The sequence below is a fragment of the Legionella drozanskii LLAP-1 genome (assembly GCF_001467585.1).
In the GTDB taxonomy this organism is placed as follows: domain Bacteria; phylum Pseudomonadota; class Gammaproteobacteria; order Legionellales; family Legionellaceae; genus Tatlockia; species Tatlockia drozanskii.
In genome coordinates this window covers 1-57,671 of record NZ_LNXY01000018.1, presented here as the reverse complement: position 1 = coordinate 57,671, position 57,671 = coordinate 1, and the positions used below count along the sequence as shown (strand labels likewise).

Genomic DNA, 57,671 nt, shown 5'->3' with positions numbered 1-57,671 from the left:
CTGTTTCCATCCACCTTATAATCATTTCAAACCTTATCGTCGAGTTTATGTAACCACTCCTCCGGCTGTTGTAGTGGGAGCTGCTGCTGTGGCGGTTTCAGGAGGAGCACCTGTTCTTGCTGGAGCAGCGATAGGTACCGCGGTGGGTGCTGCAGTAGGTCTATATAAAGACACTAGACCTATGCTCATTAAGCAATTACAAAAATTAGACATCATGTATATTGAGTACGGCGATACCGTTACCCTTGTTGTTCCAACTGATCGTTACTATATCTTTAATAGCGCCCGACTCAATGATCTGTGTTTTGCCGGTTTAAATACGCTGATAAAATTGCTGGCAACATTTCGTAAATGTTGTCCAATTTATGTTGGTGGTTTTACTGACAATGTAGGTTCTCGGCATAGTAAAAACCTGATGTCACAAGCTCGAGCTGAGACCATGGTTACCTTTCTTTGGGCTAATGGTTTTGCTGCACGACGCTTGATCGCTGAGGGATATGGTGATAAAAACCCGGTTGGTGACAATAAACTCATCCATGGTAGTGCGTATAATCGTCGCATTGAAATTCAAATATTCAAAGATTGCTCAACTCCACAAGCTGAGCCAGTCCCAATAGGCGCTACAAAATAGTCTTTTGCTCTCTTGAGCGCCTAGCGAGTAGTAGGTGTTATAAATGAAATCCAGATTCATTGGCGGTATTCTTCTGATAGTAGGCACATCGATCGGCGGGGGCATGCTTGCATTGCCTGTAGCGAATGCAGCAACAGGTTTTTGGCAATCCTCTCTGTTTCTTTTACTTTGTTGGGCAATAATGACGCTTGGAGCGTTGTTTATTCTAGAAGCAAATCTTTATTTGCCGCAAGGTAAACACATGGTTTCTATGGCCGCAGCCACACTCGGCTCCCCAGGCCTTCTGACAGCTTGGCTCAGTTATCTTTTTTTACTTTATACCTTACTCTCTGCCTATATCTCAGGAGGGGCCGATGTGTTTGGCAATTTGTTTTCCCGAATAGGCATTCCTATTAATGAATGGCAGGCGAGCACTTTATTTACTCTTGTTTTTGGCCTTATTGTTTACGGTGGCATACGTCAAGTCGATTTATTTAATCGCGGGCTGATGTTTGGAAAATTGGCGGTTTATTTTATCCTCGTTTTGCTTATTGCTCCTCATATTCAACTGAATTATCTTCAGGGAGGAAATTATCAATACATTACCGGGACAGTAATGATTTTAATTACTTCCTTTGGTTTCGCGATTATTGTTCCCAATTTACGCGATTATTTTGATGATGATATTGTTTTACTTCGAAAAGTTGTCTTTATCGGTTCTCTTATCCCTTTAGTATGTTATTTGGCCTGGGATGCGGTCATTATTGGTAGTCTCCCGACAAACGGAAATACAGGGCTTGCTGGGTTAATGCACGAGGAGCATACCACTTCTGCGCTCGCTACCACGCTTTCCAACACCGTACAAAGTTCAGTGATAAGCTCATTATTTAATTTCTTTACTTCAATCTGCATGCTAACAGCTTTTCTCGGCGTTTCACTTTGTCTTATCAGCTTTTTAGCCGATGGTTTAAATCTAGAGCAACGCGGCAAACAGGGAATAGGATTATTCCTACTCACCTTTGTACCGCCCCTTTTAGTAGTAATTTATTATCCGGGCGCCTATATCCAGGCATTGAATTATGCAGGGATTTTTTGTGTAATCTTGCTGCTTTTACTACCTGCACTGATGACAGTTTATGGCAGAAAGAAATTTACTCCTCGTTATACGGTTCCTGGGGGCAAAATTTCTCAATGGGTTGTTATTGTTTTTTCCATTTTGCTTCTTGCAAATTCAATTTGGGAACTGATTCCCCATAAGGGTTAAACAAGCTAAGAACATTGACAACAAGCGGCTTTTTCACGTACCATATTGTTTTAATTTTGTACAAATGGATTTTATAGTGGCTAATTCCAAATTTATTGGTGGTATCTTATTAATCGTTGGTACCTCCATTGGTGGAGGTATGTTAGCTCTACCCGTTTCAACTGCTGAGGTAGGCTTTACTAACTCGATTTTTTTCTTAATCTTCTGTTGGTTGGTTATGACTGTAGGTGCCTTACTCATTCTTGAGGTCAATCTGCGCTTACCTGCAGGGAGTAATATGGTTTCCATGGCCAGTAAGACTTTAGGCTTACCCGGACAAGTTATAGCTTGGATTACCTATCTTTTACTGCTCTATACCTTATTAGCAGCTTATATTGCAGGCGGTTCTGATGTTTTAAATAGTTTACTGCAAAAGGCTCATATCAGTTTCCCAACCTGGCTTACCTCCTTTCTTTTCACGATAATCTTTAGTTTGGTTGTTTACGGCGGTATTCGCTCCGTTGATTATGTCAATCGCGGTCTCATGTTTGGTAAATTAGGAGTCTACCTACTTTTAGTAGTTATTATTAGCCCGCATATTGATCTTAATTCGCTAAGTGGCGGCTCAGTGAAAGCGGTCACTGGCAGTCTGATGGTATTAATTACTTCTTTTGGTTTTGCTTCTATCGTACCTAGTTTACGTGAATATTTTCAAGATGACGTTCACAGCTTACGAAAAGTGATTCTTCTTGGTTCTTTGATTCCTCTCAGTTGCTACATTCTTTGGGATGCGGTAATTATGGGAGTTGTTCAACGTGAAGGATCGGGGGGATTAATTTCCTTAATGACCAATGAACACGCAATCAGTGGGCTAACCAATTCCCTATCCACAGCAGTCAATAGCGACTTGATCACAGGGTTTTTTAATTTTTTCACTTCAATTTGCATGGTAACCGCTTTTCTTGGTGTTTCAATTGGCTTATTTGATTTTTTAGCCGATGGATTAACTCTGAAAAAAACAGGACTTCAAGGAAAATCTACTTTAGCCTTAACTTTTGTTCCACCTCTCGCAGTTGTTCTCTTTAATCCAGGAATTTACTTACACGCATTCAAGTATGCAGGCGTTTGCTGTGTGATTTTATTGCTCCTTTTACCTGCTTTAATGACTTGGCGTGCGCGTCGGGTTGATCCGGAAGGAGGAATTTGGATTGTACCTGGTGGAAATTTAAGTCTTGGTTTAGTCGCATTAACTGCTCTATTTTTATTGACTATTGCGATGTGAGTGGTTCAGTTTAGGGAGTGATAGTTCACTCCTCTTCAACACCTACTCAAGTAACACAAAGTATAAAATACGTCTTTTAATTTTCTAGCAACCACTAGTTATTTTTTCAATATTGAGTAATACTTCACCCAACTAATTCGCTTTTTTGACATGACTAGAATAAGACCATTCCTGAAATGGGCAGGTAGTAAAATTCACTGCTTAGAAACTATTTTAAACTCCCTACCCCCGGCAAATCGGCTTATTGAGCCCTTTACAGGTTCAGGCGCAATCTTCATTAATTCAAACTATCCAGATTATTTGTTGGCCGAAGGAAATAACGATTTAATCAGTTTATTTCGTTGCTTGCAGGAAGAAGGAGAAGAATTTATTAATTATTGTGCTGAGTTTTTTTCCAAGCAAAATAATTGTGCTGACCAATATTATCAATTTAGAAAACTATTTAATCAGAGTACTGATTTAAAATATAAATCCGCTGTGTTTCTCTATTTAAATCGTCATGGATACAACGGATTATGCCGTTATAATCAAAAAGGTATCTACAATGTACCGTTTGGGCGGTACCTAAATCCTTATTTTCCTCGTAAAGAGATGACCTATTTTTATCAGAAATCCAAGTTAGCTCAATTCGTGCAAAGCGATTTTCGCCAAACCTTTCAACAAGCACAGCCAGGCGATATCATTTATTGCGATCCCCCCTATGTTCCTTTGTCTTCGAGTGCACATTTTTCGTCATATACAAGTAGAAAGTTTAGCGAGCAGGATCAGATTGATCTAGCAGCTTTAGCTTTAGAAGGTGCTCAAAGAGGGGTTACTGTCGTGATTTCCAATCATGATACCAGCTTCACGCGTCACCATTATCGTCACGGCCGAATCCATTCTTTTCCTGTGAAACGATTAATTAGCTGCCAAGCAAATACTCGTTCTGCAGTACAAGAATTAGTGGCGATCTTTTGCCACGAATCCTTAATGAGCAAGTGAGCGATAATCCTTCATAAAAAATGCAAGAATAGTAACCATTAGCAGTGAAATAGGTAAGATAGAAAGGGCGATTTGATAATCTACTACAGTGTATATATGCTCTCCCCCAATAATGCCACTATCACCAAAGGTATCGAGTAACTTTCCTACTAAAGGTTGGAAGATTACGCCACCTAAAGTTACAATCATGTTTGTGGCAGCAAAAACAGTTCCGGATAACTCAGCTCCAGAATTCTCTTTTGCCATTATAAAAACAATAATTTCAGTTGCGCTGAATACTCCATAGAGGAACAACAACACATTTAATGAGACATAAGACAGGCCAGGATAATAAAGTACTAAAGAGATGCAAATAAAGGCCATTATAGCACCGACAACCAACGGTAAAACACGACGGCCTGAACTATCTGATAAAAAGCCAGCAATTGGGGCACCAACAGCCCAACCCAAGAACATTGCTGAAATGGTTCTAGCAGCTTCAGTTTTAGTCAGATGATGAGCTTGCTCAAGGTAGGTTTTACCCCATAGCTCGCCGAAAACCGAAAGAGAAGTATATAAGCAAGCACCAACAAAACCAATTAACCAAACTTGCGGTGAAGATAAAACACGCCAAACATTATAAAAAAACTCTGGTAATGGATGGCTATGAGGCGAATATCCTTCTGGTCCATCTCGCACCACTAAGAAAATAAGGACGCTGAGTACTGCGCCTATAGTCACCATCATGCCTAATACATGATGCCAACCCATTGTAATCGCTATATCGGTAATCTTGACTTCACCATAGACAAGCCCCAGCATGCCTAGAGTGGTGATCAGTCCTGCAACGAGAGAAAAATAGCGTCGGGGTAGCCAATGCAAAGCTAATGATAAAACACCGACAAAAGCAAAAGAGGAACCAAATCCTACTAAAAACCGACCGCTGCCAGCAATAAAGATTGAAGTGGTGTTAGTAAACATCCAAGATCCAAGCGTACAACAGAGACAAGCAAAAGTTAGTAAGCGTCTAGGACCAAAACGATCCATTAACATACCCACAGGAAGTTGCATGGGTGAGTAAGCGAAATAATAAAAAGCTGACAGTTGACCAAAAGTAGTTGCTGAAATATGGCCAAATGCTGCGCTTAATTCACTCTGCAAAGCCCCAGGAATAATTCGTAATACAAATTCATAACAGTAAAAAAAAGCGCCCACCGCACAGACTAAGCTACCAAATAGTGCTTGTTTTCTACTGATCGCCATCGTCTTAGTTATCTGCATTAGCATAAGTTTCCTTCAAAAAGAAGGTCAATAAGGCAGCAATAATGATACCGATGGGGATAATGGACAGTGCAAACTGATAATCCTCTGAAGTATATAGTTGCTGTAATTTATCTACAGGTACAGCCTGTAGTGGTACATTTGCCATGTGAGTTGACAAACTTAAATCCAATAATCGTCCCACTAAAGGCTGTAAAAACATTGCACCTAGCATCACGATCATGTTTGTCATTGCCATCGCTGTACCCGCTGCTTCATTTGGACTAAGCTCACGACCTACCGCAAAAACAATACATTGAGCACTATATAAAAGTCCTAATAGAAACAAGAGTGCATTGATTTGGTACCCTGTCAAACCTGGTAGATAGAGCACAATCATCATCACAATCCCAGCTCCGGTAGCTCCAAAGAGCATAGGAAGTTTGCGACGTTTTAGCCTATCAGAGATATAGCCCATCAAAGGCGCACCAACAGTAAACCCTAAGAACAGCAAGGAATTCGCAAAATCAGCATCTGGTTGGGATAAATTATGAGCATGTTTTAGATAGGGAATACCCCATAACTCAGCAAACACTGTCGTTGGTAAATACACCAAACAGCCGAACATACCGTTTATCCAAATCTGCTTATTGCGCGCAATGATTCCTAGATCGATCATGCTTTTCTTGAAATTAGCGACGGTCCCACTTCGACGTTGATGACTTTTCTTATCGCGGATACCAAACCATAGTACAACCGCTAAACCAAGTCCAAAATAAGCAGTGAGGTTTACTGTTTGGCGCCAACCAATGCTTAGAACTAAGCTACCAAGCAGATTGTCACCAATCATAGCCCCGATAGTTCCAAGCGCTGCGGCCAAGCCAGCGACCATAGCTAATTTATTTTCGGGAAGCCAAATCGTTGCAAGCTTTAAAACACCAACGAAAGCAAAAGCTGAACCAAACCCAACTAAAAAACGTCCAACCGCAGCAACCCAAAATACCGTGGTGCCAGCAAAAATAAAGGTTCCCACCACACAAATTAAACAAGCTATTGTTATCAGTAATCTTGGGCCGTAGCGATCTAATAAGACTCCGACAGGTATTTGCAAGGGAACATAAGCATAATAATAAAAAGCAGATAGCAGTCCAAAACTTGTTGCAGACAAATTAAAATGATCGCGAAGTGCATGCTCCATGACACTAGGTGATATACGCAGAAAATATTCATAGCTGTAATATACTGCTCCAAGCCCGCAAATTAGCCAGGCCATTAACAGGTATTTTCGATTAGTATCAGTATACAAAACACACTCCTTCACTTAATCAATTAAGTACGAGAATCAATTAAGGTATCAGTAACCAGTTCTGCTCACACCACTCGCTCTAGCTGCTTTAGCAACGGCTAATGCTACCCGCTCTTTTAACCGCGGATCAATGGGTTTGGGAATGAAATAGTCTGGACCGAAATCCCAATTAGTCATTCCTGGATAGTTATCCTTGACAACTTGTGGAACTGGCTCAAGCACTAGCTGACGAATTGCTTCAACAGCAGCAATCTGCATTGACTGATTGATACAGGTTGCACGTACATCAAGTGCCCCACGGAAAATGTAGGGGAAGCAGAGAACATTATTCACCTGATTAGGATAATCACTACGCCCGGTCGCAATAATTAAATCTTCACGAACTTTGTGAGCAACTTCTGGTCTTATTTCCGGATCAGGATTAGATAAAGCAAAAATGATAGGTCTTGGTGCCATTAATTGTAACAACTCGGCATTGAGTAAATCAGGCTTCGCAACACCAATAAACACATCGGCATCGACCAGAGCATCTGCAAGGGTACGTTTGTCAGTATTTCGTGCGAAAGCATACTTATAGGGATTTAAATCCTGTCTGCCCGTATGAATCACACCTTTTGTATCTAAAAGCAGCATCTTATTTTTATCTGCACCGAGAGCCGTCAGTAATTTCATGGATGCTATACCCGCTGCCCCAGCACCGATACAAACGATATTCACATCAGCAAGTCTCTTATCTTGTAAGTCAAGCGCATTCAATAAGCCAGCAGCAACTACTATTGCGGTACCATGTTGATCATCATGAAATACCGGAATATTTAACTGCTCAATCAAAGCTTGCTCGATCTCGAAGCACTCTGGCGCTTTAATATCTTCTAAATTGATGCCACCAAATGTGGGTGAAATCCGCTTCGCAGTCGCTACGAAAGCTTGCGGATCAGCAGCATCGATTTCTATATCAAATACGTCAATGTTAGCAAAACGCTTAAATAATACGGCCTTACCTTCCATTACAGGTTTACTGGCTAAAGGACCAACATTGCCTAAGCCAAGGACCGCTGTGCCATTTGTCATTACGGCGACCAAATTGGCTTTTGCCGTATAACGGAAAACATCATCTGGGTTTTCAGCTATAGCGAGCACTGGCTCTGCAACACCCGGTGTATAAGCAAGTGATAAATCATCTTGCGAATTAGTTGGTTTAGTAATTTGCACTTCGAGCTTTCCCGGGACAGGATACTCGTGGTAATACAGTGCACGTTGCTTTAATACATCTTTGTCCAAAGTGCTTACTCTCTTTTCAAACAGCTCAGCGGGAAATCATATAGAAAAACGCCTGAGTTGAACAGTGATTTTTAACAAAAACAGGCGCATATTTCATGCGCCCACTGAGTCTTTTTTTGGTATAATGGCTTAATTTTTACAAGCTGAACTCAAATCTACCACCTGGCGAAATTTGTTTGTAAAGCCAAGCAATTAGGTTTGATTTAACCAAAATTAGATTAACTAACTTCTTCGCCGCGTTTTTTGTAACGATCACGGAATCGTTGTACTCGACCACCAGTGTCAACTAGTTTTTGTTTTCCTGTGTAAAAAGGATGGCACTGAGAACAAACTTCAATGTTCAAGTCTTTGCCTAGTGTTGAACCAGTTTCAAAGGAATGACCGCAACTGCAAGTAACATTGATTATTTTATAATCTGGATGGATTGAAGCTTTCATAACTACTCTCTCTTTGCAAACGAGCATCGCCACCTGGACCTTATGCCAAGCACCATACTCTTCTAATAAATGAGGCGCAACATTAGCAGAAATCTAATTATAGATCAATTTTTTCCTGTTTGCTCGGCATTAATGCAGGGTTAAATTGTTGGTCTAAGACCAACCGACCCAGTTTTAATCAGAGCCAGACTTCGACAGGCTTGCGGCCTCAGCAGCCCGAACGGATTTATCCTCACGATTGGTCATCTCGCCTTCTAAGGCGATGACATTCATGCAAAAGGGAATCAATGCTCGGATACTTCTAAGTCTAATTCAACCCAAACAGGTGCATGGTCTGATGGTCGCTCCCATTTTCTTGGTTCTTTATCAATTTGCGATTGCTTGCATACTTCGATTAATTCTTTGCTTAAAAGCAAATGATCAATGCGTAATCCCATATTACGTCTGAATGCACCGGCACGATAATCCCACCAACTAAATAACTTTTCTTCTTGAGGAAAATGACGAAAACTGTCGACCAGACCCATGGTTATTAATCCATTAAATTCTTGGCGTTCTGGCGGACTTACAAACAAACAGTCTTGCCATATTGCTGGATCGTGGACATCACGATCATCGGGTGCAATATTAAAATCGCCAACCACTGCAACTTTGGGGTAAAGCACTAGCTGTTGCTTGATATAAGCAGAAACATTTTCTAACCATTTTAGTTTGTAGAAATATTTTTCAGAATTTAACTCAGAGCCGTTGGGAACATAAAGATTAATTAAACGAATTCCAGCAATTGTTGCAACCAAAATTCGTCGTTGAGTATCATCAAAATCGGGAATATCAGTGAGCACATCTTCGATGGGATATCGACTTATAATGGCCATGCCGTTATACGATTTTTGTCCAGCATAGACAATATAATAGCCCCGCTCTATAAAAACCTCTTTGGGGAAATTTTCATCAATGAGTTTCGTTTCCTGCATCGCTAAGATATCAATCGCTGAGGAATCCAACCAGGTTAAAACATGCTCTAAGCGAATTTTTAATGAATTTACGTTCCAGCTAGCCAGTCTAAGCACACCAATCCCCTTCATACTCAATAATTAGTGGAGCATGATCAGACCAGCGTTTTTCACGCGAAACACTGACATTTTTAACACTGTCAGTTAAACCTGGCGTAATGACTTGATAATCGATTCTCCAACCGACATTTTTATCCCATGCGCTAGGACTACGATAACTCCACCATGTGTATTGCTCTTCTTCTTGATTACGTACACGAAAGGCATCAATGAAACCCATATCACCAAAAAGCTTATCCATCCATACCCGCTCTTCGGGTAAAAACCCGGAATTTTTTTGATTGCCACGCCAATTTTTTAAGTCAATTTTTTTATGGGCAATATTGTAATCACCGCAGAGAATCAACTCGCGACCTTCGTTTTTTAATTTCATTAAATGCTCAGCAAAACGATCTAAAAAATCATATTTCACTTTCTGACGAACTTCCCCGCTGGTCCCTGAAGGGAGATAAAGAGAAATGACACTCAATTTTGGATAATCAAATTGAATATATCGCCCTTCATTATCACAATAATCAAATCCCAGCCCCCTTAAGATACGTTCGGGTTGCTTGCGAGCATAAATTGCCACACCACTATAGCCTTTCTTTTCTGCATTGTAGTACTCACAAAAATACCCCGCAGGATAAAAGAGTTCGCCCAAAGTAAGTTGAGATGCTTGCACTTTCGTTTCCTGAAGACAGACAAAATCCGGATTTTGCGCTGTTAACCATTCATAAAAACCATTCCGTGCAGCCGCTCGGATTCCATTTGCATTAAAACTAATTATTTTCACTGGATTTCTCGTTTAAATAAAAAATCATGACCTTACCTCAGTCCTTTAACTGAATACAAGAGCTACGTCGTTTGGGAATAGGCTAAAGCAACAGCAAGCTCTCCCAAGCGTTTACCTAGATATTTTGCTAAATTAATTTCATCGGAACTTAAATGATTATCATTACTAGCTCCTGCAACATGCGTAACTCCATAAGGCGTTCCACCACTTTGAGTGCTTGTTAGTAATGGTTCCGTATAAGGCAAACCCATTAAAAGCATGCCATGATGAAATAAAGGCAACATCATACTGATCAAAGTTGTTTCTTGTCCTCCATGCATCGAAGCAGAAGAAGAAAACACACAGGCTGGTTTATTGACTAAATCGCCAGCAAGCCACAAGGGGGTAGTATTATCTAAAAAATATTTCAGCGGAGAGGCCATATTGCCAAACCGTGTTGGACTTCCGAGCGCAAGACCCTGGCTGTAACGCAAATCATCCAAGTTTGCATAAGGAGCACCGCTATCAGGAACAGATTTATCCACGGCTTCACAAGTTGCCGAGATGGGTGGAACAGTTCTTAAGCGTGCTTCAATCCCTTCAACTGATTCAACTCCACGAGCAATGTATTGTGCTAATTGAGCGGTTTTTCCATTGCGAGAGTAATAGAGAACTAGCACATAAGGTTTATTAGCCATTAATTAACTCCATCACTTTTTCTGGCGGCCGAGCGACGATCATTCGCTCCCCTAAAACCACGATTGGCCTTTGTAAAAGTTGAGGATGACTAATGATTGCTTGTAATAGAGTTTCATCCTCTGCATTGGCTAACTGTAGTTCTTTATAAATCGCCTCATTATCGCGAATTATCGCTTTCATACCTAAATGCTTAGCAAAATGACGTAAAAGGTCGATTGCAATAGGCTCTTGCAGATAGTTAATCACTTCGACCTCATCTAGGGCCTGTTGCAATAATTGCAAACAAGCACGAGATTTTGAACAACGTGGATTATGATAGATAGTTATCATGGACTAATCCTTATTAAATTAGAGGGCTTGACCATCGAAAGCGCTAGTATAGCAAAGTTGCTCGCAACTGAGTTATCTCACTTAGAGAGACTGGGAAATTAACTTGCAGTCAAGCGGTTAGCTGCCTATGCTTTGATACAGAACGGGATGAAATATTAACCACTAGGATAATTGCACTTTCATGGACTTGAAAGAAAAAATAATCAATAAGCTATATGAAGGAGCGCGATTTATTCGCTTTGTTGCTGTGCATTTTATCAATGATGACTGCACCTATCGTGCTTCAGCTCTTGCTTTCACCAGCTTATTAGCAGTCATTCCCCTAATGACCGTTGGACTGGCAATCTTGTCGTCGTATCCTGTATTCCAACACCTATCTGATCCTGTTCAAGATTTTATTTTTGAAAATTTTGTACCCGCAACGGGAAAAGCGGTACAAAATTATTTGCACCAATTTGCGGCACAGGTATCGAATCTCTCCGCCTGGGGTGTGGCGATTTTATTTTTTACTGCCCTACTCGTCATGGTCACTATTGAGCAGGCTATGAACCGAATTTGGAGAGCACCTTCATCCAGGCAGGGGGTAACCGCCTTTTTACTCTACTGGGCTATTTTATCCTTAGGTCCTGTATTTCTTGGCCTAAGTCTAGCTGCTAGTTCTTACGTATTTTCAATGCCATTTATTAAAGATTACCCCCCGCCCTCGATTCTACTCAGTTGCTTGCCTTTTATCTTATCCTTGGTCGGCTTCACTTTTTTGTACGTGGTAGTTCCTAATTGTCCAGTCAAAATTAGTCATGCGATCTGGGGTGGTTTAGTGGCCGCAGTCCTCTTTGAATCGGCAAAACAAGCGTTTGTCTATTATCTATCGCAATACAACAGTTATCGCTTACTCTATGGCGCCTTCGCCACAGTGCCTCTATTTTTTATCTGGGTTTATTGGTTATGGATCATCACGCTTTTAGGCGCTGAGATCAGTTATGCTTTCTCAGTACATCATCAGCGACGCTTGGGCAAACCCTTGGATGGATTTTCTCATGCCTTACTTTGGCTGCAGCAGCTTTGGCTAGGTCAAAAAGAAGGAAAAGGGCTTTCATTGGATCAACTAATTAGTTCAACCACCCATCCTTTTGCCATTGATATTAATGACATGATTAATACGCTTAGCCATTTAGGATTTATTCATAGCACTAGCGATGGATTATTCATGCTAAGTAAAGATTTACGTGAAGTGAGTCTTTATTCGCTAAGTCAGCAATTACCTTATCATCTACCCACTCACGCTGATCTTGAGCAACTCAATTGCCCACCTTTGGATCATTGTCGAGCTGTATTTAAACAAAATAACCAAGAATTGCAAAAAAACTTGGCCATAGATTTGAATCAATTGTTTAGTGTGAATGGTTTTTAGTAAATTGGTGTGGCATTGTCGGGCAAGGCCCGACCTACGCTCGCTAGATACGGATTAGAATTGCCAATTAAGAGGCACTTAATGCAGCAGTTGACGATTGTTGGGAATAGAACGCTAACGCCTGAGAAAGCTCTGAAAACACATTCTCTTTTCCTACTAATTGAATAATACCCGCTTTCTCTAGCTTTGCTTTGACTCGACTATTCGCCCCGGCCAACATGACACGCACCTTCTGCTTTTGGCGATTGATGATCAATTCTTCTAAAGTTTGCAACCCGGTAATATCAATAAAAGGAACCCAGCCTAATTTAATAATGAGCAATCGTGGCTCTTTAGCCGCATTAGCTAAGGCCTGCTCAAAATTTTCAACAGCACCAAAGAAAAAGGGGCCTTCCATTGAGAAAACCTGAACATCATTCGGTATTGTATTGATTCCTAAATTTGTAAATTCGCGATGTAAGTCCTGCTCCTTGACTTGTTGAACTTCGACGCTGGAAGCCATGCGTAGTAAAAAATGAAGGGTTGCTAAAATAACACCTACATTCACAGCAACTACCAAATCAAAGAAAACAGTCAAACCAAAGGTCGTTAGTAAAACAACTACATCAGCACGTGGAGCACGTTTGATCATTTTCACAAAATGACGCGCTTCACTCATATTCCAAGCAACGACAAACAAGATCGCGGCGAGAGCAGCTAGAGGTACATAGACTGCAAGTGGCGCTAGAAAAATGATGATCACAACCAGTGTGATGGCATGTATTATACCTGCTACTGGGCTAGTTCCTCCGTTGCGGATATTTGTTGCAGTACGTGCGATTGCTCCTGTCGCAGCAAATCCACCAAAAAATGGCGTGGCAATATTAGCGAGACCTTGACCAATTAATTCCTGGTTGGAATTATGTTGAGTACCTGCCATCCCATCGGCGACTACTGCAGAGAGTAGCGATTCAATTGCTCCTAACATGGCTATAGCGAACGCAGGACCAATTAATTCAAGTAAGCGCGCTGCACTTAGATCTGGCAATTGTAATGAAGGTAATCCCTGGGGAATGCCACCGAAGGTACTCCCAATTGTCGCTACACCATCAAACTGAAATATTGCCTCTAAACTCGTTGCAACAATTAAGGCAATGAGGGGGCCTGGAACCCGTTTCATACCCGGAAATTTGTGAGAAAAAATCACGAGAAACAACGACAAAAGAGCTAAGGCGGTCGTTGTGGTATTCAATTGTGGAAATACTTGTAATAGTGCCCATAATTTTTGGTGGAAATGTTCCCCTGAGATTGCGGGTAAACCAAAAAAGTCCCTCCATTGTCCAACCCAAATAATGATAGCTATACCTGAGGTAAAACCAATGATTACAGGGGCAGGAATAAATTTTATGACGGTACCGAATCGCGCTAAGCCTAATAAAAATAGAATTATTCCTGCCATCAGCGTCGCAGTTTGTAACCCCTCTATCCCGTATTTTGCAGTCACTCCTGAAAGCAGCACGATGAAGGCACCAGTGGGTCCAGCGATTTGCAATCGACTGCCGCCCAAAGCAGAAACTAAAAAGCCAGCGATTATCGCCGTATAAATACCCTGTTCTGGTTTAGCACCTGAGGCAATGGCAAAAGCCATTGCGAGAGGTAAGGCCACTACCCCAACAATAATTCCAGAAACAATATTAGGTAGCCAGTTTTGTCGTTGTAATAAACCTGCTCGATAGGCTTCGCGCAAAGCAATCATGCTCTCTACTCATTTTGAATAAGAAGCGGCTATTATATCTGGATTTATTTGGCAATAAATATACACCATTCACTATTTTTTTTATGCAAAATGAGCAAATTCATCCTGTTAATCATTATTTTGAGTAATTTTTAACTTCTGGAATATGAAATCTCAATCCCGCCATGACAATATGAGCATGAGGTTCATAACGGCCCCTTAAAAAATCGCCCGATACAGGTTCAGCATTAGTCCAAGAAGCGTTTTGGTACTGTGTAAATTGATAGGTAAAAACAAGATCCAAATTGTCAGTGAAACTAGCTGCCACCCCCGCTTTCAAACCTCCTCCAATTAGCCATTTACTGTAATGTCCACTAACCCCTTCATTACCAGCCGTGCCATTTGAATTAATTACAAATCGGCTTGTTGAAATTCCTGGACCGACAAAAACTTTCACATAAGGATTGATTTGATAAGTGGGTAAAAGAAAAATTGAAAAACCATTTTCGAGTTTCTCTCTCGCATTAACATTCGCTAAAAACGACCAGTTATTAATGTTATATCGCGCTCTTCCAGTAAATAAATCAGCATTGCCTTCAACAGCGATGCTCAGTTGATCTTTAAAATAAAAATCATAGCCAGCAAATAATTGCCCATGAAAACCAGTATAGCCGCTATGATAATTGGCAGAAGTTAGAGAGGTACTCATCAAAGGATAGTGTAAATTTTTTTTTATGTTGGCTGAATTGATACCCAAATTTAACCCACCATACCAACTGGCATTCGCATTGAACGATAATAAACATGCAGCTATCATTAAAAAACGCTTATTCATATTGGGCCTCATTATAAAATACTCGGAATTGTAATAGCGTTTGACGTTTGGCTATTTCCGCCTCGAATGACCGTAATCGATACAGCAAAGGGTCGGGGAGATAGAAGATTAGAAATAACAAAACGCCCATGTGCTCTATCTAAAGCGGCCGTCGCCCCGGGTGCGCCATTGACAAGATAAACATCATTATTAAAAACATCACTATCTAATCCTGCGTAATAAATATATGCCATTGTCGGATTCAAACGATTGCGATCCGCTCTAAGTAGTACCGGGGCTGTAGGTGAACTCACCGCTATCGAGAAATTATTTGCAGAAGTCGTAAAAAACGTCCCATTGGCAGCCCTAATCATAATACGTGCACTCGCTGTATTGACTACAGGCACAGTGAGCATCACTCTTCCAGTATTAGGTACAGCAGATAAAAGAACTAACGGATAAGATTGCCCGCCATCGACTGACAATAAAATATCAACAAGCGCTGCATTCACTGGAGGCACATTGGTGTTCGCAACATTCCAGGTCACCGGTAATTGCGCCCCGCTTAACCAGACAATATTAGGCCCAGTAGGATAGGTTAATATAAAGGGGCCAGATGAGGTATCGGTGGTTAAGGTCACATCCACATAACTGTTGCAGGAACCGCCGGGAGTATTCGCACGAACTGTCGTTCTGAAATTCATAGTTCGTGTAACCGAGGGCACCACTTCCCAGGTAAAAGGTCCATTATTCGCTAACGACGTTAAGCTGGGGAAAAATCGTGTCGGTGAGAATGAAGGTGAGACAGAGCGGAAATTAGGCCCATCCGGTGAATCACTTACTGGCGGTTGGATAGAGATTTGATTATCCATCTGCTCCCAAGTATAGGTTAATACATTATTGCCGCCATTATTCCTAGCAAGGGTGGTTAAGGCAAAAGGGGTATTCGCTGGAACGACCTTAAATCCATTCGTTGAAAGAATAGTTGGCGCTGGGGCTATAGGTGTTTTAACAGGACAAGTTCCTCCATCACCGGATATAAAGCTACCCATTTCTTGCAAAGAAATACCATGAAAATAAGGACTTGAATTCAATTGGACGTTGGGAGGACAAATTCCTGCATAACCCATAATTGTACTACCACTCCCAGGCTCCACTGCGGTTGCAGGATTTCTTTTGCAATCATTATTTTGCGTATGATTCGCATTAAACTGATGCCCTATTTCATGGGCTAGAAAATCAACATCAAAAGGATCGCCGATTGGCTCCTCCCTCCCAGTTACACCCTCTGCTTTTTCACTTGAGATACATACGCAACCCAAGGTAGCAAGGCCACTTCCTGCTGCATCAACCACATGTCCTATATCATAATTTGGCGCCCCAATAACTGCCGTGATATTCGCCTGATTTTCCACTAACAGTATTGGCGGACTGCCACTGGTATAGGGTTGAGTAAGCGGATCCGTATAAATAATTTGGTTATTATTAGGGATAATTTGCAGGGTAATGGCCATATCGGTTTCATAGATACCATTAACCCGATTCACCGTTGTCACTTCTGCCGCGAGCGCTAAAGGAACTGTTCCCCCATGAAATTCAGTGTATTGCGCTGTTGCCGCCATCGCTAGGCGATAGGTTTTAAGCTCGCAGGCATTGAAATTGGCGGAGGGTCTTAATTGACGAAAATGTGTTATCGGCTTAGATTGCCCCGTTACTCCACATTTCATCTTCTTTTTACTAACAAAATCCTTTTGTTTATAAACCATATAAAATTGCGTATTGTTTTTTTCCAAGGGATCAATAAACACCGTATTTTTACCTGGATTTAAAATCATTGCATGAAATCCATGCGGTGTAATATCAAATTTTACCAACTCTGCGGATGTACCCAGACCATAACCATCGTAGGTTTTGATTTCTGGATATTTTGCTGCTAATTGCGGGTGCATGGTGGTGTTTTCAACTACCTTGTACTTTCTCCTCGTTCCGTCGGGTAGTGGAAGTTCAATAAGAACTGGCACACCGGCCCTTAACCCGCCTCGAAGAGGTACATTTTCTAATGCGCTGTAAAGACGGTTGATATTAATTTCGACAATACGATAATGTTTAGCCTGAATTAGCCGTTTACCTCCCTGTGGTATAGACGCAGGCTTAACCTCTTTGATGACATTGATAACTTTATAATTCTGGGCCGAAACTAAAGAAGAAAAGATCAACAAAAATACAGCAATAAACATCCTTATCATATTGTTATCTCGAAAAAACGAAGGAATTACTCTAACAATTAACTGAGCTAATTGACAACAGATTTAAATAATAAACTGATACTACCCTCCACATCAGCTTTGCTTAATACTTGACTGATATAATGATCAGAATAAGTCCATTTCAGATAGAGTGAACCATGTTAACGATTGAACAACAATTAGACAATTTGGCGCGTTTACAAGTCCTTATGAATAGCTCTGCTGTAAACAATCGAGCTCTTTTAGCCAAAGAGGAAGCATCAAAACTCGACAAGGAAATTTCCTTATTGTCTAGATATCCAGAAATTGAATTACGTTGGCTAAATTTTCACGCAGAACGCTTAAACTCACACCTTAATCAGTTAGAATTACGTAGTTCTTTTAAGGTTGAAAACGATGCTGAAGAAAAAATTAACTCTGATTTACTCTCCTTATTCGCTCACCGTTGTGCAAGAGTCATTGACAATTTTGTTGACCAACATAAAACCAAGATTAATCCAGCCGGGGGCTTAGCCCATCAAGAAAAAGAACGACTCGAATTTTGTGTAGAAGAGCTAAACGCTTCAATTAAAGAACAACAAAAAACTATTTTTAGCGCCTGCTTACTGCGAGCGACCCGAGGATACCTTAATAGTTATCAGAAAACCCCGGAGAAACCTTTTTTGCCCGAGGCTATTTTAACCAATGCCTGCGAATTATATAAAGAACAAATGATTAAAGAAACCATGTTGGTATATGAAGCGACTGGTTTCATTAGATATTATGCTCGCATTAAAAGTCAAACGAATGTTTCTCAAACATCTGAGCGTTCTTATTTAGAAAACACCCTACATATAGAAGAGAAATATAATAAAAGAACATCGTCATTTGAACTGGTTGACCATGAGTTTTTTGGAGACTTATCTCCATTCCTCCGTGAGGAATTCAAAAAACTCTATGAAGACGAGTTTTTAGTAACTGCTGAATTAACGCCCGAATCCTTACAACTGCCAATAGAAGCTTTTTTTGAGAAATACAAAGCTACACGTAATACTACTTCATCCTTTGATATAATTCTAACTCATCAATTCAGGGATTTTCGGCTCATCGAACAAATGACTGCTGTTCTTAATTTCGCTGAGGAACAAGCAAGCACAGAGATTCCCGCAAAGGATGATAACTCTCTTTATGTTGAAACTAGGAATGAAGAACTCAAAAAATTAAGAACGATAATTCAGGAGTATAAAGCTCATCTTGACAAAACTTTAGCAGAAGAAATAAGAACTTACCCGAATAGAAAGCCAGAAGCAATAGAGAACAGAAGCAAGGCAGTGGCCAGTATTATTCTTTTCGTTAATAGTAGCGCGGAACTTACGCCCTTAGTAAGAAAAGCAGTAAAAAACTCCATCGCCGAAATTCAACAAAATGAACCATCTTGGTTTGAGAGAAGTCTTATTGATAAAATTTTAGATGTCATTTCTTTGGGTGCTCGACCTATTTTGCGATATTTAGGTTCCAAACCAGTTCAATCCCAAAGCGAATTATTCCAACAGCCAGAAACTTTATCTCAGGAGAAAACTAAAAATAAAGGAGATGCAAGTCAGGACAGTGATGATGCATCGCAAGAGCTTTCAGAAGGGGAAAGCCCATCGTGAGAGAGAATATACAGTGTCTGGAGTTAAGTGTTCTCATTAAGACCGAATTGCCCTACTGAGAGCTAGAAAATATTTGACATTTACATATTTAAAAACATTAAAACAATTAATCCAAGAAAAATTAAACCTCGTAGATAGGGAGCGGAACGTCTATTGTTATACAAGACATAGAGGTAGGAAAAAGGGTATCGATAGATCAGGGTTCGTATGATTTTTTTACTTACCGACACCGCATCACCTTCTAGCGGATACTCGTGTATTCTAATACTCGGCCCATCGTTTGCCTCAATGATGACGCCTCGTGATTGTTCAATAGGTACATTAATATCCGCGCACTGCACATCAAATCCAACTAGGTTTAAATTCAACTCTCTAGCAGCGCGAATAAGCAACTGACTATTTTCTCGAACTATTTTTTTTGATAACGATTTATAAGTTCCCCCTCGGGTTGCATTACAAGCATAACAGAGGCTCACTACTTCATCTTTTTTAGGGACATAGCTTAGATCAATGCCAAGTTCAGCAAGTTTGATTTGGCACTCTTCGTCGACAATAATGGGGCCTAAGGTGTTATTTAGTTTTAAGCGTTGCGTATTGCTCAAATCAATGAGCGCTTGAAGAGGATGCTGACCATCGCCAATAACCTGTGCTGGATAACGCTGAATCACGCCCAGTATACGGTAGTTGAAAATTAACACGCGATAAGCGTTGAAATTTGCATGGAATTCTTCAATAGAAATATATTCACTTTCTACAATATTCTTAGCGATATAGTTTTTTAGTTGTTCTAGCGTTTGAATATTGCATAATACATTTTGGCCTAACTTTCCAGTTTGCGGCTTAGCGACAAGCGGAAAGGATAAGTCGGCTATTTTTTCTTCAAGCATGCCATATTCATATTCTGAACTATGAATAAACGTTGCTTTGGGTACTGGAAATCCAGCTCTTTCCAGTAATTTATTCATGGTATGTTTATTTCTAGCTAGATGGATAGAGCTGCTATCATTAAAAGGTGTTCCACTACCACAGAAATAAAGATTACGCTTCCAAAGTTTTAATTTAAATCCTTCAACTTCAGATACTTCTTCAACCGGGAAAAGCATTTTCTTAGCACTCTCATAATAACATCGTGCATTTTTGTTCATGGGTTCATTATTCAAAGATACAGCTCCTTGCAACCTCTTATTAGCTCATCACAGTTTAATTTGCTTCATCAACCATAGATAGAGCTGTTGCCTTTTCTAGCAATAATAAATCGATGCGCTTCGCAGTATCTGCAATGCGCGGATCAGATAAAATTGTGCAGGCAGGGAGTTCGATAGCAAACTTGTCCCTTAACTTTGAAATAATATGCATTGCTAAAAGTGAATTTCCACCTATTGATGCAAAACTATTATTAACCCCAATAGGCAAATTAAAGATGGCTTCCATTATTTCAATTATCTCTTTTTCTGTGGAAGTATGAGGCTTTTCTATTTTATTGACCGAATAGGAAACAGGCTTGTTATAGTGCTCCAATCTTTTTCTGTCTATTTTTCCACTATCCGTTAATGGCATCTTTTCAATAATATTAAAGACAGACGGTACCATCTGCGGAGGTACTCTTTCTTGGAGAAATAAGTAAATAAGATTAATCAGTTTGTCATCTTTTTCACTTTCAACGACAATAAAAGCTTCCAGATGTTTCTCTGAAGCAGCATCTTTTTTAGCAATAACCACTGCTTCTTTAATACCAGGGTATTTAATTAAATGGGCTTCAATTTCCTTAGGTTCGATTCTAAATCCGCGAATCTTTAGCTGCGCATCCTTTCGTCCGAGAAAAACAAGATTGCCGTCAGGAAGAGATTTGCCTAAATCACCCGTTTTATATAAGCGTAAATTGGTTTTGCTCCAAATATCGTCAATAAACCTCTCTTGCGTTAATTCATTTCGATTAATATATCCTTTCGCGAGTGATACGCCACCTATATAGATTTCACCTGTTTCTCCAGGAGGAACGGGCTGCATTTTATTATTCAATATTATTATTTTGGTATTGAAAATAGGTGTTCCAATGGGCGGGTAATCGGGCCACTCTGCCACTTTCTCAGGAAAAGTATAGGAAGTAACCACATGAGTTTCCGAAGGTCCGTAATAATTCAATAATCGACAGGAAGGTAGTTGGGTAAAAAACGATAAAATGGCAGGGCTTACTATAAGCTGCTCACCAGCAATAATAATTTCTTTGAGAAAACTGAAATAATTTTTTTCTACGGAAGCGGAAGCCAAGGTTTTAAGAAAGGGTACGGGTAATACTAATTGCTGAATCTGATGATTTTTTACAATCGTAGAAAATTGCCAAGGATCCATTCTATCGTGTTCTGAGATCAGTACTAAGGTCCCGCCAGAAATGAGCGCAGAAAATATTTCTAGAAAACTCATATCAAAACTGAGTGCAGTGAACTGTAAAACATTTCGTTTTTCAGGTATTTTTCTATGCTGCCAATGTATTAAATTCGTCAGTGCTTTATGAGGTAACATTACCCCTTTGGGTTTACCAGTTGACCCAGACGTATAAATTAAATAGCCAAGATTATCTAAATTGATCTCTATTTGAGGATTTTCGTCATTCAACTCTTGCGATGCAGAGTCAATAATATCTTCTATAAAAAAGGTTTTTTTTGCATTAAAGGGAAGGTCTTTTGCTAATTTTTTATGAGATAAGATACAGTCGGACTTTGAATCTTCAAACATGAATTGTAAACTTTTTATGGGATAATTACAGTCTAAGGGTAGATAAGCGCCGCCAGCTTTTAAAATCCCGAGCAATCCGACAATCATTTCGATGGAGCGTTCTATATAAATTGCAACAATCTTATTCGCAGCAATGCCTTCTTTAATTAAGAAATGAGCAACTCGATTCGCTTTGGCATTTAATTGCGCGTAGGTTATTTCTTTACCTTGATAACTTAAAGCAACTGCGTCTGCATTTAATAAGGCTTGTTGTTCAAATAACTGATGTGCATACAGGCAAGGGATGGTCTCTTTTCTAATGACCTTTGATATTTCGAGAGTTTTCCTAAATCCTGCTTCGGTCAGCTCAAAATTTTGATGGGCTTCAGTTTGAAGCATTTCATATAAAGAAAAGCCCTGCTGCTCTGGAAAGATGTTATCTTGTTTCTTCAATAAGCTATCAATAGTGATCCCTTCTCGATTTTTTGTTTGCTCAACATTACCTATCTGAGCAGTATAGTTGATAACAATATCGTGAAGTTCTGAACGTTGGACTAAAACTTTCTCACCTAAAGAAAGTTTCTGTGACTTATCAACCGCTTCATTGTATTTATTTCGTGCCCAAAGCAACGCTCTATGCAATTTTTCAGAATTATTTCTTAGGCAGCAGTAATCGGTTATTGCTAAAAGAAGACCATAAGTAATCACTTCTCCCACCAATGCTTGAGACCAGTATTGCCCCGTGAAGGATTTTCCGAAGCGTTTATGTTCTGAATCATTTATTTTTTCTACAACGCGCTCTAGATCTTTAAAAAGCGATTTTTGATCTAAAAAGTTAGCGAAAAACCGTTCGAGATCTAAGTTTTTTCCTTGCATTCGAGATCCAAGATACATGTTTAATGCTTCAGTTGGACCTTCAAAGATCCTAAATACACGCGCATCGCGAAAAAGCTGTGAAGCGCCATTACCTTCTTCATACCCTCTAGCTCCTAGCGTTTGAACAAGCAGATCGGCAACTTTACCCAAAAATTCTGAGCCCAAGATTTTAGAAACAATGAAGGCTTCCTCAGGCACAAGTGCAATGTTGCTGTCATAAGCACCTGCAATGGTAGAAATGAAATTCTCTAAAGCCTCAATTACAGCGGTTATTTCACTTAAGCGGACCAAAGTAACAGGGTTATCAATAAGAAATCCAGTCACTATGGAGCGTCTTTCTGCATAACGATGCATTAATTGAACACAACGTTTCATAGCCCCGATACTTGCTGCAGCCAAGCATAATCTGATAAACATCATATTATCTTGAGCGATTTCCATACCTTGGCCAGGTTGACCTAGCAGGTTTTCGGCAGAAACTTCTATGTCATCTAAGTAAATTGTATGTTTAGAAAATCCCCGTAAGCCCATAGTTGGAGCAGCAGCTCCGATGTGCAGGCCTTCGGTTCCTCGCGAAACTAAGAAGCCACTCATTCCAACCCAATTATTGTTTGCATCGATTTGCTGAACATAAATTGCAATAAGTTCTGCTGAAGCAGCCATACCTACCCAGCGTTTACTGCCTCTTAATAACCATTTGTCATTCTGATGAGGACTTGCGATCGATTTCATTGCTCTTGGATTAGAGCCGGCTGCAGATTCCGTCATTGCCCCTGCCATAAACATCTGGCCTTTAGCAAGTTTATTTAGATACTGTTTTTTCATGGGCGCTGAGGCGTAGTTCTCTAAAGTATGAGCGCCTTGTATAGTTTCAATAATAATAGTAGTAAGCGTTAAATCAATTGCAGCGAATTGTTCAATCACCCGAAGCATATCAACTAATTTTAATTCTAATCCCCCATGCTCTCTAGAAATATGCATCCCAAAAAATCCTTGATTTCCGAGATCCATGAAAACATGAGGAGGGAACGCGCCCTGCTTATCGGCTAAGTAGGAATCAAGATGAGTAGAAGAATAGTTTCTAAGCCAGTGGATTAGTGAATCAGCGGTCTTTTTGCTATGGTCTGAATGATGCATGTCATTACTCCCTTAACAACCAGATTATAGCAATGGTAAATATCGAACTACTGAGTGACTAATCATCTGTTAGTCTGGTTGTGGTAGAATAGAATAAATTAAAAAAAACAATTTTATCTTAGGCTATATTCAATACAAAGACCCACTTAATAGTAATGTCATAAATTGTAATGGCACAAAGTGACCATTATAATACATGCTTATGCAAAATTTGTAAAACTTGTTGAAAATACTGATAGTAACGGTGAACTTTAATCAATATGGACTACAAAAAGCTTTTATCACTATGCTTAAACCATTCAGACAATTTAATTTTAGTCTTGTCTAGTCAATTACACATTGAAGAAATTAATCCTACTGCAATTAAAATCTTAGGATGGAAAAAAGAGGAGGTTTATAACAAATCAATTGATAGTGTATTTAAACAATATGCTATGAAACCTTTTATTAAGTCAGCAGAATTCACAAAAAATGAAAAATATACTAGCTCTGCCTTAACTCATCGTGGCTTCAAAATTAATTGGCAAATTATTCCTGTTTATGACGATGAGAATAAGAAAAATTCAATTTTTGTCATAGGAAAACACACTAAAGACTTAACGGATAAACAAGTTGAATACTTACAATTAGAAAATGTGGTCAAGTACGCTCCAGGACTTTTCTATTGGAAAGATAAAAATAGTGTCTACCTCGGTTGTAATAAAGAATTTGCCAATTTAGCAGGTTTGCGATCAAGTGATGAGGTAGTCGGTAAAACCGATTTTGATCTCATATGGAAAGACAGAGCTCAACTCTATGTGGATGTTGACCAAGAGGTCATTAAAACCGGGACTGCGCGGCTAAACCATGAAGAGAATATAGCCGTTTCACAGGGCCAGACCATTACTGCAATTACTAACAAAGTTCCAATGTATGATAACCACCATAATGTCATCGGTATATTAGGCATTACGACAAATATCACAGAGCAAAAAAGATTGTTAGAAGACCTCAGGCGTGCCAAAGAAAACGCTGAGTCGGCTAACCAAGTGAAAACAGAATTCATTGCAAATATGAGTCATGACATTCGTACCCCTTTAAGCGGCATTATCGGCATGTCTCGATTTTTAGAAGAAAAAGCAAGCAATGAGGAAGAAAAGCAATATGCACGCTGGGTCAATGAAAGTGGCGAGCAACTACTCAAACTTCTAAATGGGGTACTTGATGTAGTTTCTGCAGCTCATCTTTCTGAACATGACATTCAAACAGAGTGCCTTAATCTTCGCCAGAGCATTGAGGACATTGTTCAGCTTGAAACACCAACTATCCATCAGAAAAATCTAGAATTTAAAGTAGATATCGATGAGGAAATTCCACAATTTATTGTATGTGACCGCTTTAAATTAAACCGTATTTTGCTTAATTTAGTAGGAAATGCTATTAAATTTACAGAGCACGGCCATATTGGGCTTAGTGTTAAACAAATCAGCAAACATCAAAATATCGTCAACCTTAAATTTAGCGTCAGCGACACCGGCCCGGGAATTCCTAAAACCTTACAGTCAAAAGTCTTTGAGCGCTTTTATCGGATTAGTCCATCTTATAAGGGTGATCATCAGGGACATGGTGTAGGACTACATATTGCTGAAAAATATGTGGCGTTGATGGGTGGAGAAATTGAGTTAGAGAGTGTGGAAGGCAAAGGAACGACTTTTTATTTCACAATTTCTTTAGCAATCGGCGAAGAAAAAAATGCGAGTATTCCAATTGAAACAAAAACCATTCATGCAACCTCTGAGCCTTCACTCGCAGACTGTAATTCCTCTCAGGCCTTTCTTTTGTTGGTCGAAGACAATGATATTGCTTTACGTATGGTTGAATTAATCGCAGAAAAAGCCGGCTGTCGTTATATTTCGGTCACTAACGGTGAGGAAGCTCTGGCTTTAGCTAAATCTAAAGAATTTGATTTAATTCTTACTGATATTGGCCTACCTGGTCTATCGGGTAATGAATTAACTAGCCGTATTCGTGATTGGGAAAAAAAATTAAATAAATCTCCAATCCCCATTGTGGGTCTGACTGCGCATGGTCTAGTTGAGGCAAAAAACGAATCACTTCAAGCAGGCATGAATCAAGTACTCTCTAAACCTATTAAATTGCCAATGCTGCAGGCGATTCTTAGCCAATTATTACCTAAGCTTTTTTCTAAAACAGAAACTAAGAATAAAACTAAAGAACAAACACTGGGTTTAGCAGATACCAAAGAAGAGGAGTTATTTTCACTCAATAATCATCCCACATTGGACCTCCAGCTAGGACTTTCTAACTTAGGGGATGAGACTGTTTTGCGGGACCTATTGACCTCCATGCAGGTAGAAGAGCTTCCCAATACCTTAAAAAGATTAGAGCAGGCTCATTCTGAATTAAATTGGAAAAAGATTGAAATCCTGGCTCATAAACTAAAAAGTAGCGCCTTGTATTGTGGTACCGAAAAACTGAAATTCGCTTGCCAATATTTAGAGTGCTATCACAAGACAGGGCATTCTAAATTATTGGAGCCTTTATATCAGCAATTAATTAATGTCCTCAATGAAACACAGCAGTTCATCAAAAGCTGGTTAGAGAACAATTAACAAAAAATTTCACCTCCATCCTTGGAGGATCTTGCAGAATTTACAGGATGTAACGTGCTAAATCTTCATCAGCAACTAATTTCCCTAAATGTGCATCAACATAAGCTGCATCGACGTGGACTGCTTCACCTGATTTGTCTGTGGCCTCGAAAGACACTACTTCCAACAAACGTTCCATGACGGTGTATAAACGACGAGCACCAATATTTTCAGTACGTTCATTAACTTTCCAGGCGACCTCAGCGATACGGCGAATACCGGTCTTGTCAAAGGTCAAACTCAGGCCCTCGGTATCCATCAAGGCGGTATACTGCTCCGTCAATGAAGCGCTAGGCTCTGTTAAGATGCGGACAAAATCGCCGACGCTAAGCGCAGATAATTCGACACGAATGGGTAAGCGGCCTTGTAATTCCGCAATCAAATCAGAAGGCTTGGCAACATGGAAGGCACCTGAAGCAATAAATAAAATATGATCAGATTTGATCATACCGTATTTCGTTGAAACCGTAGTACCCTCTACTAAAGGCAAGAGATCACGTTGTACGCCTTCGCGTGAAACATCACCCCCCCCGCTATTCTCAGCGCGCTTAGCCACTTTATCCAACTCGTCGATGAAGACTATTCCATTCTGCTCAATATTTTCGATCGCGCGAATTTTAATGTCTTCTTCATTGATTAACTTAGCAGCCTCTTCTTCACGCAAAATCTTCATTGCTTTGGCAATTGTTAGTTTACGTGTCTTAGTGCGGTTAGATCCCATTTGTTGAAACATGGACTGTAGCTGGTTAGTCATTTCTTCCATGCCAGGAGGAGCCACGATCTCGACGCCAACCGAACTCGCAGACACCTCAATTTCGATCTCATTGTCATTCAACAGACCTTCACGTAATTGCTTACGGAAAATTTGACGTGTGGAGGTTTCTTTTTCACTGGGTGTTAAACTTCCTCTTGCAGGCGGTAATAAGGCATCTAAAATTCGATCTTCTGCGGCATCTTCGGCTAAATTTTCAACCTTTTTCATTGCCCATTCGCGCTCTTGTTTAATAGCAATATCCGCTAGATCACGAATAATCGAATCGACATCTCGACCTACATACCCCACTTCTGTAAATTTAGTGGCTTCTACCTTGATAAAAGGAGCTTGAGCAAGCTTCGCTAAGCGCCTGGCAATTTCAGTTTTACCGACCCCTGTTGGCCCAATCATTAGAATATTTTTAGGCATAATTTCATTACGCAGCATAGGATCTTTAATTTGCATACGTCGCCAACGGTTACGTAAAGCAATAGCCACTGCGCGCTTAGCATCATCCTGACCAATAATGTGCTTATCCAATTCCTGCACAATTTCTCTAGGAGTCATCATTACGTTATTCACTATCGGTATCCAATTCTTCAATGGTTAAATTGTGGTTGGTATAAATGCAGATATCGGCGGCAATATTTAAACTTTTGCGCACGATATCAAGCGCTGATAATTTGGTATTTTCAACCAGAGCACGGGCAGCTGACTGTGCAAAAGGACCGCCGGATCCAATGGCAATTAATCCTTCCTCGGGTTCAATCACATCCCCATTACCAGTAATAATGAGCGAAGCTTTGCGATCGGCTACTGCTAAAAGCGCCTCTAAACGTCGTAAGATTTTGTCCGTACGCCAATCTTTGGCCAACTCCACAGCGGCACGAACTAAGTGACCTTGATGCATTTCCAATTTTGTTTCAAAACGTTCAAACAGTGTGAACGCATCGGCTGTTCCACCCGCAAAGCCAGCGATTACATTATCTTTATAAAGACGTCTTACTTTGCGTGCGTTGCTTTTCATGACGGTGTTGCCCATACTTACTTGCCCATCACCGCCGATAACCACTTTATTCCCTCGTCTTACCGACAGGATGGTCGTACCTCGATATTGTTCCAAAATACATCCCCATTACAGACTAAACTCATAAAATGGGGATAAGAAACGAAAAATCAATGGTTGAGAAAAATTATTTTATATTGGTACTGCGCTCGATTGGCACTTATCGCAGACACCCTTCAATTCAATAGCGCCTTGGCCAAGATGAAAATGATTGGCTTGAGATAATTTTTGGACAAGCTCATGCATTGTTTTATCGTATAATTCATTAACCTGGTGACAATCATTACAAACCATTAGCACCTCAGAGGCCTGATGCTCGGCAGGCTCGTGGCAAAGCGTGTAAGATTGAATCGATTCAATTTTGTGCACTACTCCATAATCCACAAAATAATCGAGCACACGATAGACAGTTGGCGGTTTAGCGTTTAACTGAATCTGCAGCAATTGATCCAAAATCTCATAGGCTTTGAGGGGTTTTTCTGCGCTCCATAAGATAAACAAAATACTTTTGCGTAAAGACGTGAGTTTAAGACCAATTTCCGCACAATAATTCCGAAACAAGGTTGGATAGTTCATTATTTGCTGTAATAAAAAGTATCTAAGTACTATCAGGATACTTCATAATGCTATTTTTGAGTATCTTCGCTCATAAATGACACACCATGCAATAAAGGAGCAAGGTGTAAATGCTCCGCTAAACTTTGACCAATATCAGCAAAGCTATCACGACGGCCAATGAAACGACTACTGAGTTTCTCCCCATAAACTAAAACAGGAATATGTTCCCTCGTATGATCTGAACCTGGAAAAGTTGGGTCACAACCATGATCCGCAGCAAGAACTATGAGGTCGTCCGCTTTAAGCAGCTTAAATAACTCAGGAAGACGGCGATCGAATTGCTCGAGTGCATGAGCGTATCCTGCAACATCACGTCGATGACCATAAGAGGAGTCAAAATCAACAAAATTAGTAAACACCAAACTTCCAGCCGGAGCATTTTTCATTGCTACTAATGTGGCATTAAATAGAGCCTCATTGCCATCGGCTTTGATCTCCTGGGTTATACCTTGATGTGCAAAAATATCTGCAATTTTTCCGATAGCGATCACTTCGCGGCCAGCTTCTTTTAAAAAATCTAATAAGGTAGGTGCTGGGGGTAAAGTCGCATAATCTCGACGATTACCCGTTCGCGCAAAAAAGCCGGGTTTACCAATAAATGGCCTGGCTATCACACGACCAATTTGATAATCATCCACTAAATCACGAGCAATTTCGCAAATTTCTAATAATCGACTTAAACCAAAAGACCCTTCGTGCGCAGCAATCTGAAAGACACTATCTGCTGAGGTATAAACAATGGGCTTGCCCGAGCTAATATGTTCTTCACCCAACTCATCAATAATTTTGGTTCCTGAAGCATGTTTTTCCCCCAGAACACCGGGTAAATTCGCTTTCTTGATCAAATCATCAATTAATTTTTTGGGAAAACAATTTGCTTGATCAGGAAAATAGCCCCAATCAAAAGTCACAGGAACACCAGCTAGCTCCCAATGACCGCTCGGCGTATCTTTTCCTAGACTTTGCTCAACTGCATAACCGTAATAACCTAGCGGTGGAGTCACGGTAGATAGATCAATTAAGCGTATCCCTGAGCTCGCAAGCGCTGACTGATAAAGACCTAGACTGGTTAAATGAGGAATATTTAATGGTCCTTTTCGTAAACCATCTTTATCTGCACGTCCTTCACTGCAGGCTTGGTGAATATGAGCAAAGGTATTTGCCCCTTCATCGCCATAGCGTCCAGCATCGAGGCTAGCACCAACTCCCATCGAATCCATTAATAAAATACAAACACGCCCAAGCATTATTATTCCTCTATTTGGCGACAATGCGTCTCTTTTAAACCAAATAACACCGCTAAAGCAATAATTAATCCAATCGGAAAAATTAAACCAGCATATTGGTAATCACCTAAAGAATAGACCGGAACGCCATCTGACATTTGCATTTCACCATGTCGCATGAGTAAGAAGCTAAATAAAATTTGGTATACGACGCAGCCCCCTTGGGTCAAAATAGAGACCACGCTCACAGCAGAAGCGGTCATCAAAGGGGAGCTGCTTTCAGCAACTAAAGCATAGCTAATTACTTGTGCGGCAGTAAAAAAACCTAAAAGCAAAAATAAAATTTTCATTAGAGGCAATGAAACGGGAACAAACAAGATAGCAAGCATGGTCAACAAAGAAGCAACTACACCTGCTTTCATTGGCAGAATACGCAAACTCAATTTATCCGAAAACCAACCGATAAGTGGACCGCCAATAATCGCCCCTAAAAATAACATGGAGTTAACCACTGCAGCATCTGCTTTCGATATGCCCATTTTCTGCACTAAATAAAGAGAGCCCATCATTGCGCCATACACCGCAATAGCCATGTTCATCAAGCTCGTATAAAGTGCTGCTCTTAAGTTTTGAGAATTAAGATAAGCTTTCTTTGCAGTCGCTATCAAACCTAGTCTTTTCACTTTCTTTTGATTCGTTGTTTGAATCTTATCAATGATGCCAAAATACATCACAACGAGCATAATTAATCCCAGCCAACCCACTTGCATTAAGGCTTCACGCCAGCCAATTTGCGCAACTAATTGAGTGAGCGGGTACTGAGCTAGCATACCACCAGTCATTGCGATAGTTACGATAACGCCAGTGATAAGTGCCATTCGTTTCGGTGGAAACCAGCGAGAAGCAAGACGTATAGGACCAAGAAAACAAAAAGCACTACCGATACCCGTTACAAAACGACAAAATAATGCCAAATAAAACGATTGTGCATGCGCTAAAATAAAAGTGCTTAATACACAAAGTAACATGGCAACTAGAATGGTTTTTTTGGTAGAAAATCGATCCAGAAGAAAACCGGCGACAAAAAGAAAAATAACATTCGATACATAGTAAATGCTTGACAAATAAGCCATTTTATCAGCTTGCACATGGAAATCTTGCATAATATTATCGGCAATCGATGCAAACATATTTCCCTGAATAAATTCATAAAAGAAAAATAAGGACGCACTAATACATACCACCCATGGTAATAAAGAACTTCCTAGCTGTTCATTGGTTGTGTATTCTTCTACCATTCGCATACATGCCCTCTTAATTACATTCGTTTGCAGTAAGTTTCACGAGTTAGTAAAACAGCCAACAATGCGGCTACCGCAGTTAAGGGAAAAATCCACATTGCATATTGAAAATCAGCTACCATATAGTTTTGAGATGTAGCCCCCGCATGTTGCTGTATTAACAAGCCAAAGAGCACCTGTCCTATACCACCTCCTCCCATGATGAGGACGGAAGCGATCCCTGTAGCAGCTCCTGTATTTTCTGAGGAATTGCTTTCTGCAATTAATGGATAACTGATCACTTGGGTACTGGTAAAAAAACCAAGAGCAAAGAAAAGCATACTCAGCTGAGTCTGAGATAAAGCAAGATCCATAAATAAAGGAATAACGGTCACTAAAGTCGCGAGAGCTCCTAAAATCATTAAGGGCTTACGGCGGCCTTGAGTATCTGAAAGCCAACCAACCAAAGGACAACCAATGATGCTACCAATAAAGATAAGACTAACAACGTTACTGGCCGCCATTTCAGGCAAATGATGGACAACTTGTAAGTAACTTGCACCCCACAATGCACAAAGTACCATAATCGGCAGATTTAACAAGGAGGTATAAAGCCCAGCAAGCCAATTTTGTGGATTGTTGAGCGATTGCAAAAAGCTTGAACCGATAGCCGTTTGATTAGAAACTTTAGATATTTTCTTCTGATTAGGTCTATCTTGAACAACGAGATAAATCCACACTAATAAAAATGCACCTACCGCACCATCAATGAGCAGAGAGTCCCGCCAACCATAATATTCATTGAGATGAGCAAAAGGAGTATGCGCCATCATACCGCCTAAGAAGGCCATAGTGACGAGTAATCCGATGACAAACGCTTGGCGACGCGGAGGAAACCAGTGCGCAACCAAGACAACACAGGAAAGAAAACAAAAAGCGTTACCGATACCCGAAAGAAAATGAAAAAAACAGGCCAATGCAAAAGAGTTTGTAAGCGCAAATCCTACGGTGCCAATCACACAAATTAACATGGCAATCAGAATTACTTTGCGCGTTGAAAATCGATCCAAAATAATTCCCGCAGGAAGAAGGAAAAGAATATCAGCCCATAAATAGGTACTTGACATCCAGCTAAGTTGAGTAGCATCTAAATGAAAATCATCGCGTAGTGGCTGATTAATCACATCAAAGATATTGAGTTGAAAAAATTCATAAAAGAAAAATAACCCAGCCGATAAGCATACTAACCATGCCATTAGATCGCCGCGAGGCAATATTGCACTCGAATCTACTGCGAGAGAATCGGACAAGATAACTCCTTAGCAAAGGTTGTAAAAATTGCGGCGTATTGTACCAAAATTTACATTTAAATGATATCTAAATTGGGCAATTCTTTCACATATAATCTTAATTTATTTAATAAAGATTTTATTTCTGTCATTTGAGGGCAATATATAGTCGCTGCGAATGTTCAAAACCCTCACCCTTGAAGGGAGAGGGGACTTATAGAAATGCCCTAGTCTCATAAGGAGAGAGAATTTTATAATCCCCTCGCTCCCGAGGGGAGAGGGCTAGAGAGGGGATTCAAACATTACGCATCATCAACTCCCTGGTTAAAATGTAGCCTTAATTTTATGTTGCAAAACAATACATTAAAGATACTATTGGAATTTTTAAAAAACCGACTCCAACAAAATAAGGATAATAAGATGATTCCGGTAAAAGGTTATGCCGCCCTAAAAGTAAAATCACCATTAGAGCCCTTTTCTTTTGAACGACGGGACGTGAGTGAAAATGACGTGCTTATAGACATTAAATATTGTGGCATTTGCCATTCTGATATTCACCAAGCTCGTGATGAGTGGGGGGGAGCGCTTTTCCCAATGGTCCCAGGCCATGAAATTGTCGGATTTGTTAGCCAAGTAGGTAAAAAAGTATCAAAATTTAAAGTAGGTGACAAGGTTGGGGTCGGTTGCTTTGTGGATTCCTGCCGACGTTGTGAAAACTGTCAAGAAGACCTGCAGCAATACTGCGACGAAGGAATGACACTCACCTACAATTGTAAGGAGCGTGATGGCAGCGCCTTAACCCAAGGGGGATACTCAACAAAGATTGTCGTTGATGAAAACTATGTGCTTCGTCTTCCCGAAAATTTACCTCTTGATGCCACTGCCCCGTTATTGTGTGCAGGAATTACCTTGTATTCGCCACTCAAACATTGGCATGCAGGTCCGGATAAGAAGATAGCTATTGTTGGTTTAGGTGGCTTAGGCCACATGGGTGTGAAAATTGCTCATGCTCTAAAGGCCGATGTAACGGTCTTAAGTCATTCCATGAATAAAGAAGCCGACGCAAAACGCATGGGAGCCAATCATTTTTATGCGACTTCGGATGCTAATACCTTTACCAAATTAGCGAAAAGCTTTGATCTTATTATTTGTACAGTCTCATCAGGCATTGACTGGAATCAACTTCTCACTTTGCTAAAACGCGATGGCACCATGGTTGTGGTCGGTGTACCTGAAAATAATGTACCCCTACACGCGTTTTCACTGGTTAAAAATCGCCTCACTCTAGGCGGCTCAATGATTGGTGGGTTAAAAGAAACTCAAGAAATGCTCGATTTTTGTGGTAAGCACAACATTACTTCTGATATCGAACTAATTCCTATTCAGAAAGTCAATGAAGCGTATGAGCGCATTTTAAAAAGTGATGTCCGTTATCGCTTTGTTATTGATATTGCTTCTCTTACTTAGAAACGTTGGGCTTTCGCCCAACTTACATAAAAACTGAAACTTAATATTCGCAAAAAAATTTTTGTGATATAAATTGAGCTTTTCTACCAATGGAGGGTAAGGGATGACCTATCGTTCAGATGTGGATGGTTTAAGAGCGATTGCGATCCTCTTTGTTTTATTTTTTCATAGTGGCCTTAAGCTTTTCCCTTCTGGGTTTATCGGTGTTGACCTTTTTTTCGTGATTTCTGGTTTTTTAATCACTAATATCATCCATCGCTCGATTCAGAATCAGAGTTTTTCTTTCTTGGAATTTTATAGCCGACGACTATGGCGTTTACAGCCGGTGTTTATTTGCTTGCTTCTGGTGGTTACTTTATACGCCTTGTTTTTTTATTTGCCTGATGATTTGGTGCAATATGTTAAGAGTGCTAGGAAAACCTCTATTTTTACCTCAAACAGTTATTTCGCACATGTCACTACCGGATATTTTGCAGCAGCTAGTAATCAGTTACCCCTCTTACATACCTGGTCTCTATCAATTGAATGGCAATGCTATTTAATGTTACCCATTGCTATCTATTTACTGAATCAATTTGTTCCTAGACAGCATATTAGTAAGATTATTTATCTACTCACCTTCCTTTTTTTCGTCTTAGCACTGTACTTTTCCGCTCACAATGCAACAAAAACTTATTATCAATTTCTAAGTCGTATTTTTGAATTTTTAGTCGGCTCTTGTGTGGCACTCACTCCACGACGCTTTTCTTTGCCGAATATCGTTTTAAATATTATAGGTGCACTTGCTCTTTTGACCTTAATTTTTGTCGCAACCCGCAGCAATATTAGTCTAGGTTTTCCCAATTATTATGCCCTTATTTTGTGTGTCGCAACCGGCTTGCTGATTGCGATCGGAGAGCATCAACCCAAACCCATTATTAGTCATTTGCTCTCAGTAAAACCTTTGGTTTTCATCGGCTTAATTTCTTATTCACTGTATATTTGGCATTGGCCCATTTTTGCGTTTATTCATTACGAAGGCATTCAAGAAACTACTTTTGTCACGTTAATTGCTTTTATTTTTTCTTTTGTATTCGCTTATTTATCATGGCGATTTATCGAAAAACCATCGCGTAAAATGAATCGTCTTCAGTTTAGCTACAGTGTCATTTTTTTACTTATTTTACCCGTTGCAGTGATGCACTTGAGTGCCTATATCATCAAAAAAAATGCTGGACTGCCTTTTCGTTTTAATGAGGAAGTGGTCAGAATTTATAAACAATTAAATCGCTATAATAGTTCGGAGCGACCTTTATGCATTGGAAAAAATAACATTGACATCAATACTCACTGCCTGCTTGGCGCAAAAAATTCGCCTAGCAAAAAGGGCTTCATGATTGGTGATTCTTATTCAAATCATTATTGGGGATTTATGGATACTTTGGCTAAAGATGCCAATCTTTCTATTCTTGCTCAAGCAACCTCATCCTGTCTAACATTACCTGGAATATTTCTCTACGATTGGTGGTCTTTTAAAAATGAGATTTATCAAGAATGCTATGAACAAACATCCCGTTATTTCGATATGATCAAAACGAATCATTACGATTTTGTCATCATAGGCCAAACCTGGAAAAATTATTTGGGACATAGCATTATTAATCAATTGCACGATCAGGGTTCGCCTGAACTGACCAAGAAGCGAATTACTGTAGCCTTGGATAAAGCCTTAGGTATTATCACTGATTCGGGAGCCAAACCTGTTTTAATAAAAGCAACGGCTTCAACGACTGAAAATCTTCACGATTGTTTTTTCCAACATGTAAAACAAAGAACTAACTATAGCCCGGGGGACTGTGATTTCAATTTGCAAACTAGTACTGAATTTTGGCTGAACAATTTATTTGAAGAAATGCAGAAAAAATACCCGCAACTTATTGTTATCGACCCCAAAAAAGTACAGTGTTTAAATAACCGCTGTAAAGCAGATATCAATGGAGTTCCAGTGTTTCGCGATATAGGCCATATCACTGATTACGCTTCTTATCAATTCGCAAAACTTTATTTAAAGCAATATAAAAATCCACTTATAAATTTAAAAGCTAGTTGATTTAATTCAACTAGCTTTTTAATCGCTTCTAATGATTAATCATCATCATGGCAAGATTTAAATTTTTCAGCCCATTTCTCTTCTACTTCTTGCATTTTCTTGTGTAGTTGAGCTTTTTGTTGATCATTAAGTACATTCAAAATTTGATTAGTTGCTGCTAGCTTTGCTTTCATAACATCACCAATCAATTGAGTTTTTTGATCAACTAAACCATTGACTGTTGATTGATCCATAGTGGCTGATTGAACCTGTTGACTAATTTGTTTTCTCAGATTATCCATTTGGCCAGCTTTATCAGCCATTGTTGATTTTAATTGATCTAAGATTGGTTTTATTTTTGCTTTCTGAGAATCATCAAGATTTAATGATTCAACCATTTTTTTAATACCTTCTCCACAATGCTCAGAATCAGCAAAAGCTGCTTGGCCTAATACGAGAGAGAAAGCGAATACCATTATCCCTAAAATTTTTTTATACATGATACTTTCCTTAGTTTATTGTTAGATACCGTAGCTAAGTATAGACAGTAAACTTGCTGAGATCTGCAATTTATTAAATTAAATTTAAAAAAGAGATCAGTCTTGAATATCCACTAAAGAAAATCGAGCTGCACCTCAGAATCAGAAAAAAACCGCCAGGGGAAAGCGAGAATTGGAGAGTCTTTGTCCTGAGTCGGAATTTCTAAAGAATTGCCAAATAAGCAGTATATTCCTCATAGGTTGGTATTCCTATTTGCTGAGCTGCCTCACTCACCTATTCACAATTACAATGATCGTCGCCTACTTTTTTCCTTCCCTCAAACTATAAATCTCTGCCGCTCCCTCTCTTTGGCACCTAGATAACTTCGCGTTTTTTTGAAAGGATTGCTGGCTTATAAATGGTATTTGCTATTGCTTTTTTGTTTTTTTAATTCTTCTTTTGCCTTGTTTAAAATATTCCTTTGCTCCTCAGATAGTTTTTTTCCAGCTCTATTTATATAAAAATTAAGCATAGACATTGCGGATTGGTATATAGAACCTTTTCGACGCGTGCTTTTTTCAGCTGAATTAATTAATGATATAGCAATTTTTTTGGGATCTTCCCAGGTAAAAACCCCTTTTTCCAAATCTAGGGCATCAGAATGTTGCGTGACTTTTTGAGACCATTGATTATTTCTAGCCATAGAAACCTCTTATGGAGTTTTCACCTCGAAATTTATTAACTTTCTTTTTTCTTAGGAACTTTTTCGCCTTTTTTTCTGGCTTTTGATAAACCAATAGCAATGGCTTGCTTACGGCTTTTGACTTTACCATCCTTGCCGCTATGTGCCTCTCCTTTTTTATATTCATGCATTTCTTTTTCTACTTCCCGTTGTGATCCTTTGCTGTATTTCCTAGTAGTCATATGCACCTCCATTTTCCATATAATTTTTAAGACTTATTCCGACTTTTATTGATATAAAAAGCTGCGAGTTCAAAATGAAGAAAGCGCAGTAATACTGTTGCTTTACTTGCTTAAATTCTTCATTATTTAAATATAGACTATTCAAAAAATGGGCAATTCTATAATGCTGCCGCAACGGAAAAGGCCGAGGATGGCAAAATTAAGGCTCAAGTCGTACAATTGGCTGAAGCTTTAACCTCTGTCCTTATAAGATGCTTGATAAAAATATCGGGGCCTATTTTTAAAGCAATAGGATTTGCTATTTTTTCAGATAGTTAACCTGTGAAGTGCTGCTAACCGTGCACTTACAAAGCCAGGGAAAATGGGTTGAAAGGTATAATAGAATCCCGTGCGTTTATCCAACCGAGTTAACGCTTGTTCGTAGTAAAGTGTTGAAATGATACGTTGCAAGCAACTTGGCTACTCGTTAAAATTACTCACTATAGCCAGGTAGTCTACTGATGAAATCTGAGCCCATTAATTGCGAAGGTGTTCTATAACCACCTTTAAGTTTGTTTTTTAGCAAATACTCAGCAATTCCTAGGCTACTGGCTACAGTGAGAGCATAGCCATTAGCTGTTGTAATCCGAACTGTTCTGCTTTTCCCTTTTGCATTTTTTGCTTCACCCCAAACATGTGTCAGATTGCTTTTAAATTGTTCAATACTAGGTCCCTTTTGCGCAGCGGCTTTCTTTTTAAGAAAATTTTGTATAAAGCTCAAACCTAAAAGCCAGCGTATATAATTGGCTCGTTTCAAAATAGATAACCTTTTAGGGCTTATTGGGATATATACTTCAATATTTGGTATGCCCGTTGTGTAAAAAGCAGTACTTATATCTCCCCACGGAATAGTTGTGGCTAATTTTTCTCCTTTACCAAAGTCAATGAAGCGGGTTTTCCAAGCCAGAGGGACTGTTTTAATTTCACTGTTAATGCGAACTTTTCCTCCACTAGCTAAACCTTCTACAGCTGTTTTTGCTGTACCAGGCGACATGCCTGAGTTCGAATCAAATCCAAGAGCCAAATAATTAGCGTCAGGAAGCATTTGTTTTAATTGAGCTGCGATACAATCCGTTGGTGTGACATCAAATCCAACTCCCGGACAGAGAACAATGTTAACTTCTGCTGCTAGCAAATTTTGGCTATGGGCGTATTCAAAAATAGAGATTTCACCAGTAATATCGATGTAGTGGGTTCCAGACCGAATACATGCTGTTATCATTTGCTGACTTGTGGTAGAAAAGGGTCCAGCACAATTTAAAACCAATTTTACATCAGAAAGCTGGCTTATTATATTTTTCGGATCACTTAGGTTAAAAACACGACCATTGAATCCCAGTTCTTCTGCTAATGATATGATAGCTTTCTCGTTGCGTCCTGCAAGGATAGGATTCAGTCCTCTAACTTTTGCTTCTCTTGCAATTAATTCTCCAGTATATCCATTTGCTCCATAAATCATCCAGTTATTCATTTCTTTATTCCATCGGTTTGCTAAGAGATTATTGTTAATTCTAGACAAGATATTAGTATAAAAACGAACATCAAAGAATGAAAATCTTATCCATCTCAAACTTTTGATTTTTGGAATTTTGGTCATCTTATAACCTCAAGGGGGTCATTCATCATGATTTTATTGTTTTAATTTCTTTGGGATATAAAATCGCAAATTGCGATTATTTATCGTCATATGCTATAATTGCTTTATATCGTTTTAGAGAGAAATTAGTATGGCTCAATCGGTAAGATTATCAGATACACTAGTGAAACAAGCCAAAGCGGTTGGTGAGGTAATGTCTCGCTCTGGGGCTGGGCAAATTGAGCATTGGGCAAAAATTGGGAAAATTGCTGAAGAAAATCCTGATTTATCCTATGAGTTTATTAGAGATAGTTTACTGGCAAAAGCAGAAATAGATAATGGATTGGTTGATGATTATGAATTTGATCATTAAGCAATCTAGCTCATTTAAAAAAGCTGTAAAAAAATTGCCTAAGCAATATAAATCAATTCTCGATGATGAAGTCAGAACATTAGTTAACAATCCAGAAATAGGAGAGCGCAAAAAAGGCGATTTGGACTTCTTAAGAGTTCATAAAATCAAATTTTCAAATCAGGAAGTATTATTAGGTTATATGTATAAAGAGGGTGAGCTCGTACTAACGTTACTTAAATTGGGAACCCATGAAAACTCTTATCGTGATATCAAAAACATCATTTAAGAACTAACTCGGTAATCCCCCCTGAAAAATAACTGAATCCAAAAGTAGAATTTTCTCATACCCTTTGTCAGAGGAGATTTAGCAGGAAAAAATCAAAATTACAGATAGTCAAATAGTGTCAAGTTTAAAACAAAAGGAAAGCGGCACGCCTGTTTCAGTTAAAATGGGAGGGGTTACCCTCTGTCTAAATCTATCAGTCAACGCTCTCTTTAATATTTCAGCCAACCTATAATTAAAAATTAATAGACACTTGGGTTAGGAAGGGAGATATTATGATAGTTGATCTGACAAACAAAAAAGGTTTAGTCACCGGCATTGCCAATGATCACAGCATTGCCTATGGATGTGGGGAACAATTTCGTGAGGCGAATGCAGAGTTGGCAATAACCTTTCTTAATGCCAAAGCAGAGCCTTTCATACGCCCTTTAGCATTAGAATTAAAATCCCCCCTTATTCTTCCTTGTAATGTGCAAAAGGAAGAAGAGATTATTGCTTTATTTGCCGCAATTGAAAAAAAATGGGGGAGATTAGATTTCATGTTACATTCGATGGCCTTTGCTCCTAAAACTGCCTTGGAATACCCATTGATTGAATGCTCCAAGGAGGGATTTTTGGAGGCGATGGATATCTCCTGTCACTCATTAATTCGTCTATCAAAATATGCCGCTCCCTTGATGAAAAACGGCGGTAGCATTTTGACTATGACTTATTATGGCAGCCAAAAAGTGATACTTAATTATAACTTAATGGGCGTGGTCAAGGCCGCATTAGAAACGTCTGTCAGATACCTGGCATATGAACTAGGACCCCAAAATATAAGAGTCAACGCCATTTCACCAGGCCCTATCGAGACACGAGCTGCCTCTGGAATTCCTAATTTTTATGAGTATATCGATGCAGAAAAACAGCGATCCCCCTTGCCTCGCATGGTTGATATTAAAAATGTCGGTAATTTAGCGGCATTTCTTGCTAGCGATGCTGCTATGGATATAACTGGACAGGTACATTATATTGATGCAGGTTATTCCATTATGGGCTGATGAGTATCGAGGAGCATCGCTATGTCTTTCATTGAAAATCGAACATTTGATGAACTTAAAATTGGGGACTCAGCACAGATTAAACGTACCTTAAGTCTTAAAGACATCGAACTATTTTCTATCATGTCTGGTGATGTGAATCCAGCTCACGTGGATGCTGACTATGCAAAAGATGATAGGTTTCACCAAATCATTGTACAAGGCATGTGGGGTGCTGCCCTGATATCAACGGTGCTAGGTACAGAGCTGCCTGGCCCGGGAACCATTTATTTAGATCAAACACTTCGGTTTTCTGCCCCCATTGTACCCGGGGATGTAATTACGATTAGTGTAACAGTGACCGCTAAAATGCCTGAACACCATATTGTTGATTTAGAATGCAAGTGCGTGAATCAAAATAATCAAGTTGTAATAAGTGGTGTGGCCACGGTGATGGCACCCACCCTTAAAGTTAAAAGAGAACGAATTGTATTACCCTCAGCTGTTTTAAAAGGGCATAAAGGATCATGGTACAAAAAATTAATTAAATTAACAAAAAATCTTACACCCCTTAAAACAGCTATTGTGCATCCCGTTGATACACTGGCTTTACAAGGTGCCATTGATGCAGCCATAGAAAATCTTATAATCCCCATTCTTGTTGGTCCAAAAGATAAAATCCTCGCGGCAGCCGCTGACGCTAAGTTGGATATTTCCGCCTACGAGATTATTTCAACCCGCCATAGCAATGAATCAGCAGAAGTTGCAGTAAAACTCGCAAGAGAATGTAAAGTAGAAGCCTTGATGAAAGGGAAAATCCATACCGACGAATTGATGGGGCCGGTTGTAAATAAAGAAACGGGCTTGTTGACCTCACGAAGAATGAGCCATGTGTTTTATGTAGAAGCCCCAAAATATTTCAAACCGTTATTTCTATCAGATGCAGCACTCAATATTCGGCCTAATTTAGAAGAAAAAAGGGACATCACCCAAAATGCGATTGATTTGTTTCGTACCTTAGGCTTTGGCACGCCAAAAGTTGCCATCGTTTGTGCTGTAGAAACGGTCAATGAAAAAATGCAATCCACACTTGATGCAGCAGCACTAAGTAAAATGGCAGAAAGGGGCGCGATAACAGGAGCTATTGTCGATGGGCCACTAGCATTTGATAACGCCATTTCTATTGAATCTGCACATGAGAAAAATATTAAATCTGAGGTTGCGGGGTGTGCTGACATCATTATTGTTCCCGATATTGAATCGGGCAATATGCTTTATAAAGAAATGACTTATATGTCAGGCATGGAAGCAGCTGGTATGGTGATGGGTGCAAGGGTTCCTATTATATTAACCAGCCGTGGCAGTGATGAGATTTCTCGAAAAGCATCTTGTGCTATGGCGCTGGTGTATAGTCGCAATAAGGAGAAATTAAATGCTTGAAGTCCTATTAGTGATTAATACAGGGTCTTCAAGCATTAAATTTTCGATTTTTGCTTGTCAGCAAAAATTAAATTTACTTTATCGTGGCGAAATTGAAAGTATTTCCGATTCACCCTGTTTAACCATTTTTGATGCGAATCACTTAAAAATAGTAGAGCAAAAAATTTTATCTACAGGAACCGAAGCAGGCTTACGAGTATTTTTTAATTGGTTTGAGCGTTTACCCGATTCCATGAAATTAAAAGCAGTAGGCCATCGCGTGGTACATGGAGGCACATACTTTTCTCAGCCCACATTAGTAACTGATGAGGTCATGAAAAAAATAGCCAGTTTAATTCCCTTCTGCCCTTTTCATGAAGCTCAGAGTCTCGAGGCCATTGAGAACATAAAAACAATTTACCCTGCCATGCCACAAGTAGTTTGTTTCGATACCAACTTTCATCGTACACAGGAACATTTGGCAACGCTTTTTGCTATTCCAAGAAAGTTAACAGATGAAGGTCTAGTTCGTTATGGTTTTCATGGTATTTCCTATGAATACATCGCCTCAGTCATCACCCAACATATTGGCGATATCGGTAATAAACGAGTTATCGTTGCTCATTTAGGTAGTGGTGCGAGTATGTGCGCCATGCATCAACGTAAAAGCGTAGCCACCTCGATGGGACTTACCGCTTTGGATGGATTGATGATGGGCACTCGCAGTGGTTCGATTGATCCGGGATTGATACTGTATTTATTGCAAGAAAAAAAACTCTCCGTGGAACAAGTAACTACCCTGCTTTATCAAGAATCTGGTTTATTAGGCGTCTCTGGCATTAGCAACGATATGCGAAAACTTCAATCAAGCGACGAACCGCATGCAATAGAGGCGGTTGATTTATTTTGCTTTATCGCAGCAAGAGAACTAAGTGCACTATGTGGCATCTTACATGGATGCGATGCGATTATTTTTACGGCAGGCATTGGTGAACGCTCAAATGTCGTTAGAAAAAAAATCTGTGATCGACTGGACTGGTTAGGTGTTGTCTTGGATGAGAAGGCAAATAGCACTAATGCATCTGTCATCAGCCAAGACAGAAGTAAAATTAAAGTAGGTGTCATTCCTACTAATGAAGAATATATAATTGCTAAACATACAATGAATAGAGTAGTAGGAGCTAATAATTAGAGCTTGTCTTAGATAACAGGGTTTAAGTATGTTTTTCAATCCTAGGACTTCCACCCACAAGAATGCTAAGAAGGCGGCTCCCTGGATACTTCCGGAAAAAGGATCTGGCATAACGGATATACTTGAATCTCATATTGCCCCACACTTAAATAGGGTCAATGTTCGTATGACTATCGTACATAATGATGTTATCCGGCAGCTGGTTGCCAGTGGTTTGGGGATAAGTTTTATATCAACTCTGTCCTTAGGTCGTCTAGTAGATAAAACAGACCTAGTGACACTTAATACACCGTTTCTCGGATTAAAGAGAATTTTTTATAGGGTAATACGAAAAAATGATAGCCACTTTGATTGGCTTAATCCCTCCAAAAAAACTGTGAAATTTTGAAATTAGAAGGCCACAATGGATAACAGCTGTTATTGGGTATATATACTTTTATGTGAAAACAATACTTACTACACAGGCTTTACTAATGATCTTTTAAAGCGCTACCAATCTCATATTGATGGAACAGGGAAATGTAAGTACACGCGGAGCTTTAAACCCGTTAAAATCGCTCAATCTTGGCAAATTAAGGGTGGAAAGGCTGAGGCAATGAGAATAGAGCGTTTTATTAAGAGATTATCCAGAAGGGAAAAAGAAAAAATTATTGCTGAACCCTCATTATTAATTTCTTGTGTATAACCTAAAAGCTAATTTGTGAATTAATCAGAACTATTAATGGTGGCAGGTTGAAGTTTTACCTTCCCATGTGATTAACAAACCAAGTCCAATTGAAAAAATAATTTATTAAATATTTAATTTAATCTTAGCAATAAATCTATAGGTATTCGATTGCGTATAGAAAAAGCGCACCATCTCCTTGCTTGCATCCGGGCCTTTCGCATCGGTATAGCTGCCTCTTCGGCTGCCGCCGGCCCAGGCATGACCTGCCCCATGAATGACCCAATTTTCGGCAACCGTGCGGCTGTTTTCATCTTGATATAAAGTTCGCGTGTAAGCATGCCCATTTGGGACTTTACCCTCCTGCACAATAGCATGGAGAGCTATTCGATCCGCAGCCACTTCCTTTGGGGAGACACTCTGTTTTATCAACTGGTCGGCATTACTGGAATGAACAGTCGTATCGCTATCCCCGTGAAACACAATGAGCGGAATCGAGCTCAGTCGGGTGTCAGCATCGGATGTTCGCAGCTTTCCATTTATCCCAGGCTTTGCGCCGCGCATCGCTGCAAAGGCAGATGGCAGATCCTGCGCTGAGCCATACGGCAAGCCGGAGTGGACGCCGACCGCTGCATAGAGATCGGGATAAGTCGCGCCCATGATGATCGCCATAGCACCACCCGACGAAAGGCCGGCGACATACACGCGCCTCCTGTCAAGCTTGTAGTCACTTATAACCTGCTGCGTAATTCCGGCAATGATGGACGGTTCGCCTTGATCGCGCTGTTGATCAATGGCCTTGAACCAGTTCCAACATTTCGAGGAATTGGCGGACTGTGATTGAGCCGGATACACGACAAAGCATTTCTTCTCTTCCGCCACGGCATTCATGCAGGTGCCCCTGGCGAAATCATCGGGATTCTGCGTGCAGCCGTGCAACATCACAATCACTGGGACGGCCTCTCCATGGTAGCTTGACGGGATATACACTTTGTAGTCACGCGTTCCAGCATGATTAGTAAAGGACTTTGTCAGGAATTGACCCTCGCTTTTTTCGATCCCCTCCTTCTCTGGAACTGGCGACAGCTTCTGTTCGTGTTCCGACAGAGGCTGGTCCAAGGTCGAAATACCTTTCGGCGACATCACGCCCAGAGACGCTAGTAAATCAGTCACGAAATCAGGCATACCTTCATGGACACCGAATGGTTTACCCATCCGCGCAGGCATTTCCTTGAGCGCTTTTTGAATCGCAACCGTCGCAGCAGCTGCGCCGCTGGACATCAGTGTACTTGTAATCTCGCTCATTTGCGTTCGCAAGTTTTTATTGAGGATCATGTGATTCCCCTTCTGTGTTAATGACTAGTAAATCCGCCCCGCCAGGGCAGCCTTGACGGCGGCGCTGGCGTGGAAAGCGCCCAGTACAGTGATGGAATCGATGGTGGCCAACGCGAGTTCGGCAGAGACATCGGTTGCAATGGTTGCTAGGCCCAGCACCTGGATTTGCAATTTTTGACCAGCAGCCTGGACCGCTTCCAGTTCGGCGCGGGAATACATTTGCAAGCCTAGTACCAGGCTCTTGCGCGCCACGGTTTGCTTGACGATATCGGCATGGCTGCTCAATTGATTGCGAATCGCCGTTCGAATTAGATCGGTACGATTGGAATAGAAGCCTTCCTGCACTAGCAAATCGATTTGGCCTAGATCAATAAATCCGAGATTAATAGTGATTTTTTCGCTCTCGTTAACTTTGGGCTTTAACTTAACAATATTCATTAAATATCCATCCACATACCATCCATATAGATGGTATTATAGACAGACGACTATATTTGTCAAATTGTGTACTAGGGAGACAATGGCATTAGGTTAATGAAATCTGCAGGAAAGCTGTGCCGTTTAAAATAAACGTAAAAGTAAAACAATAGTTTAAGACTTACCAATACTAAGATTTTACTGGATAGCATTTGGAATTAAGTAAAAAAAGCTGAGGAATGCCAATTAACCAGTTTAAAAAACTGGCGATCTAGGACTTGAAATTATACCAAGAAACAAGTTTTTTATTCCTTGCAGCTAATAAAATGGATAATCGATCATAATGGGATATATCCAAAGGTGCTTGATTGCTCTTTCTAATCTCTTTCGAACTAAACCAATTTATTTCACCATCTCTTATAATTAATATTTTATTCGTTTTATTAATGATTAGAGAAGAATTAAACATCTTTATGAGTTGATAGCTTTTACGCTTTGCTTCTGCTGCCCGAATAAAAAATCGCCAGATTTTAGAGGACAATTTTTGTTCCAAGTTGAGATTTTCTTCAAGGTTTTTATTTTTTTCATTTTCCCACCAAATCTGAAATACTCCTTTTCCATGGATGTGCTCAAACTTCCTTAACAACCGATGCGCAAGGGCCAGCAATTTCCTATTATTCATCTCTGCTACTTTCTCATAAACAACATGATGGACCTTACAAAATATCTCCCATGCCTTCCTAAAAGTTTCTGGCGTGATCGATTCTTCAAAAAAAGTTAAGGGGGTCTGAGCTCTATAAGCTTCAATAATCTCTAGAAAATGGCTAATAGCATCTTTAGAGCGAAAAGGACCATTAAAATAAAAGGAGTCTCGAAATTCTGAATACTCGGTAAAGGTAGAATTATAAAATAAAACTCTGCGGTCCTCCCCTTTTAACAAAATATTGTAGGGTGGATTCCATTTTTTAATTTCATCCGATTCAAGCAAAGCTGCTTCTAGGGGCGTTTCACACTCTACTGTCTCAATATCCCAAACTTGAGCTAGCATTTCTAATTTACGTCTATCTCTATTTTTAGTGCCGCGAAAATAAGAATTCACTCGTGTTCGAAGTGAAGTTGCTTTACCCACATATAAAATAGCACCGTCTTTAGCAAGCATCCGATATATCCCAGGCTTAGCCGATAGGTTTAGTCTTGTAAATCGCTCGATATTATATTCATAGGGTACTGGGGCTCTTTTACAATGTGTTTTATTTAACCATACAATAAGATCCTCATAACTCTCGATATGCGATTCAAGCAGCTTTGGTAGCAATTGTTTCCATATATTGAGTGTCATGGATACGTGCGACACCACCTCATTCTTAGGGGTGTTGTCTAATTTGAAGTAACCAGAAATGGCTTTTAAGTTATGACTGGGAATATTGGGTAGCAATCTTTTTGCAATTTTTTGCGAGCAAATTAATTTAAAATTTAATTCCTTCGTTTCACTCTGTTCCTGATAAAATTGCCGTAAAAAGCTATTTTCAAATTGGGCATAATGAGCAACGACTATTGGTTTTGGCCCAAGCTTCTTTAAAACTTTTTGAAGTTTGTTAAAAGCTTCTTGGGGTTCTATACTTTGAACTAAATCTGATTCGCTGATTTGCAGCATCTTCTTAATTTTGCGTGGTATTTCCTCCTCCGCAGGAAGTTTTAACGTCCATTTCTCAATTTTAGGCACACTTATATTTTCAGGATTGAAGAGAGCCCAGCCGATTTGTAAAAGATAGGCATTAGTAGGATGCATCCCTGTGGTTTGGCAATCAATGATCAAAACTTCTTTTTGTAATAAATCATACATAGGGTTGATGCTGTCTTACTTTGTTAAATAAATCATTTCTTTTTAGGATCTCTATATCACCTGCTAGCTAGAGGAGATAAAATGCTCAGTCTTCTTTTTGCTCAAAAATTTCGTTTCATGAAAAAGTATTCTTTATCAGTGATTGAATTCGCTCTACCCTCGCCTCGCACTGGAAGCATAGATACTTATTCAGGGTTTGGCCTCGCCTCCAAACAAGCAATAAAAAAACATCAAGAAATACAACTATTAAAACACAAAGAAAATCCAAACTATCAGTCGGAAGTCAGCATTACAAATCGATTTGTTTACAAACGCAAGCAATTTCAAGTCTCAGGTCGGATGGATGGGGTTTTTGTAGGGGAAGACTTCATTATTGAGGAAATTAAAACCGCCTTTGATGTTAACAAATTATCAAACATTCTTCACGACAGTCATTATACACACCCTTATTGGCTCCAATTGCAAACTTATGGATATATGCATTGGCTTAAAACTAATAAAATCCCAAAGCTGCAATTATTGATTGCATCACTTCGTAAAAATAAAAATCATATGCTTTCTTTTAATTTCGATATCAAACGATTCGAAGCTTGGTTGGCAATAAGACTGAACGAATTAGATCAGGATATTCAGGATGTAAAAAAGAGAATTACCCGTAGGATAAAGGCAAGTCAGCAGCTTTCTTTTCCCTTTCACTCCCCTCGCCCGCAACAAAAGGAATTAATCGATTTAATTGCTACGCAATTAACGAAAAAACGTCCAATGTTAATTCAAGCACCCACAGGACTTGGAAAAACAATTGGTGTTTTGTACCCGACACTCAAAGAATCATTAAGCCGTGGCCAAAAAACAATTTATCTCACTCCGAAGAACAGTCAACATCAAATCGCTTTGGATACCATCGAGAGACTGCAGAAAAAAGGGGCTCCTTTCAAATCATTAGTCCTAACTGCCAAGAAAAAGCTTTGCATGAAGAATGAGCCTATTTGTAATGCCAAATACTGCGAATTTGCAGAAAACCACTATACCAAGTTAACTGAGCATGAGTTGTTAAAGAAGGTGCAACGGAAAAAAAATATTAATGCGCTCTATTTCAAGGAACTGGCAAAAGTATATAAGGTCTGTCCCTATGAGCTACAAATGCAAAGCATACCATTTTTTGACGTTGTGGTAGGAGATTATAATTATGTGTTTGGACCCAACAGTAATTGTTCTCGTGTTTCGACTCTAGGTATGGGAGAAAATGAAAAAACCAATCTAATCATAGACGAGGTTCATAACCTTCCCGCGAGAGGAATGGAGTACTACTCGCCTGAGCTTTCTGGAGATTTTTTTTGGAAACTTCAGGAAACCCTAGAACAATATCCCAATCCATTGACCGTAAAATTAAAGGTTATTATAGAGAGCTGTCTACGCATAATCACTCAATGCGCAGTTCCAAATATAAAAACTCCTCATCGAATAGAGCCCCCCATCAGAGATTTTAAAAAGCAAAACGAGGTATTAAATGAGTTCTTAACAGAGTATTTGGAATCTGATCTGGAGATAGAAGAGGAAGATCCGATTTTAAAATTAAGTAATTACTGGTCAGACTTTACAGACGCTCTCGAGTTTGTCGAACAAGGCAATGGAGCATTTTTTACGTCGTTCAACCCACTTCAAAACACCATTAAAATTACCTGCTGTGATGCTTCTACATTGATCAAAGACGCCTATAGTCATTTTGAACAAATCATAGGTTTTTCTGCGACCTTAAAACCTTTTGATTACTATAGCCAATTAATTGGTTTGCACACCGAACACTTATATACTTATGAGTTTTTATCACCCTTTTGTCAGTCACAACGTAAGCTGCTGATTATCCCCCAAATTTCATCGAAATATCGAGATAGAGCCACTCATTCTTTTAAAATTAAAGAAGCTGTATTACGTATTGCTTCTTTAAATCCCGGAAATTATTTTATATTTTTCCCAAGTTTTGATTTTCTGGAGCGTGTTTACAGCCTTTTTCCTTCCTCAACGGACTTCTCTTTTCTAAAACAAACACGAAAAATGGCCCAGAATGACGTAGTTAATTTTATGAGAAAATTACATTCAAATGACAAAAACTATTTAATTTTTGCCGTACAAGGCGGGATGTTTGCAGAAGGAATTGATTATATTGGAAATCTTGCAATTGGTGCTTTCATTGTTGGCCCTCCCCTTCCTATGTTTGACTGGGAACGAGAGCAAATGAAGCACTACTATGAAGTTCAGTACAAAAAAGGTGAGGAATATTCATATACTTATCCCGCAATGGCAAAAGCAGTACAGGCAGCTGGTCGGGTGATTCGCACAGAGACCGATAAAGGTATTATTGTTTTAATGGATGATCGCTTTTTGTTATCAAATTATAGTAAGTGCATGCCTACAGATTGGTTTATTGAACATCCTAAGGAGCTTGTTTCCACTTCAATTTTAAACGACGTTGCGAATTTTTGGGAAAAAGGTCAATTTCAATAACCAAAAGCAGGAATTACAAGAGCAAATCAATTTTCTGACACGAGATGTGAAGTCCATGCAATTGTTAATTAAATGGAGTAATCGAAAAAGATTTATTAATTAATTACTAATTGGCTTTTGTTTTAAAAATATAAAAATTATCAAAGGGTATAAACTACTATCGAAGAACTTAGATCGACAACTTCCACCACTCCACCCAGCACGCGACTAGGGCCCGGATTTCGCTTAGGGTGCGTTGCGTGCAAAATGGGAAAAAAATTTGGTAGAGTTATGCTTGATGTCTAAGTTTTTTTAACGAATTCAGATTTAAGTTTCATAGCGCCAATACCGTCAATTTTACAATCAATATCATGATCACCATCAACTATTCTAATATTTTTAATTTTAGTACCAACCTTAACCACTAGAGAAGATCCCTTAACTTTCAAATCTTTTATTATAGTGACCGTATCACCATCTTGAAGTAGGTTGCCATTAGAATCTTTAACAATACGTTCATTCTCAGTATCATTTTCTGCTGCCTCTTTTTCCCATTCATAGGTACATTCTGGGCAAATGAGAAGGATGCCATCCTCATAGGTATATTCCGAATTACATTTAGGACATTTTGGTAAGGTACTCAATTTTAATCTCTTCAATAGACTTAAAACTTGACTGTACCATAATTCAGGCCTAATAGGGGCATGACAACATCGCAAAGAAAGAGACTCTAGCAACCCAACCCCAATTTGATTTTTAAAACCTTGCGCTTAGCCTGAACAATCCAATAATTGGGTTGTGCCGCCAATACTAGCAGCAATAAAAGAGGTTGCTCAAATATTCTGGTTTTACATATTTTTTTTATATATTTTACTATAATTTAATTACTTCCAATAAAATGGAATTTAGTTATGAGTAAAAAATCGTATTTAAGTCCGCAGCCCTCTGCTGTTGAAAAGGAAAATAAAAATTGCGTCAAACCGAAACCTACCAACTTAGCTGGATCTGAATTGGAAGGGAACAAAAAAGAAAAAACTCAAAAAGCAATAAAAAGAAATCAATAATTACTCTTCAGTTATTTCAAGAGTAATTTTGAGTTTTGGACTATTGCACTACTTGGAGGATGGTTGCCAGGCATCCCCTTTCGAAAAATTAAATGAGCATCGGCTATATTTGTTCAATCAGCGGAGCTATAACTGTTACGATAATGCGATGATGGAAAATTTCACCTCATAAATAAAGGCCGCTTAGTTGTTGAACTAATTATTGTACCAATTGTATTTTAGATTGAGACGCCTTTGATTGTTTTATAACCAATAATAAATAAACAATGAAGGATTAATAATGAACAGGTTACTACATAGAACGTTTCAATATCACCCAGCATTGGGATAAATGTGTAAGAAGGGAAGCATTGTCCCATCGAGACTAATACTATGATTGCAAGCGCAAAAATTATTGTGTATGTCTTATGATTTTTAATTAAAAGAGCTATTACTGAAAAAAATAGTGAAAATAACAAACCATAGAGTGTGATGAAATAAATAATCAGCGGCCACCAGCCCCTTGTATCGCTATTATTATATGAAAATATTAGCGAAAGAAGACAAGCGGACAAGAAGCTAAAGCTTAATATAAATAAATCTCGTGTAAATAACTTGGATTTTTTTAAATTGTGCTCAGGTTGGCTGATGAGAGGGGCTAATTTTTCAGAGTAATAAACTGCAATGATAATTAAAGGCAATGTTTGAAGAAGACCAGCAAAGGAAATATTCGCTGTATGATAATGCATTGCAAATGTCGCGCAAATAAACGAGATAAGAATAGACCAAGAATATCCATTTAACTTTTTAATCTTTTTTCTAGACGTGGTCATGTATTAATCCGTAAACTGTGACTCACATTTCGATAAGTTTAACATGAAAAATCAGTGAAGCATTCTTCTAATTGTAACTAATTGATTTTATTTTTTGTCATTCAGCCATTTTTTTGTCTGTTTTTGCCACTCAGTATAACAATCTTGTCCACAAAAATACTTAATGTATTCTTCACCTTCAAACGATCTCGCTGCTGATTTAGGCACAAGCTTAAGGCAGGTGAAGCAGCTTTCTGTGTCACATTGCTCAGATTTACCAAATTGCTCAAAAGAGGTCATCGAAGATAAAGGTTTTCGGTCTCCTTCTTCATGCGGCTTAGGGAGATTATCATCAAGGTAGCCTATCGCAAGCGCACCTATAAGTACTTGCTCTTCGGGGATCGCAACAAGCTTTCGTGTTGTTGTTTCGTCAAGCGTAACCCAGCAACAACCAATATCTAAACTCCACGCAGCCAACCACATATTTTGCATCGCAGCGGCACCACTATAGACATGTTGATTATGCTGAATTAACCAATCATCAAGTGCAACGTCTCGGTTGACGGTAACAATAATTAAAAGTGGGGCCTTTGATAAAAAAACAGCGTGTTTTGCAGCAGATGCTAAATATTCAAGACTCGCTTTATTTCGAATTAAGGTAAAGTGCCATGGCTGGGAGTTTTGAGGACTAGGAGCATAACGTGCCGCTTCAAGTATTTTTTCAATTGTTTGTTCATCCAGCTCCCTAGAATTAAAACTTCGCACAGCTCGTCTGCTTAAAATTAAATCAATCATATCCATATGGTTCACCATTTACTGGGTTGAGATTTAATAGTAGTACATTTACTAAAGTAAATACTTGTTGATAAACAAGAAACTAGAAAGGGTTGAAATAAGCATCATAGGTTTTTTTGTGCTAATAGATGACCAAACAACCCTTGCAAAGGTCTGCCAAACTCATCCAGTTTATGAAGTAGTCCTGTGGATTCTTTATATTCAATTATTGACCAACCACTATTTTGATACCAATGATAAAGCTCTTCCTTTTCCGGTAAAAACGTAAATGTAGCCGGCAATGTGTAAAGGTTTGATTTAATTGGGTAGACAAGGAAATGATACCCCTGCGTCTTAGTGGCATGTTGTAGCTCATTCAACAACGAGGAAATACGCTCCACTTTTAAGAATTGCAGGCTCACAGTTGAAAACACAAAATTATAATGCTCTTTTTGCAAGTTTAAAGGCTGATTTAAGTCATGAGTTATTGTTTGGACGTGAGTTAGGTTCTCTTTTATAGCGATCTCTGAAATGCTCTTCAATGCTAACTCATTGTTATCAATACCCGTAATCGAATGGCCTACTGAAGCAAAATACAAGAGATTTCTTCCTGAACCACAGCCCACGTCCAACACTGTTAATTGATGATTCTGTAAATAATTATGATAAATATACTGAAGGTCACTATGAACTGCCCCTAAGCCATATTTTTTGTAAAAGAAACGGTTAGGCTTACAATAAAACTCCAATAAGGCTTTGAAATTTTCACTTATCGGTATAATTTTATGCCAGGCAGCAGGTGGAATAAGTAATTGAGGGTTAGTTTTATTTAGTCGAGTACGTGAAAGTTCCTGACCGAATCCATTTAAGAAAATAAAATCAATTTCTCCTTCCTCAAGACTTAGGTAACCCCAAGTTCCTTCTTTGGTGCTGTGTTTTTCAAGAAAGAATTTAAGTTTTCCATGACTGTCTATTGGGGTTTGTTTATAACAAACTAACTCTCCATACGTGGTTAACATTCTGTTTTTCCAAATAAAAATAATATTCTACATTATCCTCCTTTGGACCTTTAAACTCCAAGGTTTAAATACATGCGTTTATTTCAGTTGGATTTGAAGAGCCGAATTAGAAAATGTAGAAATGATTAATATCAACGACGAATGGCATCCCAAAATCGATGTTCACTACGTTGCTGATGAAATAATAAAAAAACTGGCTACGCAAGAAGAGAGATTAACAGGCAATCAAGTTAAATTCATTCGCTCCTATTTTTCCATGCCTCTACGTGAATTTGGTGAGACCGTAGTTCATGAATCGCATACAGCTGTCAGCAAATGGGAAAAATATGAAGATGAAATAACTAATATGAATGAAAACACCGAACAAGTATTACGACTCTATATTATCGAACAAACTCAGACTAAGACTACAGCTGATCAAAATAATTTTTATTCGAATTTTAAAAGAAGCAGAGCTTTTGTAAATGCCAAAGGTAGAAAACCCAAACCACTTCAATTAAACCTCTGCGCATAAATTTTTTGCACTAAGCACCAGTCGGTGTTTGATATCCGAGAGTTGAGTGAATGCGCTTAGGATTGTAAAAGACTTCAATGGCTGGGTATTTTTTTAGCCAGGAATAATAGGCGCTAGGAAAAACACCAAGTACTTGGCATAATAGATTAACCCGGTGGAAAGCCGATTGCTGCTCTATCATCGCGTAGATCGCTGACTTTCTTTGGCGAAAAACGCGGTGGCCTTTTTTAATATATCTCGCTCTTCTTAAATCTCTGCAATACGCGATTTTAAACGACGTAAAGTTCCAACTCTTTTTCATCTAATTGAGGTTGATTGGGAAAGGCTTTGTCTTGCTTTAGGTGAAACTGTTTACGCCAGTTATAAAGATTGTTCACCAATTCCAAGCTCCTTTGCAATTTGTCTAATCGGTTTAGAACTTTGCTTTAATAATTCGTTAGCTCGTAGCTTAAATTTCTTTCGTGTAAATATTTTTTTACATCTGTAACTCCTTAAGGGAATTTGAAAACAACGCATTTTTCATTAGATCCTCAATTAATAACGATTAAATGCTTCCAATTATTTCTCAAGAAATAGAATAAAAGGAATCATTTTTTTTAAAGAGAGGATGCTATTACAGAAAGATCAATATCATACATTGCTTCATCAAATGTAAGCAGTGGTGGTATGGTGCCGAATAACTCAAGAAATTCATCGGATGTATTTAAGTTGTTGTTAATCATACAATCTACTCCATTATTTCGATATAAATTCATTTTTCAATTTTGGTATTGTAAATACCCCCATTATTTTTTGCAAAAACAATGCAACTTTTAATGGTATATGATCTTGCCAACTTTGACTTACCAGCTGAACTCCAATAGGTAATCCTTCGTCGGAATAGATACACGGTAAAACTGTTGCTGGCCAACCGGTCAGGTTGTGCGCCGTAATATAACCAAAGTCACGAACATTGGCAAATGTTTCACCATGATAACGTGCTGGAGTGGCTGAAACTGGTGAAATAATTAAATCAAAATCTTTCATAAATGAGGTCATATTGTAGCGAAATCGTTCTAACTCTAGTAACCGTTGTCGTAATTCTGATATGGAAAATTCACAATTTTTTGATAACTCCAAATATTCAAGCAAAAGTGGAGAAACCTGGTTCGGCTTAAAACTATTGATAAGCTGCGATATCGTTTGACCAGCATCACCACCTAATATAAAAGTTTCATAATGGAGTCTGTAAACATTATTCAATTCCGTTGGATAGGCTTCTATTATGCTTTTGACCTCTGGTTTTAACAATTCAACTACAGTATCAACCGCCTTAACCGTTTCTGTCGTTGGCGAGGTCCCTGTCGGATTATCATAAAAGTAAGCAACTCTAAGATTTTTTAACTCAAGATCTTTATTAATTGGGAATTGAATAGGTACAGCGTGTGGATCGATACCATCTGGCCCTGAAATAACCTCCATCATTAATATTAAATCTTCCACATACCTTGCCATTGGCCCAATTGAGAGCAGTTGAGCACCAATACCAATTCCATCAGCAGGAAAATTTCCAGTATTTGGAATAAAACCATGAGTTGGTTTATGTGCACAAATTCCACAATAATGTGCGGGCTGTCGAACAGAGCCTCCCGCATCGTTCCCAATACCCATTGGTATTCCGCCTGCTGCTATAATAGCTGCTTGTCCACCGCTGCTGCCACCAGCTGTTCTGGTTAAATCATAAGGATTGTTCGTTCTACCATAGATTAAATTATCAGATTCATAGGATATCAATAACTCTGAAGTATTCGTGATTCCATAAATCTCAGCACCTGCTTCCCTTATCCGCGAGACTGCCGTTGCATCAAAGCTGGATTTTGAACCATAAAAACCACGACTTCCTTTGCTACAAATAAAATCTTTTACATGGAAAGCATCTTTAATGGAAATAGGTAATCCAAAAAGCTTACCAACCTGCTGTCTTGATGAAATTATAGCCTCTGCTTTGAGAGCATTAGATAAAACTCTATCTGGATCAAATTGTTGTATAGCATTTATCTGTGGATTAACTTCATTAATTCGTTTAACAAATGATTCTGCCACTTCAGAAACCAAAAGTTCACGGGAGTTTATTTTTCGAATTATTTCAGATGCTGATAGTTCATAGAAATTACTCATTGATAAGCCTATTATTTAAGTTGTATGATGCAAGATTTTTATTGTATTTTTCGAATTCTATATCATCAATATATCTATATAAAATCACCAACAATTTGGCCAAATATACATAAGGCACAGTTACAATAAGTTTTATCATAAAAATAGTCAGAAACATTTTTAAAAATACTTCAAAACCATATTGATAATACAATGCGCCTTGAACAATCATTGACATAATAAAACCAGAGATTGCTGAACTTAAAAAACTTCTTAAAATAAAGTGTATTACGCATTTTCATTTTGACCTTTCCCCCGAATTAGTACTACTTTTTCGATGAGATTTATTAGCTTATGCTACCTGCTTAGCGTATTCAACAGGCGGCATATAATTGAGTGAGCTATGAGGCCGAACATGGTTGTAATGCTCACGCCATAAGTCAATCTCATATTTTGCTTCACTCAGTGTTCGAAACCAGTGTAAATTTAGACATTCGTTTCTGAATTTACCATTCAGACTTTCCACAAAAGCGTTCTGTGTGGGTTTCCCAGGCTGAATAAACCCAAGGGCCACACCGGTTTCTTTACTCCAGAAGAACATTGCCTTGCTGGTAAACTCAGTGCCATTGTCACAAATGACCTACTTGGTTTGCTACGCTCCTCTATAAGTTGACCTAGAAAGCGCGCAACTTGCTGTCCACTGATTGAAGTAGAAACCAACTGCCCAAGCATCTCACGAGAATAGTCATCCACAACATTTAACACACGAAATCGTCTACCATTACTCAGCTGATCAGATACAAAATCCATTGACCAACGTTGATTAGGGGCGGTAGGCAATTCCATTGGTTGCTTAGGCCGGATGAGCTTTTTGCGTTTCTTTGTTCGTACCTGCAACCCTTCCTCTGTGTATAGCCGATAAGTATGGTTCTTGTTAATAACGAAACCCTCCGCTTTAAGCAAACCATGAAGAAGCAAATAACCATCGGCAGGATATTGCGTTGCTAACTCCTTGAGTCGTGCTCTGATTGAATTGTCTGTTCGTGACTTAGGTTGATACCGATACATACTGCGGCTCAGCCCTGCCAGCTTACAGGCCACACGCTCACTGAGTTTAAAGTGAAATAGGAGGTGCTGGACAATAG

General features: G+C 39.2%; 51 protein-coding genes and 1 pseudogene (1 of these 52 running past the window's edge). 19 read left to right on the top strand and 33 right to left on the bottom strand.

The features are described from left to right. The 4 genes from cmpA to Ldro_RS04255 all read left to right on the top strand — a co-directional run. Window positions 1–631, top strand: partial view of a C-OmpA-like family protein CmpA gene (gene cmpA / locus Ldro_RS04270; RefSeq protein WP_058495181.1) — the 3' portion only. It extends 65 nt beyond the left edge of the window; the window shows 631 of its 696 coding nt (coding positions 66–696); the start codon falls outside the window, past its left edge; the stop codon is at window positions 629–631. Between the two features lie 43 nt (window positions 632–674). Beyond that, the gene (locus Ldro_RS04265) at window positions 675–1,874 is read left to right on the top strand and encodes an amino acid permease (protein WP_058495180.1); all 1,200 of its coding nucleotides are present in this window, start codon (window positions 675–677) and stop codon (window positions 1,872–1,874) included. A gap of 76 nt (window positions 1,875–1,950) precedes the next feature. Next, entirely contained in the window at window positions 1,951–3,135 is a 1,185-nt protein-coding gene (locus Ldro_RS04260) for an amino acid permease (protein ID WP_058495179.1), read from the top strand. 150 nt (window positions 3,136–3,285) lie between these two features. After that, complete coding sequence (locus Ldro_RS04255) at window positions 3,286–4,116, top strand: Dam family site-specific DNA-(adenine-N6)-methyltransferase (RefSeq protein ID WP_058495178.1); 831 nt, start codon at window positions 3,286–3,288, stop codon at window positions 4,114–4,116. On the opposite strand, the gene Ldro_RS04250 is transcribed toward Ldro_RS04255, so the two are convergent. The 8 genes from Ldro_RS04250 to arsC all read right to left on the bottom strand — a co-directional run bounded on the left by Ldro_RS04250 (window position 4,102) and on the right by arsC (window position 11,235). Next, window positions 4,102–5,376 (bottom strand): MFS transporter, encoded by a 1,275-nt coding sequence (locus tag Ldro_RS04250; RefSeq protein WP_058495192.1) that lies wholly within the window; start codon window positions 5,374–5,376, stop codon window positions 4,102–4,104. The genes Ldro_RS04255 and Ldro_RS04250 overlap by 15 nt on opposite strands. Next, window positions 5,363–6,628, bottom strand: coding sequence for an MFS transporter (locus tag Ldro_RS04245; protein ID WP_420795404.1), 1,266 nt, complete (start codon window positions 6,626–6,628; stop codon window positions 5,363–5,365). Before Ldro_RS04245 ends, Ldro_RS04250 begins: the two co-directional genes overlap by 14 nt. Window positions 6,629–6,709: 81 nt before the next feature. After that, complete coding sequence (locus Ldro_RS04240) at window positions 6,710–7,942, bottom strand: malic enzyme-like NAD(P)-binding protein (protein ID WP_058495176.1); 1,233 nt, start codon at window positions 7,940–7,942, stop codon at window positions 6,710–6,712. A gap of 218 nt (window positions 7,943–8,160) precedes the next feature. Further along, entirely contained in the window at window positions 8,161–8,379 is a 219-nt protein-coding gene (gene rpmE, locus Ldro_RS04235) for a 50S ribosomal protein L31 (RefSeq protein WP_058495175.1), read from the bottom strand. A 284-nt stretch (window positions 8,380–8,663) separates the two neighbouring features. After that, on the bottom strand, window positions 8,664–9,449 hold the full coding sequence (xth, locus tag Ldro_RS04230; RefSeq protein WP_058495174.1) for an exodeoxyribonuclease III: 786 nt from the start codon (window positions 9,447–9,449) through the stop codon (window positions 8,664–8,666). Beyond that, window positions 9,442–10,227 (bottom strand): exodeoxyribonuclease III, encoded by a 786-nt coding sequence (locus Ldro_RS04225; protein ID WP_058495173.1) that lies wholly within the window; start codon window positions 10,225–10,227, stop codon window positions 9,442–9,444. Before Ldro_RS04225 ends, xth begins: the two co-directional genes overlap by 8 nt. A gap of 62 nt (window positions 10,228–10,289) precedes the next feature. After that, window positions 10,290–10,904 (bottom strand): NAD(P)H:quinone oxidoreductase, encoded by a 615-nt coding sequence (wrbA, locus tag Ldro_RS04220; protein WP_058495172.1) that lies wholly within the window; start codon window positions 10,902–10,904, stop codon window positions 10,290–10,292. Further along, window positions 10,897–11,235, bottom strand: coding sequence for an arsenate reductase (glutaredoxin) (gene arsC, locus Ldro_RS04215; RefSeq protein WP_058495171.1), 339 nt, complete (start codon window positions 11,233–11,235; stop codon window positions 10,897–10,899). Before arsC ends, wrbA begins: the two co-directional genes overlap by 8 nt. Window positions 11,236–11,416: 181 nt before the next feature. Between arsC and Ldro_RS04210 the strand changes: the two genes are divergently transcribed. Beyond that, window positions 11,417–12,646: a YihY family inner membrane protein gene (locus Ldro_RS04210; protein ID WP_058495170.1), complete on the top strand. Its 1,230-nt coding sequence runs from the start codon at window positions 11,417–11,419 to the stop codon at window positions 12,644–12,646. Between the two features lie 67 nt (window positions 12,647–12,713). On the opposite strand, the gene Ldro_RS04205 is transcribed toward Ldro_RS04210, so the two are convergent. The 3 genes from Ldro_RS04205 to Ldro_RS04195 all read right to left on the bottom strand — a co-directional run bounded on the left by Ldro_RS04205 (window position 12,714) and on the right by Ldro_RS04195 (window position 17,420). Continuing rightward, on the bottom strand, window positions 12,714–14,381 hold the full coding sequence (locus tag Ldro_RS04205; RefSeq protein ID WP_058495169.1) for a SulP family inorganic anion transporter: 1,668 nt from the start codon (window positions 14,379–14,381) through the stop codon (window positions 12,714–12,716). Window positions 14,382–14,496: 115 nt separating this feature from the next. Further along, window positions 14,497–15,195 carry an outer membrane protein gene (locus Ldro_RS04200; protein ID WP_058495168.1) on the bottom strand — a complete coding sequence of 233 codons (699 nt, stop codon included), beginning with the start codon at window positions 15,193–15,195 and terminating at the stop codon, window positions 14,497–14,499. Window positions 15,196–15,206: 11 nt separating this feature from the next. Continuing rightward, on the bottom strand, window positions 15,207–17,420 hold the full coding sequence (locus Ldro_RS04195) for a reprolysin-like metallopeptidase (RefSeq protein ID WP_058495167.1): 2,214 nt from the start codon (window positions 17,418–17,420) through the stop codon (window positions 15,207–15,209). Window positions 17,421–17,578: 158 nt separating this feature from the next. Between Ldro_RS04195 and Ldro_RS04190 the strand changes: the two genes are divergently transcribed. Further along, window positions 17,579–19,054, top strand: a complete 1,476-nt coding sequence (locus tag Ldro_RS04190; protein ID WP_058495166.1) for a hypothetical protein — start codon at window positions 17,579–17,581, stop codon at window positions 19,052–19,054. Window positions 19,055–19,134: 80 nt separating this feature from the next. On the opposite strand, the gene Ldro_RS04185 is transcribed toward Ldro_RS04190, so the two are convergent. Next, entirely contained in the window at window positions 19,135–20,214 is a 1,080-nt protein-coding gene (locus Ldro_RS04185; RefSeq protein ID WP_238583961.1) for a UDP-N-acetylmuramyl peptide synthase, read from the bottom strand. A gap of 40 nt (window positions 20,215–20,254) precedes the next feature. Next, window positions 20,255–23,779: an amino acid adenylation domain-containing protein gene (locus tag Ldro_RS04180; protein WP_058495165.1), complete on the bottom strand. Its 3,525-nt coding sequence runs from the start codon at window positions 23,777–23,779 to the stop codon at window positions 20,255–20,257. Window positions 23,780–24,039: 260 nt separating this feature from the next. Between Ldro_RS04180 and Ldro_RS04175 the strand changes: the two genes are divergently transcribed. Continuing rightward, window positions 24,040–26,391, top strand: coding sequence for an ATP-binding protein (locus Ldro_RS04175; protein ID WP_058495164.1), 2,352 nt, complete (start codon window positions 24,040–24,042; stop codon window positions 26,389–26,391). 40 nt (window positions 26,392–26,431) lie between these two features. Here the strand turns inward: Ldro_RS04175 and hslU are convergent, their stop codons facing one another. From hslU to Ldro_RS04145, 6 genes are all read right to left on the bottom strand, one after another. Next, on the bottom strand, window positions 26,432–27,751 hold the full coding sequence (gene hslU, locus Ldro_RS04170; RefSeq protein WP_058495190.1) for an ATP-dependent protease ATPase subunit HslU: 1,320 nt from the start codon (window positions 27,749–27,751) through the stop codon (window positions 26,432–26,434). A 7-nt stretch (window positions 27,752–27,758) separates the two neighbouring features. Then, a complete protein-coding gene (gene hslV, locus Ldro_RS04165; RefSeq protein ID WP_058495163.1) occupies window positions 27,759–28,307 on the bottom strand; it encodes an ATP-dependent protease subunit HslV in 549 nt (182 codons plus the stop codon). A gap of 75 nt (window positions 28,308–28,382) precedes the next feature. Then, a complete protein-coding gene (locus tag Ldro_RS04160) occupies window positions 28,383–28,826 on the bottom strand; it encodes a Fur family transcriptional regulator (RefSeq protein WP_058495162.1) in 444 nt (147 codons plus the stop codon). A 50-nt stretch (window positions 28,827–28,876) separates the two neighbouring features. Further along, window positions 28,877–30,115, bottom strand: a complete 1,239-nt coding sequence (locus Ldro_RS04155; RefSeq protein ID WP_058495161.1) for a phosphopentomutase — start codon at window positions 30,113–30,115, stop codon at window positions 28,877–28,879. A gap of 2 nt (window positions 30,116–30,117) precedes the next feature. After that, entirely contained in the window at window positions 30,118–31,398 is a 1,281-nt protein-coding gene (locus Ldro_RS04150) for an MFS transporter (RefSeq protein WP_058495160.1), read from the bottom strand. A 14-nt stretch (window positions 31,399–31,412) separates the two neighbouring features. Then, window positions 31,413–32,684: an MFS transporter gene (locus tag Ldro_RS04145; RefSeq protein ID WP_058495159.1), complete on the bottom strand. Its 1,272-nt coding sequence runs from the start codon at window positions 32,682–32,684 to the stop codon at window positions 31,413–31,415. A gap of 399 nt (window positions 32,685–33,083) precedes the next feature. On the opposite strand from Ldro_RS04145, the gene Ldro_RS04140 reads away from it, so the two are divergent. Then, window positions 33,084–34,130, top strand: a complete 1,047-nt coding sequence (locus tag Ldro_RS04140; RefSeq protein WP_058495158.1) for an NAD(P)-dependent alcohol dehydrogenase — start codon at window positions 33,084–33,086, stop codon at window positions 34,128–34,130. 103 nt (window positions 34,131–34,233) lie between these two features. Continuing rightward, window positions 34,234–36,219 (top strand): acyltransferase family protein, encoded by a 1,986-nt coding sequence (locus tag Ldro_RS04135; protein ID WP_058495157.1) that lies wholly within the window; start codon window positions 34,234–34,236, stop codon window positions 36,217–36,219. A gap of 35 nt (window positions 36,220–36,254) precedes the next feature. Here the strand turns inward: Ldro_RS04135 and Ldro_RS04130 are convergent, their stop codons facing one another. The 4 genes from Ldro_RS04130 to Ldro_RS04115 all read right to left on the bottom strand — a co-directional run bounded on the left by Ldro_RS04130 (window position 36,255) and on the right by Ldro_RS04115 (window position 39,238). Continuing rightward, entirely contained in the window at window positions 36,255–36,698 is a 444-nt protein-coding gene (locus tag Ldro_RS04130; protein WP_058495156.1) for a Spy/CpxP family protein refolding chaperone, read from the bottom strand. A 392-nt stretch (window positions 36,699–37,090) separates the two neighbouring features. After that, a complete protein-coding gene (locus Ldro_RS04125) occupies window positions 37,091–37,381 on the bottom strand; it encodes a DUF3175 domain-containing protein (protein WP_058495155.1) in 291 nt (96 codons plus the stop codon). A 35-nt stretch (window positions 37,382–37,416) separates the two neighbouring features. Further along, a complete protein-coding gene (locus Ldro_RS04120) occupies window positions 37,417–37,602 on the bottom strand; it encodes a DUF6496 domain-containing protein (protein WP_058495154.1) in 186 nt (61 codons plus the stop codon). Window positions 37,603–38,074: 472 nt separating this feature from the next. Then, on the bottom strand, window positions 38,075–39,238 hold the full coding sequence (locus Ldro_RS04115) for a saccharopine dehydrogenase family protein (RefSeq protein WP_238583960.1): 1,164 nt from the start codon (window positions 39,236–39,238) through the stop codon (window positions 38,075–38,077). 130 nt (window positions 39,239–39,368) lie between these two features. Between Ldro_RS04115 and Ldro_RS04110 the strand changes: the two genes are divergently transcribed. From Ldro_RS04110 to Ldro_RS04080, 7 genes are all read left to right on the top strand, one after another. Further along, window positions 39,369–39,590, top strand: coding sequence for a ParD-like family protein (locus Ldro_RS04110; protein ID WP_058495152.1), 222 nt, complete (start codon window positions 39,369–39,371; stop codon window positions 39,588–39,590). Beyond that, on the top strand, window positions 39,574–39,858 hold the full coding sequence (locus Ldro_RS04105; RefSeq protein WP_238583959.1) for a type II toxin-antitoxin system RelE/ParE family toxin: 285 nt from the start codon (window positions 39,574–39,576) through the stop codon (window positions 39,856–39,858). Before Ldro_RS04110 ends, Ldro_RS04105 begins: the two co-directional genes overlap by 17 nt. Window positions 39,859–40,130: 272 nt before the next feature. After that, the gene (gene fabI, locus Ldro_RS04100; RefSeq protein WP_058495150.1) at window positions 40,131–40,898 is read left to right on the top strand and encodes an enoyl-ACP reductase FabI; all 768 of its coding nucleotides are present in this window, start codon (window positions 40,131–40,133) and stop codon (window positions 40,896–40,898) included. Window positions 40,899–40,919: 21 nt separating this feature from the next. Continuing rightward, window positions 40,920–42,317, top strand: coding sequence for a bifunctional enoyl-CoA hydratase/phosphate acetyltransferase (locus Ldro_RS04095; protein WP_058495149.1), 1,398 nt, complete (start codon window positions 40,920–40,922; stop codon window positions 42,315–42,317). Next, on the top strand, window positions 42,310–43,488 hold the full coding sequence (locus Ldro_RS04090) for an acetate/propionate family kinase (RefSeq protein WP_058495148.1): 1,179 nt from the start codon (window positions 42,310–42,312) through the stop codon (window positions 43,486–43,488). Before Ldro_RS04095 ends, Ldro_RS04090 begins: the two co-directional genes overlap by 8 nt. A 28-nt stretch (window positions 43,489–43,516) precedes the next feature. After that, on the top strand, window positions 43,517–43,876 hold the full coding sequence (locus Ldro_RS16970; RefSeq protein WP_058495147.1) for a LysR substrate-binding domain-containing protein: 360 nt from the start codon (window positions 43,517–43,519) through the stop codon (window positions 43,874–43,876). Window positions 43,877–43,891: 15 nt separating this feature from the next. Continuing rightward, entirely contained in the window at window positions 43,892–44,173 is a 282-nt protein-coding gene (locus Ldro_RS04080) for a GIY-YIG nuclease family protein (protein ID WP_058495146.1), read from the top strand. Between the two features lie 105 nt (window positions 44,174–44,278). Here Ldro_RS04080 and Ldro_RS04075 read toward each other — a convergent pair whose 3' ends face one another. The 3 genes from Ldro_RS04075 to Ldro_RS04065 form a co-directional block, all read right to left on the bottom strand. Next, window positions 44,279–45,487: an extracellular catalytic domain type 1 short-chain-length polyhydroxyalkanoate depolymerase gene (locus tag Ldro_RS04075; protein WP_058495145.1), complete on the bottom strand. Its 1,209-nt coding sequence runs from the start codon at window positions 45,485–45,487 to the stop codon at window positions 44,279–44,281. 24 nt (window positions 45,488–45,511) lie between these two features. Continuing rightward, window positions 45,512–45,925, bottom strand: a complete 414-nt coding sequence (locus Ldro_RS04070) for a hypothetical protein (RefSeq protein ID WP_058495144.1) — start codon at window positions 45,923–45,925, stop codon at window positions 45,512–45,514. A gap of 250 nt (window positions 45,926–46,175) precedes the next feature. Next, window positions 46,176–47,747 (bottom strand): 3'-5' exonuclease, encoded by a 1,572-nt coding sequence (locus Ldro_RS04065; RefSeq protein ID WP_058495143.1) that lies wholly within the window; start codon window positions 47,745–47,747, stop codon window positions 46,176–46,178. An 81-nt stretch (window positions 47,748–47,828) separates the two neighbouring features. Between Ldro_RS04065 and Ldro_RS04060 the strand changes: the two genes are divergently transcribed. Continuing rightward, window positions 47,829–50,249 (top strand): ATP-dependent DNA helicase, encoded by a 2,421-nt coding sequence (locus Ldro_RS04060; RefSeq protein WP_238583958.1) that lies wholly within the window; start codon window positions 47,829–47,831, stop codon window positions 50,247–50,249. 281 nt (window positions 50,250–50,530) lie between these two features. Here the strand turns inward: Ldro_RS04060 and Ldro_RS04055 are convergent, their stop codons facing one another. Further along, window positions 50,531–50,872 (bottom strand): zinc ribbon domain-containing protein YjdM, encoded by a 342-nt coding sequence (locus tag Ldro_RS04055; RefSeq protein ID WP_058495142.1) that lies wholly within the window; start codon window positions 50,870–50,872, stop codon window positions 50,531–50,533. Window positions 50,873–51,139: 267 nt separating this feature from the next. Here Ldro_RS04055 and Ldro_RS16250 point away from each other — a divergent pair, with 267 nt between their 5' ends. After that, window positions 51,140–51,292 carry a hypothetical protein gene (locus Ldro_RS16250; RefSeq protein ID WP_157066458.1) on the top strand — a complete coding sequence of 51 codons (153 nt, stop codon included), beginning with the start codon at window positions 51,140–51,142 and terminating at the stop codon, window positions 51,290–51,292. Window positions 51,293–51,510: 218 nt separating this feature from the next. On the opposite strand, the gene Ldro_RS04050 is transcribed toward Ldro_RS16250, so the two are convergent. The 3 genes from Ldro_RS04050 to tehB all read right to left on the bottom strand — a co-directional run bounded on the left by Ldro_RS04050 (window position 51,511) and on the right by tehB (window position 53,876). Continuing rightward, window positions 51,511–52,104: a hypothetical protein gene (locus Ldro_RS04050; RefSeq protein ID WP_058495141.1), complete on the bottom strand. Its 594-nt coding sequence runs from the start codon at window positions 52,102–52,104 to the stop codon at window positions 51,511–51,513. Between the two features lie 87 nt (window positions 52,105–52,191). After that, window positions 52,192–52,884, bottom strand: coding sequence for a DUF3330 domain-containing protein (locus tag Ldro_RS04045; RefSeq protein ID WP_058495140.1), 693 nt, complete (start codon window positions 52,882–52,884; stop codon window positions 52,192–52,194). Between the two features lie 98 nt (window positions 52,885–52,982). Continuing rightward, on the bottom strand, window positions 52,983–53,876 hold the full coding sequence (gene tehB / locus Ldro_RS04040; protein ID WP_058495139.1) for an SAM-dependent methyltransferase TehB: 894 nt from the start codon (window positions 53,874–53,876) through the stop codon (window positions 52,983–52,985). Between the two features lie 121 nt (window positions 53,877–53,997). Here tehB and Ldro_RS04035 point away from each other — a divergent pair, with 121 nt between their 5' ends. Further along, window positions 53,998–54,390, top strand: coding sequence for a hypothetical protein (locus Ldro_RS04035; RefSeq protein ID WP_058495138.1), 393 nt, complete (start codon window positions 53,998–54,000; stop codon window positions 54,388–54,390). A 10-nt stretch (window positions 54,391–54,400) separates the two neighbouring features. Here Ldro_RS04035 and Ldro_RS16245 read toward each other — a convergent pair whose 3' ends face one another. The 3 genes and pseudogenes from Ldro_RS16245 to Ldro_RS04015 all read right to left on the bottom strand — a co-directional run. After that, window positions 54,401–54,571, bottom strand: a complete 171-nt coding sequence (locus Ldro_RS16245; protein WP_157066457.1) for a hypothetical protein — start codon at window positions 54,569–54,571, stop codon at window positions 54,401–54,403. Window positions 54,572–55,125: 554 nt separating this feature from the next. Continuing rightward, complete coding sequence (locus Ldro_RS04025; RefSeq protein ID WP_058495137.1) at window positions 55,126–56,547, bottom strand: amidase; 1,422 nt, start codon at window positions 56,545–56,547, stop codon at window positions 55,126–55,128. 331 nt (window positions 56,548–56,878) lie between these two features. Next, window positions 56,879–57,671 (bottom strand): annotated as a pseudogene (locus Ldro_RS04015) (IS3 family transposase); the annotation flags it as partial.

Excerpts from the sequence above, each read along its gene's own strand:
- Ldro_RS04120 (WP_058495154.1), bottom strand. The coding sequence starts at position 37,602 with ATGACTACTAGGAAATACAGCAAAGGATCACAACGGGAAGTAGAAAAA.
- Ldro_RS04125 (WP_058495155.1), bottom strand. The coding sequence starts at position 37,381 with ATGGCTAGAAATAATCAATGGTCTCAAAAAGTCACGCAACATTCTGAT.
- Ldro_RS04140 (WP_058495158.1), top strand. The coding sequence starts at position 33,084 with ATGATTCCGGTAAAAGGTTATGCCGCCCTAAAAGTAAAATCACCATTA.
- Ldro_RS04045 (WP_058495140.1), bottom strand. The coding sequence starts at position 52,884 with ATGGATATGATTGATTTAATTTTAAGCAGACGAGCTGTGCGAAGTTTT.
- Ldro_RS16970 (WP_058495147.1), top strand. The coding sequence starts at position 43,517 with ATGTTTTTCAATCCTAGGACTTCCACCCACAAGAATGCTAAGAAGGCG.
- Ldro_RS04080 (WP_058495146.1), top strand. The coding sequence starts at position 43,892 with ATGGATAACAGCTGTTATTGGGTATATATACTTTTATGTGAAAACAAT.
- wrbA (WP_058495172.1), bottom strand. The coding sequence starts at position 10,904 with ATGGCTAATAAACCTTATGTGCTAGTTCTCTATTACTCTCGCAATGGA.
- Ldro_RS04060 (WP_238583958.1), top strand. The coding sequence starts at position 47,829 with ATGCTCAGTCTTCTTTTTGCTCAAAAATTTCGTTTCATGAAAAAGTAT.
- arsC (WP_058495171.1), bottom strand. The coding sequence starts at position 11,235 with ATGATAACTATCTATCATAATCCACGTTGTTCAAAATCTCGTGCTTGT.
- fabI (WP_058495150.1), top strand. The coding sequence starts at position 40,131 with ATGATAGTTGATCTGACAAACAAAAAAGGTTTAGTCACCGGCATTGCC.
- Ldro_RS04160 (WP_058495162.1), bottom strand. The coding sequence starts at position 28,826 with ATGAACTATCCAACCTTGTTTCGGAATTATTGTGCGGAAATTGGTCTT.
- Ldro_RS04110 (WP_058495152.1), top strand. The coding sequence starts at position 39,369 with ATGGCTCAATCGGTAAGATTATCAGATACACTAGTGAAACAAGCCAAA.
- Ldro_RS04190 (WP_058495166.1), top strand. The coding sequence starts at position 17,579 with ATGTTAACGATTGAACAACAATTAGACAATTTGGCGCGTTTACAAGTC.
- Ldro_RS16245 (WP_157066457.1), bottom strand. The coding sequence starts at position 54,571 with ATGATAGAGCAGCAATCGGCTTTCCACCGGGTTAATCTATTATGCCAA.
- Ldro_RS16250 (WP_157066458.1), top strand. The coding sequence starts at position 51,140 with ATGAGTAAAAAATCGTATTTAAGTCCGCAGCCCTCTGCTGTTGAAAAG.
- Ldro_RS04065 (WP_058495143.1), bottom strand. The coding sequence starts at position 47,747 with ATGTATGATTTATTACAAAAAGAAGTTTTGATCATTGATTGCCAAACC.
- Ldro_RS04150 (WP_058495160.1), bottom strand. The coding sequence starts at position 31,398 with ATGCGAATGGTAGAAGAATACACAACCAATGAACAGCTAGGAAGTTCT.
- Ldro_RS04265 (WP_058495180.1), top strand. The coding sequence starts at position 675 with ATGAAATCCAGATTCATTGGCGGTATTCTTCTGATAGTAGGCACATCG.
- Ldro_RS04095 (WP_058495149.1), top strand. The coding sequence starts at position 40,920 with ATGTCTTTCATTGAAAATCGAACATTTGATGAACTTAAAATTGGGGAC.
- Ldro_RS04075 (WP_058495145.1), bottom strand. The coding sequence starts at position 45,487 with ATGATCCTCAATAAAAACTTGCGAACGCAAATGAGCGAGATTACAAGT.
- Ldro_RS04205 (WP_058495169.1), bottom strand. The coding sequence starts at position 14,381 with ATGATTGCTTTGCGCGAAGCCTATCGAGCAGGTTTATTACAACGACAA.
- Ldro_RS04195 (WP_058495167.1), bottom strand. The coding sequence starts at position 17,420 with ATGATAAGGATGTTTATTGCTGTATTTTTGTTGATCTTTTCTTCTTTA.
- Ldro_RS04105 (WP_238583959.1), top strand. The coding sequence starts at position 39,574 with ATGAATTTGATCATTAAGCAATCTAGCTCATTTAAAAAAGCTGTAAAA.
- Ldro_RS04250 (WP_058495192.1), bottom strand. The coding sequence starts at position 5,376 with ATGCAGATAACTAAGACGATGGCGATCAGTAGAAAACAAGCACTATTT.
- tehB (WP_058495139.1), bottom strand. The coding sequence starts at position 53,876 with ATGTTAACCACGTATGGAGAGTTAGTTTGTTATAAACAAACCCCAATA.
- Ldro_RS04200 (WP_058495168.1), bottom strand. The coding sequence starts at position 15,195 with ATGAATAAGCGTTTTTTAATGATAGCTGCATGTTTATTATCGTTCAAT.
- Ldro_RS04135 (WP_058495157.1), top strand. The coding sequence starts at position 34,234 with ATGACCTATCGTTCAGATGTGGATGGTTTAAGAGCGATTGCGATCCTC.
- Ldro_RS04050 (WP_058495141.1), bottom strand. The coding sequence starts at position 52,104 with ATGACCACGTCTAGAAAAAAGATTAAAAAGTTAAATGGATATTCTTGG.
- Ldro_RS04245 (WP_420795404.1), bottom strand. The coding sequence starts at position 6,628 with ATGGCCTGGCTAATTTGCGGGCTTGGAGCAGTATATTACAGCTATGAA.
- hslU (WP_058495190.1), bottom strand. The coding sequence starts at position 27,751 with ATGACTCCTAGAGAAATTGTGCAGGAATTGGATAAGCACATTATTGGT.
- Ldro_RS04180 (WP_058495165.1), bottom strand. The coding sequence starts at position 23,779 with ATGCATCATTCAGACCATAGCAAAAAGACCGCTGATTCACTAATCCAC.
- Ldro_RS04255 (WP_058495178.1), top strand. The coding sequence starts at position 3,286 with ATGACTAGAATAAGACCATTCCTGAAATGGGCAGGTAGTAAAATTCAC.
- Ldro_RS04070 (WP_058495144.1), bottom strand. The coding sequence starts at position 45,925 with ATGAATATTGTTAAGTTAAAGCCCAAAGTTAACGAGAGCGAAAAAATC.
- Ldro_RS04025 (WP_058495137.1), bottom strand. The coding sequence starts at position 56,547 with ATGAGTAATTTCTATGAACTATCAGCATCTGAAATAATTCGAAAAATA.
- Ldro_RS04115 (WP_238583960.1), bottom strand. The coding sequence starts at position 39,238 with ATGACCAAAATTCCAAAAATCAAAAGTTTGAGATGGATAAGATTTTCA.
- Ldro_RS04175 (WP_058495164.1), top strand. The coding sequence starts at position 24,040 with ATGGACTACAAAAAGCTTTTATCACTATGCTTAAACCATTCAGACAAT.
- Ldro_RS04210 (WP_058495170.1), top strand. The coding sequence starts at position 11,417 with ATGGACTTGAAAGAAAAAATAATCAATAAGCTATATGAAGGAGCGCGA.
- rpmE (WP_058495175.1), bottom strand. The coding sequence starts at position 8,379 with ATGAAAGCTTCAATCCATCCAGATTATAAAATAATCAATGTTACTTGC.
- Ldro_RS04090 (WP_058495148.1), top strand. The coding sequence starts at position 42,310 with ATGCTTGAAGTCCTATTAGTGATTAATACAGGGTCTTCAAGCATTAAA.
- Ldro_RS04035 (WP_058495138.1), top strand. The coding sequence starts at position 53,998 with ATGATTAATATCAACGACGAATGGCATCCCAAAATCGATGTTCACTAC.
- Ldro_RS04130 (WP_058495156.1), bottom strand. The coding sequence starts at position 36,698 with ATGTATAAAAAAATTTTAGGGATAATGGTATTCGCTTTCTCTCTCGTA.
- Ldro_RS04155 (WP_058495161.1), bottom strand. The coding sequence starts at position 30,115 with ATGCTTGGGCGTGTTTGTATTTTATTAATGGATTCGATGGGAGTTGGT.